At 59.5% G+C, this 42,663-nt stretch carries 43 protein-coding genes; 22 read left to right on the forward strand and 21 right to left on the reverse strand.

Going from position 1 to position 42,663, the window contains the following annotated elements:
- Nucleotides 1-154: 154 nt before the first annotated feature.
- The 6 genes from patD to ABLU95_RS05895 all read right to left on the reverse strand — a co-directional run bounded on the left by patD (nucleotide 155) and on the right by ABLU95_RS05895 (nucleotide 7,225).
- The gene (patD, locus tag ABLU95_RS05870; RefSeq protein WP_049013245.1) at nucleotides 155-1,582 is read right to left on the reverse strand and encodes an aminobutyraldehyde dehydrogenase; all 1,428 of its coding nucleotides are present in this window, start codon (nucleotides 1,580-1,582) and stop codon (nucleotides 155-157) included.
- A 22-nt stretch (nucleotides 1,583-1,604) separates the two neighbouring features.
- On the reverse strand, nucleotides 1,605-2,411 hold the full coding sequence (locus tag ABLU95_RS05875) for an ABC transporter permease (RefSeq protein ID WP_065881573.1): 807 nt from the start codon (nucleotides 2,409-2,411) through the stop codon (nucleotides 1,605-1,607).
- Complete coding sequence (locus ABLU95_RS05880; RefSeq protein WP_110238448.1) at nucleotides 2,401-3,330, reverse strand: ABC transporter permease; 930 nt, start codon at nucleotides 3,328-3,330, stop codon at nucleotides 2,401-2,403. The genes ABLU95_RS05875 and ABLU95_RS05880 overlap by 11 nt, the downstream gene beginning before the upstream one ends.
- 1 nt (nucleotide 3,331) lies before the next feature.
- The gene (locus ABLU95_RS05885; RefSeq protein ID WP_004202778.1) at nucleotides 3,332-4,345 is read right to left on the reverse strand and encodes an ABC transporter ATP-binding protein; all 1,014 of its coding nucleotides are present in this window, start codon (nucleotides 4,343-4,345) and stop codon (nucleotides 3,332-3,334) included.
- Between the two features lie 16 nt (nucleotides 4,346-4,361).
- Nucleotides 4,362-5,507 carry a putative ABC transporter substrate-binding protein YdcS gene (ydcS, locus tag ABLU95_RS05890; RefSeq protein ID WP_023289895.1) on the reverse strand — a complete coding sequence of 382 codons (1,146 nt, stop codon included), beginning with the start codon at nucleotides 5,505-5,507 and terminating at the stop codon, nucleotides 4,362-4,364.
- A gap of 305 nt (nucleotides 5,508-5,812) precedes the next feature.
- A complete protein-coding gene (locus ABLU95_RS05895) occupies nucleotides 5,813-7,225 on the reverse strand; it encodes a PLP-dependent aminotransferase family protein (protein ID WP_032453089.1) in 1,413 nt (470 codons plus the stop codon).
- A gap of 720 nt (nucleotides 7,226-7,945) precedes the next feature.
- Here ABLU95_RS05895 and ABLU95_RS05900 point away from each other — a divergent pair.
- The 5 genes from ABLU95_RS05900 (at nucleotide 7,946) to ABLU95_RS05920 (ending at nucleotide 11,200) form a co-directional block, all read left to right on the forward strand.
- Nucleotides 7,946-9,343, forward strand: a complete 1,398-nt coding sequence (locus ABLU95_RS05900) for a cytochrome ubiquinol oxidase subunit I (protein WP_004202782.1) — start codon at nucleotides 7,946-7,948, stop codon at nucleotides 9,341-9,343.
- Nucleotides 9,343-10,353, forward strand: coding sequence for a cytochrome d ubiquinol oxidase subunit II (gene cydB, locus ABLU95_RS05905; protein WP_023289897.1), 1,011 nt, complete (start codon nucleotides 9,343-9,345; stop codon nucleotides 10,351-10,353). The genes ABLU95_RS05900 and cydB overlap by 1 nt, the downstream gene beginning before the upstream one ends.
- Nucleotides 10,353-10,478, forward strand: a complete 126-nt coding sequence (locus ABLU95_RS05910) for a DUF2474 domain-containing protein (protein ID WP_004202785.1) — start codon at nucleotides 10,353-10,355, stop codon at nucleotides 10,476-10,478. The genes cydB and ABLU95_RS05910 overlap by 1 nt, the downstream gene beginning before the upstream one ends.
- A gap of 96 nt (nucleotides 10,479-10,574) precedes the next feature.
- A complete protein-coding gene (locus ABLU95_RS05915; RefSeq protein WP_348879024.1) occupies nucleotides 10,575-10,817 on the forward strand; it encodes a hypothetical protein in 243 nt (80 codons plus the stop codon).
- Nucleotides 10,818-10,966: 149 nt separating this feature from the next.
- A complete protein-coding gene (locus ABLU95_RS05920) occupies nucleotides 10,967-11,200 on the forward strand; it encodes a DUF2554 family protein (protein ID WP_065881564.1) in 234 nt (77 codons plus the stop codon).
- Nucleotides 11,201-11,212: 12 nt separating this feature from the next.
- Here the strand turns inward: ABLU95_RS05920 and ABLU95_RS05925 are convergent, their stop codons facing one another.
- Nucleotides 11,213-13,174: a U32 family peptidase gene (locus ABLU95_RS05925; RefSeq protein WP_218810930.1), complete on the reverse strand. Its 1,962-nt coding sequence runs from the start codon at nucleotides 13,172-13,174 to the stop codon at nucleotides 11,213-11,215.
- 33 nt (nucleotides 13,175-13,207) lie between these two features.
- Here ABLU95_RS05925 and ABLU95_RS05930 point away from each other — a divergent pair, with 33 nt between their 5' ends.
- On the forward strand, nucleotides 13,208-13,375 hold the full coding sequence (locus tag ABLU95_RS05930) for a hypothetical protein (RefSeq protein ID WP_176377337.1): 168 nt from the start codon (nucleotides 13,208-13,210) through the stop codon (nucleotides 13,373-13,375).
- A 10-nt stretch (nucleotides 13,376-13,385) separates the two neighbouring features.
- Here ABLU95_RS05930 and ABLU95_RS05935 read toward each other — a convergent pair whose 3' ends face one another.
- Nucleotides 13,386-13,955, reverse strand: a complete 570-nt coding sequence (locus ABLU95_RS05935; RefSeq protein ID WP_023289901.1) for an XRE family transcriptional regulator — start codon at nucleotides 13,953-13,955, stop codon at nucleotides 13,386-13,388.
- Nucleotides 13,956-14,138: 183 nt separating this feature from the next.
- Between ABLU95_RS05935 and ABLU95_RS05940 the strand changes: the two genes are divergently transcribed.
- On the forward strand, nucleotides 14,139-15,305 hold the full coding sequence (locus ABLU95_RS05940) for a benzoate/H(+) symporter BenE family transporter (RefSeq protein ID WP_241515874.1): 1,167 nt from the start codon (nucleotides 14,139-14,141) through the stop codon (nucleotides 15,303-15,305).
- On the opposite strand, the gene ABLU95_RS05945 is transcribed toward ABLU95_RS05940, so the two are convergent.
- A complete protein-coding gene (locus ABLU95_RS05945) occupies nucleotides 15,282-16,151 on the reverse strand; it encodes an AraC family transcriptional regulator (protein WP_064154536.1) in 870 nt (289 codons plus the stop codon). The genes ABLU95_RS05940 and ABLU95_RS05945 overlap by 24 nt on opposite strands.
- 186 nt (nucleotides 16,152-16,337) lie before the next feature.
- Between ABLU95_RS05945 and ABLU95_RS05950 the strand changes: the two genes are divergently transcribed.
- Complete coding sequence (locus ABLU95_RS05950; protein WP_348874833.1) at nucleotides 16,338-17,234, forward strand: DMT family transporter; 897 nt, start codon at nucleotides 16,338-16,340, stop codon at nucleotides 17,232-17,234.
- 47 nt (nucleotides 17,235-17,281) lie between these two features.
- Here ABLU95_RS05950 and ABLU95_RS05955 read toward each other — a convergent pair whose 3' ends face one another.
- The 3 genes from ABLU95_RS05955 to tehA all read right to left on the reverse strand — a co-directional run bounded on the left by ABLU95_RS05955 (nucleotide 17,282) and on the right by tehA (nucleotide 19,809).
- The gene (locus ABLU95_RS05955; protein ID WP_004202796.1) at nucleotides 17,282-17,950 is read right to left on the reverse strand and encodes a DUF3313 domain-containing protein; all 669 of its coding nucleotides are present in this window, start codon (nucleotides 17,948-17,950) and stop codon (nucleotides 17,282-17,284) included.
- A 261-nt stretch (nucleotides 17,951-18,211) separates the two neighbouring features.
- The gene (tehB, locus tag ABLU95_RS05960; RefSeq protein ID WP_241515876.1) at nucleotides 18,212-18,808 is read right to left on the reverse strand and encodes a tellurite resistance methyltransferase TehB; all 597 of its coding nucleotides are present in this window, start codon (nucleotides 18,806-18,808) and stop codon (nucleotides 18,212-18,214) included.
- A complete protein-coding gene (tehA, locus tag ABLU95_RS05965) occupies nucleotides 18,805-19,809 on the reverse strand; it encodes a dicarboxylate transporter/tellurite-resistance protein TehA (protein WP_048297635.1) in 1,005 nt (334 codons plus the stop codon). The genes tehB and tehA overlap by 4 nt, the downstream gene beginning before the upstream one ends.
- Before the next feature lie 111 nt (nucleotides 19,810-19,920).
- Between tehA and ydcK the strand changes: the two genes are divergently transcribed.
- Complete coding sequence (ydcK, locus tag ABLU95_RS05970; protein ID WP_241515877.1) at nucleotides 19,921-20,901, forward strand: YdcK family protein; 981 nt, start codon at nucleotides 19,921-19,923, stop codon at nucleotides 20,899-20,901.
- Here the strand turns inward: ydcK and rimL are convergent.
- The 4 genes from rimL to ABLU95_RS05990 all read right to left on the reverse strand — a co-directional run bounded on the left by rimL (nucleotide 20,887) and on the right by ABLU95_RS05990 (nucleotide 26,376).
- Nucleotides 20,887-21,465 (reverse strand): 50S ribosomal protein L7/L12-serine acetyltransferase, encoded by a 579-nt coding sequence (rimL, locus tag ABLU95_RS05975; RefSeq protein WP_032453097.1) that lies wholly within the window; start codon nucleotides 21,463-21,465, stop codon nucleotides 20,887-20,889. The genes ydcK and rimL overlap by 15 nt on opposite strands.
- Nucleotides 21,466-21,518: 53 nt before the next feature.
- Complete coding sequence (locus ABLU95_RS05980; RefSeq protein ID WP_032453098.1) at nucleotides 21,519-23,174, reverse strand: glucan biosynthesis protein; 1,656 nt, start codon at nucleotides 23,172-23,174, stop codon at nucleotides 21,519-21,521.
- Nucleotides 23,175-23,485: 311 nt separating this feature from the next.
- Nucleotides 23,486-24,991: a carboxylesterase/lipase family protein gene (locus ABLU95_RS05985; protein ID WP_023289910.1), complete on the reverse strand. Its 1,506-nt coding sequence runs from the start codon at nucleotides 24,989-24,991 to the stop codon at nucleotides 23,486-23,488.
- A gap of 41 nt (nucleotides 24,992-25,032) precedes the next feature.
- Nucleotides 25,033-26,376, reverse strand: a complete 1,344-nt coding sequence (locus ABLU95_RS05990; protein ID WP_023289911.1) for a VOC family protein — start codon at nucleotides 26,374-26,376, stop codon at nucleotides 25,033-25,035.
- A gap of 239 nt (nucleotides 26,377-26,615) precedes the next feature.
- On the opposite strand from ABLU95_RS05990, the gene pcaH reads away from it, so the two are divergent.
- The 4 genes from pcaH to ABLU95_RS06010 all read left to right on the forward strand — a co-directional run bounded on the left by pcaH (nucleotide 26,616) and on the right by ABLU95_RS06010 (nucleotide 31,724).
- Nucleotides 26,616-27,356 (forward strand): protocatechuate 3,4-dioxygenase subunit beta, encoded by a 741-nt coding sequence (gene pcaH, locus ABLU95_RS05995; RefSeq protein WP_004202816.1) that lies wholly within the window; start codon nucleotides 26,616-26,618, stop codon nucleotides 27,354-27,356.
- A complete protein-coding gene (pcaG, locus tag ABLU95_RS06000; protein WP_348879029.1) occupies nucleotides 27,353-27,973 on the forward strand; it encodes a protocatechuate 3,4-dioxygenase subunit alpha in 621 nt (206 codons plus the stop codon). Before pcaH ends, pcaG begins: the two co-directional genes overlap by 4 nt.
- 177 nt (nucleotides 27,974-28,150) lie before the next feature.
- Nucleotides 28,151-29,074, forward strand: coding sequence for a LysR substrate-binding domain-containing protein (locus ABLU95_RS06005; RefSeq protein WP_023289914.1), 924 nt, complete (start codon nucleotides 28,151-28,153; stop codon nucleotides 29,072-29,074).
- Between the two features lie 277 nt (nucleotides 29,075-29,351).
- Nucleotides 29,352-31,724 (forward strand): membrane-bound PQQ-dependent dehydrogenase, glucose/quinate/shikimate family, encoded by a 2,373-nt coding sequence (locus ABLU95_RS06010; protein ID WP_065881547.1) that lies wholly within the window; start codon nucleotides 29,352-29,354, stop codon nucleotides 31,722-31,724.
- A 68-nt stretch (nucleotides 31,725-31,792) separates the two neighbouring features.
- On the opposite strand, the gene ABLU95_RS06015 is transcribed toward ABLU95_RS06010, so the two are convergent.
- From ABLU95_RS06015 to cybB, 3 genes are all read right to left on the reverse strand, one after another.
- Nucleotides 31,793-32,911, reverse strand: a complete 1,119-nt coding sequence (locus ABLU95_RS06015; RefSeq protein WP_023289916.1) for an S-(hydroxymethyl)glutathione dehydrogenase/class III alcohol dehydrogenase — start codon at nucleotides 32,909-32,911, stop codon at nucleotides 31,793-31,795.
- Nucleotides 32,912-32,935: 24 nt separating this feature from the next.
- Complete coding sequence (locus tag ABLU95_RS06020) at nucleotides 32,936-33,211, reverse strand: metal/formaldehyde-sensitive transcriptional repressor (RefSeq protein ID WP_004202822.1); 276 nt, start codon at nucleotides 33,209-33,211, stop codon at nucleotides 32,936-32,938.
- 104 nt (nucleotides 33,212-33,315) lie between these two features.
- Nucleotides 33,316-33,843, reverse strand: coding sequence for a cytochrome b561 (gene cybB / locus ABLU95_RS06025; protein WP_241515878.1), 528 nt, complete (start codon nucleotides 33,841-33,843; stop codon nucleotides 33,316-33,318).
- Between the two features lie 244 nt (nucleotides 33,844-34,087).
- Here cybB and ABLU95_RS06030 point away from each other — a divergent pair, with 244 nt between their 5' ends.
- Nucleotides 34,088-34,456 (forward strand): hypothetical protein, encoded by a 369-nt coding sequence (locus ABLU95_RS06030; protein ID WP_004202826.1) that lies wholly within the window; start codon nucleotides 34,088-34,090, stop codon nucleotides 34,454-34,456.
- Nucleotides 34,457-34,465: 9 nt separating this feature from the next.
- On the opposite strand, the gene ABLU95_RS06035 is transcribed toward ABLU95_RS06030, so the two are convergent.
- On the reverse strand, nucleotides 34,466-34,651 hold the full coding sequence (locus tag ABLU95_RS06035) for a hypothetical protein (RefSeq protein WP_004202827.1): 186 nt from the start codon (nucleotides 34,649-34,651) through the stop codon (nucleotides 34,466-34,468).
- 221 nt (nucleotides 34,652-34,872) lie between these two features.
- Between ABLU95_RS06035 and add the strand changes: the two genes are divergently transcribed.
- Entirely contained in the window at nucleotides 34,873-35,874 is a 1,002-nt protein-coding gene (gene add / locus ABLU95_RS06040; RefSeq protein ID WP_065881535.1) for an adenosine deaminase, read from the forward strand.
- 35 nt (nucleotides 35,875-35,909) lie between these two features.
- On the opposite strand, the gene ABLU95_RS06045 is transcribed toward add, so the two are convergent.
- The gene (locus ABLU95_RS06045; protein ID WP_233672701.1) at nucleotides 35,910-36,950 is read right to left on the reverse strand and encodes an oxidoreductase; all 1,041 of its coding nucleotides are present in this window, start codon (nucleotides 36,948-36,950) and stop codon (nucleotides 35,910-35,912) included.
- A gap of 190 nt (nucleotides 36,951-37,140) precedes the next feature.
- Between ABLU95_RS06045 and blr the strand changes: the two genes are divergently transcribed.
- The 7 genes from blr to rsxC all read left to right on the forward strand — a co-directional run.
- The gene (gene blr / locus ABLU95_RS06050; protein WP_196015076.1) at nucleotides 37,141-37,278 is read left to right on the forward strand and encodes a division septum protein Blr; all 138 of its coding nucleotides are present in this window, start codon (nucleotides 37,141-37,143) and stop codon (nucleotides 37,276-37,278) included.
- Nucleotides 37,279-37,393: 115 nt separating this feature from the next.
- The gene (locus ABLU95_RS06055; RefSeq protein WP_048335888.1) at nucleotides 37,394-38,764 is read left to right on the forward strand and encodes a GH1 family beta-glucosidase; all 1,371 of its coding nucleotides are present in this window, start codon (nucleotides 37,394-37,396) and stop codon (nucleotides 38,762-38,764) included.
- A gap of 215 nt (nucleotides 38,765-38,979) precedes the next feature.
- Nucleotides 38,980-39,195, forward strand: a complete 216-nt coding sequence (gene ydgT / locus ABLU95_RS06060) for a transcription modulator YdgT (protein WP_004202843.1) — start codon at nucleotides 38,980-38,982, stop codon at nucleotides 39,193-39,195.
- Between the two features lie 75 nt (nucleotides 39,196-39,270).
- Complete coding sequence (locus ABLU95_RS06065) at nucleotides 39,271-39,711, forward strand: DUF2569 domain-containing protein (protein WP_065881527.1); 441 nt, start codon at nucleotides 39,271-39,273, stop codon at nucleotides 39,709-39,711.
- Between the two features lie 78 nt (nucleotides 39,712-39,789).
- Nucleotides 39,790-40,371 (forward strand): electron transport complex subunit RsxA, encoded by a 582-nt coding sequence (gene rsxA, locus ABLU95_RS06070; protein WP_002907658.1) that lies wholly within the window; start codon nucleotides 39,790-39,792, stop codon nucleotides 40,369-40,371.
- Nucleotides 40,371-40,949 (forward strand): electron transport complex subunit RsxB, encoded by a 579-nt coding sequence (rsxB, locus tag ABLU95_RS06075; protein WP_004202846.1) that lies wholly within the window; start codon nucleotides 40,371-40,373, stop codon nucleotides 40,947-40,949. Before rsxA ends, rsxB begins: the two co-directional genes overlap by 1 nt.
- A partial coding sequence (gene rsxC / locus ABLU95_RS06080) for an electron transport complex subunit RsxC (RefSeq protein ID WP_348879032.1) occupies nucleotides 40,942-42,663 on the forward strand: 1,722 nt, incomplete at its 3' end. The genes rsxB and rsxC, both read left to right, overlap by 8 nt.

Below are 42,663 nucleotides of genomic sequence, written 5' to 3' on the forward strand. Positions count from 1 at the left end.
TATCTCCGGCACTCACGATGGCTTAGCTCTTGAAGGGGTATCAGAATAATCTCACATTCCCCGCCGCGAGTTTTAACCATTTTTGCCATCGTGACTATTAGCGAACTAACACACCCATTGCGTAATCATTCGTTGCCGCTTATGGGTCAATCCGTTAGCCATGTTTAACCATCACATGGCGGACCACGGTGTAATCCTCAAGGCCATACATCGACATGTCTTTCCCATAGCCCGACAGCTTCTGGCCGCCATGCGGCATTTCACTCACCAGCATAAAGTGGGTATTGACCCAGGTGCAGCCGTACTGCAGCCTGGCGCTGAGCCGGTGGGCGCGGCCAACATCTTTCGTCCACACCGAAGAGGCCAGACCATACTGGGAGTCATTTGCCCAGCTCAGGGCCTGCGCTTCATCGCTGAAAGGCGTCACGCTGACCACCGGGCCAAACACTTCGCGCTGCACGATGGCGTCTTCCTGCCGGGCGCCGGCGAGCAGCGTCGGCTGGAAATAATAGCCCGCGCCGTCCGCCCGATTGCCGCCGGTCACCACTTTAATATGTGGTAGCGCCTTTGCGGCTTCCACCGCGGCGCTAACGCGCTCAAGATGGGCCAGCGAGCTCAGCGGTCCCAGCTCGGTGGCGGCATCCTCCGGCGCTCCCATTTTCAGGCTGGCCACCGCCGCCCCGAGCTTCTCCACCAGCTGCTCATAAATACCCTGTTGGGCGTAGATCCGGCAGGCGGCCGTACAGTCCTGGCCGGCGTTGTAAAACCCGAAGGTCCGAACGCCATCCACCACCGCATCGATATCCGCGTCGTCAAAGACGATGACCGGCGCCTTACCGCCCAGCTCCATATGGGTACGTTTAATCGACGAGGCGGTATGGCCGATGATATGCGCGCCGGTGGCAATCGACCCGGTCAGGGAAACCATTCGCACCTTCGCGTGGGCGGTCAGCGGATCGCCCACCGTTTTGCCGCGGCCGAACAGTACGTTGACCACCCCTTCCGGGAAAATATCTTTTGCCAGCTCTGCCAGCTTCAGCGCCGTCAGCGGGGTGATCTCGGAGGGTTTTATCACCACGCAGTTGCCTGCCGCCAGCGCCGGGCCCAGCTTCCAGGCCGCCATCATCAGGGGATAGTTCCACGGCGCGATGGAGGCCACCACGCCCACCGGGTCGCGACGGATCATCGAGGTATGCCCTTCCAGATACTCTCCGGCCGCCATTCCCGGCAGGCAGCGGGCGGCGCCGGCGAAAAAGCGGAAAACGTCCGCAATGGCCGGCATCTCATCGTTAAGCACGCAGTGCAGCGGCTTGCCGCAGTTCAGCGACTCCAGCTGCGCCAGGGTCTCCGCCTGCGCCGCGATGGCATCCGCCAGCTTCAGCAGACATTCCGCGCGCGTTTTCGGCGTCGTCTGGCTCCAGGCGTCGAACGCCCGATCCGCCGCCTCAACGGCGGCATCCACCTGGGCCGCTGTCGCTTCGGCAATCTCCAGGATCACATCGCCGGTCGCAGGGTTGTATACCGGCACCTTCTCGCCTTCACCTGCCACTAACTTACCGTTTATCAAGAGGTTGTGTTGCATAGCATTATCCTGTTTCATGGTTTTATTTCCCGTTTCCGGCGACGTTATCGCCGTCGCGGGTGAGCCACCAGGCCCCTAAGATTGGTATCGTTGTTACCAGCATCACCAACAGCGCGACAACGTTGGTGACGGGCACATCTCGCGGCCGCCCCAGCTGATTCAGTAACCACAGCGGCAAAGTTCGCTCATGCCCCGCGGTAAAAGTCGTGACGATGATTTCATCAAATGACAGGGCGAATGCCAGCATCCCGCCCGCCAGCAGCGCCGATCCCAGATTGGGCAGCACCACGTAGCGAAAGGTCTGCCAGCCGGTCGCCCCCAAATCCATCGAGGCCTCCACCAGGCTCCAGGAGGTCCGGCGGAAGCGGGCGATGACGTTGTTAAACACCACCACCACGCAGAAGGTCGCGTGCCCCACCACGATGGTCAGCAGCCCAGGCTCAAGGCCGACCGCTTTAAAGGCGGTCAGGAGCGCCAGGCCGGTAATAATCCCCGGCAGGGCGATGGGCAGCAGCAGCAGTAGCGACACCGCGTTCTTACCAAAAAAGGTGCTCCGCCACAGGGCTCCTGCAGCAAGCGTGCCAAGCACTAAGGCAATGGACGTCGACAGGGCGGCAATTTTAAGTGACAACGTCACTGCCTCCAGAATATCGCTGCGCCCTGCCGCCTCGCTGAACCAGCGCAGCGTCAGCCCCTGCGGCGGAAAACTGAAGGCGGCATCTTCCGTATTAAAAGCATAGATGGCGATGATCAGCAGCGGAAAGTGGAGAAAGACCACCCCGCCCCATGTCGCCAGTTTCAGATACCAGGGTGCGCGTTCAGAGTGCATCGAAGGCTCCCAGACGTTTCACGAACGCCAGATAAAGGGCAATCAGCACGATCGGCACGAGGGTAAACGCCGCCGCCATCGGCATATTGCCGATCGCCCCCTGCTGCGAGTAAACCATATTGCCGATAAAGTACCCCGGCGGGCCGACCAGCTGCGGCACGATAAAATCGCCCAGCGTCAGCGAAAAGGTGAAGATCGACCCGGCGGCAATCCCGGGAATAGCCAGCGGCAGGACCACGTAGCGGAAGGTCTGCCGCGGGGCGGCGCCAAGATCGGCCGAGGCCTGCAGCAAAGAGCCCGGGATACGCTCCAGCGCCGCCTGCACCGGCAGGATCATAAAAGGCAGCCAGATGTAGACGAAGACCAGGAAGCGTCCGAGTCCGGAGGTGGATAAGGTGTTGCCGCCCACCGCCGGGATGGTCAGCAGAGCGTTCAGCGCCCCTTCCAGCCCGAGATGGCCGAGGAACCACTGCGCCACGCCATCTTTGGCCAACAGCAGCACCCACGCGTAGGCTTTGACGATATAGCTGGCCCACATCGGCAGCATGACCGCGATATAAAAGAAGGCCTTCATTTTGCCGCTGGTGTAGCGCGCCATATACCAGGCCATCGGCAGCGCCAGCAGGGCACTGGCCAGCGTCACGCACAGCGCCATGACCAGGGTGCGAACGATAATATCGTAGTTGGCAGGGTTGAACAGCGCCTGCAGATTGGCCAGCGTGAAGTCGCTGGTCACCGACATGGTGAAGTCGTCAAAAGTATAGATACTCTGCCACAGCAGGGTCAGCAGCGATCCCAGGTAGACGATGCCAAACCACATCAACGGCCCAAGCAGCAGCAAAAACAGGCCCAGCGCCGGCCGGCGCCAGAAGATCCCCGATACGCGTCCGGCCTGCGCAGGAACAATCGCCATGGTCATCTCAGCCTCCGCTTTCCAGCGGGGTCATCGCCGCGCGCGACCATGACGCCTGCACCGTTTGCCCGGTTCGCGGAACGCTCGCCGCCGCCGCGCCGTCGATATTGGCCTGACTGACCAGCAGCTTGTCGCCATCCGCCAGCCGGAGCTCGATCCGCGTTGCCGCCCCCTGATACTGTACCGCCTGCACCACGCCCTGCACCTGCACTTCGCCGCCGCCCTGCAGGCGAACATGTTCCGGGCGCAGCGACCAGCAGCCCGCCAGGCCGCATAGCCGCCGGGCCGCCTCGGCCTCAAAGACGTTGGCGGTGCCGACAAAACCGGCGACAAAGGCGGTCTTCGGATGCAGATAAAGATCCTGCGGGGCATCCACCTGCTCAATGCGCCCGTTGTTAAACACCGCCACGCGATCGGACATCGACAGCGCTTCGCTCTGGTCGTGGGTGACGAAGATGAAGGTGATCCCCAGCGACTGCTGCAGCTTTTTCAGCTCCACCTGCATCTGCTCGCGCAGCTTTAAATCCAGGGCGCCCAGCGGCTCGTCGAGCAGCAGCACCCGCGGCTGGTTCACCAGCGCCCGGGCGATGGCGACCCGCTGCCGCTGACCGCCAGAGAGCTGGGAAGGCTTGCGATGGTGCGCAAAACCGAGGGCCACCTTCTCCAGCGCCTCCTGGGCGCGGGCATGGCGCGCTTTCTTCGCCACGCCTTTGACCATCAGGCCGTAAGCGACATTGTCGAGGATCGACATATGGGGAAACAGCGCATAGTCCTGGAACACGGTATTGACGTCCCGCTGCCAGGGCGGCAGCTCGCTGGCCGGCTGACCGAAGATCCGGATGGTGCCGCCGGAGAGCTGCTCAAAACCGGCAATCAGCCGCAGGCAGGTGGTTTTCCCCGAGCCCGAAGGTCCCAGCATGGAGAAAAACTCGCCGTCGCGGATGCCAATGCTGACCCCGTCCACCGCCCGCACATCGCCATACAGGCGCGATACATTCTGAAACTCGACCGCGTACGTCATTGTTTGCCTCCGATCCTTAGCGGCCACCCATTATCGCAATGTAGTCCTGCGTCCAGCGGCTGTAGGGAACGTATTTCCCCCCCTCGGCAACCGGTGTTTTCCAGAAGTGGATGCGGGCAAACTGGTCATAGCCGTTGGTCTCACAGCCCTTCTCTCCGAGCAGCGCGCTGGCTTTACAGCCCTCAGGCACCACCGGCAGCGAGCCGAACCAGGCCGCTACATCGCCCTGCACCTTCGGCGTGAGCGACCAGTTCATCCATTTATAAGCGCAGACCGGGTGCTTCGCCTCGCTGTGCAGCATGGTGGTATCCGCCCAGCCGGTCACCCCCTCCTTCGGAAATACGGTAGCGACAGGCTGGCCTTCCGCCTTCAGGCCGTTGGCCTGATAGGGCCACGAGCTGGAGGCGGCCACCCCTTCGTTTTTGAAGTCGTTCATCTGCACGGTGGCGTCATGCCAGTAGCGGTGGATCAGCGGTTGCTGGTCACGCAGCACCTTCAGCACCGCGTTGTACTGGGTTTCGGTCAGTTGATAGGGATCTTCGATCCCCAGTTGCGGTTGGGTGGCTTTGACAAACAGCGCAGCGTCGGCGATATAGATCGGGCCATCATAGGCCTGCACCCGCCCCTGATTGGTTTTGCCATCCGGAAGATCCTGCTTCACGAAGACCACGCTCCAGCTGTCCGGCGGCGTCGGGAATACGCGGGTGTTGTACATCAGCAGATTCGGTCCCCACTGATACGGCGTGCCGTAAACTTTGCCCCCGACGTTAAACCATGCCCCTTGCGCAATGCGCGGGTCGAGAGTGTGCCACCCGGCAATCAGCGCTGTGTTAATCGGTTGAACGCGTTTGCCCATGATCAGACGCAGCGAAGCATCGCCCGAGGCAGTCACCAGATCGTAGCCGCCCTTGGCCATCAGGCTAACCATTTCGTCAGAGGTGGCGGCAGTTTTCACATTAACCTGACAGCCGGTCTCTTTTTCAAACTGGCTGACCCAGTCGTACTGCTTGTCGGTCTGACCGCGTTCGATATACCCCGGCCAGGCAATAATATCCAGCCGCCCTTCCGGTTTATCCAGCGAGGTGAGTGGCTCAGCCGCCTGGACGGTCAGGCAGGCCATCCCCAGCACATAAAGGCTGCAACGGGCCAATTTTTTGCTCATCAGGTGTTACTCCTGTCACAAGGGAATTAGCGGCAGCCGTGCCGTAAAAATATCTCCTGAAATAAGGGTAGTCAGCGGATTAACGCCCTCGGGGGAATTTATTCAGGTTGTGACCCGGGACGCATTACGCAAAAATCGCCAACACAAGACTGACTTTATGGATTATAGACAACGAGTTAGAGAAAAAGGAGGGGTATGCGTATTTCCTATGGTGAGTGCCGGTAAAATAATGACCGGCCTCGATAAAAATCCATCTTCGTTTATTTTTAGCGATTGTTTATCGCGGCGAATAATAGCCAAAGCGATCAGGAAAGCTGCTCACGAATTAGCTCGCCCAGGCGCTTCACCCCCTGCTCTTCGCGTTCTCCCCAGCCCCAGGCGGTATTAAAGCGGAAAAACGAGGTCCAGCTGGCGGAGGTGGAGAACATTTTTCCCGGGGCGATGCTGATGTGCGACGCCAGCGCCCTGGCGCTCAGCACGCTGGCGTCGGCCCCTTCCGGTAGTTCGATCCACAGAAAATAGCCGCTGTCGCTGTGATGGATAGTGACCTCCGGCGGCAGATGGCGCAGCAGCGCCTGCCAGGCCTGCTGTTTACGTTCCGCCAGCTGGCGACGGAGACGGCGCAGATGGGCGTCATAGCGTTTGGTCGACAGGTAATCCACCAGGGCTAACTGCATCGGCGAGCTGGTGGAGAGCGTACTCATCAGCTGCAGCTGCTGGATCCGCCGCGCCTGTTTCCCGGCCGCCACCCAGCCGATGCGAAAGCCGGGCACCAGACATTTTGAAAACGAACTGCAGTGCAGCGTCATATCCTGTTGATCCCAGAACTTCGCCGGCAACGGCTTCTCGCGGCCAAAGTAGAGCTCGCTGTAAACATCATCTTCAATCAGCATCACGTCATAGCGCGCCAGCAGCGCCACCAGCGCTGCTTTTTTTTCGGCGCTGAGGGTGAAGCCGAGCGGGTTCTGGCCGTTGGTCATCAGCCAGCAGGCCTTGACCGGATAGTTTTGCAGGGCCGCCTCCAGCGCCGTCAGGTCAATGCCCTCTTTGACGTCGGTGGCCACCGACAGCGCCTTCAGACGCAGCCTCTCCAGTGCCTGCAGGGCTCCGTAGAAACAGGGATTTTCCACCACCACCCAGTCGCCGGGCTCGGTCACCGCCTGCAGGCTGAGGTTTAGCGCCTCCAGCGCTCCAGCGGTAATGACGATCTCGTCGGGCGAGACGTTCATCCCCTGCAGGGCATAGCGCCGGGCAATGGCGTGCCGTAGCTCCGCGTTGCCCGGCGGCAGGTTCTCAATCACGCTCATGGCGGTGGCGGTTTTACTCACCTGCGCCAGCGAACGGTTAAGCTGCTGGAGTGGAAAGAGACGCGGGTCCGGGAAGGCCGAGGCAAAGGGCAGCATTGACGCCTGGCGGCTGGCCTGGAGCACCTCAAAGATGTAAGTATTGATATCTACCGCTTCATCGCGGGTCACCTGAGCAGGCGGCGCCGGCTGACGAAGCTTCACCGGCTGGGGGGCGACGTAATATCCCGACTGCGGTCGGGCGACGATGCGCCCCTGGCTTTCCAGTAGCTGATAGGCATGGCTGACGGTCATAAAGCTCATGCCGCTGCTGACCACCTGCTCGCGCAGCGAGGGGAGCCGATCGCCCGGCAACCAGACGCCAAGCGCGATCTGGTCGGTCAGCTGCTGCGCCAGCTGTTGATACTTTTTCATTGTCACCCTTTCCTTGCTGCAACCTCCCTTTATCATATATCAGTTGTTATAAATTAACACTTTTAAGTAACTGTTATGTAAAACAGCGCAACCAGGTCACACAGAACGCCCGCTGGAAAGGTTCACGAGAAAATTGTCCAAAAAAACGATATGATGCATAACCAAAAAATGAACATGATACCGATGGTAATACATAAGCTATGTAATCCTTTTTCTGACATGACCATTCCCTTTTATTGATATCCTGAGAATAAAATACAAAGCGCGGCTAAACACGACAATTTAAAATTATTTAATTCATAATTAACTGCCTCATCCTTTTTACTGATTCTCATACTAACAAACGTGTGCAGACGTTAAATTCATTAATAAAGAACAGATAATAAAATGCTATATCTGTCGTAATCAGAGGATATTACTCACAAAAATTCAACGACCGCGCTTTCCCGGGCAGCTTCAGGTCTAAGCTGATCCGTAAGACTACGATAATACAGTGAAAATAGATTATTAATATTTTCCTGGCCAACAATCTGGCTTTGCTTTCAGCGTTAAAAATGACGCTTTTCACCCGGGAATTTCCATGTTGGCGGTCCCCGGAGACAGGCAAAAAGATCATAACAGCCGCCAACTGTTATGATAAAAAATGAACCGACTGCCTCTGCCCCCTTGCCGCTACCCTGCCTAAAATTGCGCTGAATCAATTTTGTTGTGGAGTCCTGCATGTTCGGTCTTGATGCATTCCATCTGGCGCGAATTCAATTCGCCTTTACGGTCTCGTTTCATATTATCTTTCCCGCCATCACCATTGGCCTGGCAAGCTACCTGGCGGTTCTCGAAGGCCTGTGGCTGAAAAGCAAAAATCCCACCTGGCGCTCGCTGTACCATTTCTGGTCGAAGATCTTCGCCGTCAACTTCGGTATGGGAGTGGTGTCCGGGCTGGTGATGGCCTATCAGTTCGGCACTAACTGGAGCGGTTTTTCGCAGTTCGCGGGCAGCATCACCGGCCCCCTGCTGACCTATGAAGTCCTGACGGCGTTCTTTCTGGAAGCCGGTTTTCTCGGGGTCATGCTCTTCGGCTGGAACCGCGTGGGGCCAGGGCTGCACTTTTTCGCCACCTGCATGGTGGCGCTGGGGACTATCATCTCGACCTTCTGGATCCTCGCTTCCAACAGCTGGATGCAGACCCCGCAGGGGTTTGAGATCGTCGATGGCCAGGTGGTGCCCGTCGACTGGCTGGCGGTGATCTTTAACCCGTCTTTCCCCTACCGCTTGCTGCACATGACGGTGGCGGCATTTCTCAGCAGCGCGCTGTTTGTCGGCGCCTCGGCGGCCTGGCATCTGCTGCGCGGCAATCAGTCGCCAGCGATCCGCAAGATGTTCTCCATGGCGCTATGGATGACGCTGCTGGTCGCGCCGGTCCAGGCGCTGATCGGCGATATGCATGGCCTGAACACCCTGAAACACCAGCCGGCAAAAATCGCCGCCATTGAGGGCCACTGGGAAAACCCGCCCGGCGAGCCGACGCCGTTATTATTGTTTGGCTGGCCAGATATGGAACAGGAGCGCACCCGCTACGGGCTTGAGATCCCGGCGCTGGGCAGTCTGATCCTCACCCACAGCCTGGATAAACAGGTGCCGGCGCTGAAGGAGTTCGCCCCTGAGGATCGGCCAAACTCCACCGTGGTGTTCTGGTCATTTCGCCTGATGGCTGGTCTCGGCATGCTGATGTTGCTGCTCGGGGCGCTTGCCCTGTGGCTGCGCCGCGGCGACCGGCTGTACCACTCGCGGCCGTTTCTGCGCTTTGCCCTGTGGATGGGCCCCTCAGGACTGATTGCCATTCTCGCCGGCTGGGTGACTACCGAAGTGGGCCGCCAGCCATGGGTGGTGTATGGCGTTCAGCGCACCGCCGAGGCGGTTTCCGCCCACGGCGATCTGCATATGTCGGTCAGTTTGTTGACCTTTATTGTGGTTTACAGCGCCGTCTTCGGGGTCGGCTACAGCTACATGCTGCGCCTGATCCGCAAGGGACCGCAGGAGGTGCAACCCGCGACAACCGGTACGCCAGCCCGCCCGCTGTCCGCCGCTACTGAAGGTTATCTGCAGAAGGAGTCCCGCTAATGGGTATCGAATTATCGGTGATCTGGTTCGTAATTATCGTCTTTGCCACGCTGATGTACATCGTCATGGACGGCTTTGATCTGGGCATTGGCATGCTGTTCGGCACGGTCCGGGGGAGCACTGAGCGCGACGTGATGGTGAACAGCGTCGCCCCGGTATGGGATGGCAATGAGACCTGGCTGGTGCTGGGCGGCGCCGGTCTGTTTGGCGCCTTTCCCCTCGCCTACGCGGTGATAATCGACGCCCTGTCGATCCCCCTGACCCTGATGCTGATCGGCCTGATCTTTCGCGGCGTGGCCTTTGAATTTCGTTTCCAGGCCACGCCGTCGCACCGGCCATTCTGGGACCGCGCCTTCTTTGGCGGTTCCCTGCTGGCGACCTTCAGCCAGGGCGTGGTGGTCGGAGCGGTGATCGACGGATTTACCGTCAGCGGTCGCGCCTTCAGCGGCGGCATGTTTGACTGGCTGACCCCGTTCAGCCTGTTTTGCGGACTCGGGCTGTGCGTGGCCTATGCGCTGCTCGGCGCTACCTGGCTGGTGATGAAGAGCGAAGGCGCGCTGCAGCAGCGGATGCGCAGCGCGTCGCGACAGTTGCTGGTTGCCCTGCTGGCGGTGTTTGCCGTCATCAGCCTGTGGACGCCGCTGGCGCACCCGGCGATCGCCGCCCGCTGGTTCAGCCTGCCGAATCTCTATTTCCTGCTGCCGGTGCCGCTGCTGGTGCTCCTGATTAGCGCCTGGCTGTGGCGCACACTGCCTCTGCACGACCGCCATGTCTCGCCTTTCACCCTAACGCTGGGCCTGGTGTTTCTCGGCTTTAGCGGCCTGGGGATCAGCATCTGGCCGCATATTATTCCGCCATCGATTACCTTGTGGCAGGCCGCCGCCCCGCCGCAAAGCCAGGGCTTTATGCTGGTGGGCGCGCTGCTGATTATTCCGGTTATTCTTGGCTATACCTGCTGGAGCTATTACGTGTTCCGCGGCAAAGTCCAGCCAGGGGAGGGTTATCATTGATGAAAACCGTCTGGTCCAAACGTCTGCTGTGGCTGATCGCGCTGTGGGGAGGCAGCGTGCTGACGCTGGCCGCCATCAGCCTGCTGTTTCGCCTGCTGATGACCGCCGCAGGTCTTAAAGTTTGAGCCAGGATGCAGAGTCATCCGGATCCGGAGCTCTCCATCTTGTCTTCACTTTTACCTGCTGAAATACGCGGACACATCAGAAGAAAGGATATTGCTATGAAGAAGTTAGCTTTACTGTCTGCCGCGATGACCCTGGGAATATCGTCATGGGCTTTCGCTGCCGACAACCCGCCGCCGCCGCCAGAAAAAAGCGCACAGCATCAGGGTAAATCGGCGGCGAAAAACGGCCAGCACGACGGTAAGCAAGCGCAACACAACGGCAAGCAGCCGCAGCCTGATGGTAAGCAGCCGCCAAAAGGCGGTGAGCACAGCGGGAAACCACGGCCGCCAAAAGCGTAATCCGTCACGCCTGGCCTTCTGCGCCAGGCTTTTTTCACCCTCTTTCAGCAGACATTGACAAACCCTTGCCCTTCTTTGATAAACCGGGAAAAAAACCTGCACAGCGCCTGGCATAGTAAGCCCACGCCATTGATTCACAGAGAAAAGGTATGTTGAGGAAAAGCATGAGCGCCCTGCTGTTGCTGTGCGCGCTTTTTTCCGGGCATCTGCTGGCCCACCGTCAGGGGCACGATTACTTTCCGGTACAGAGCCTCGAGCAGCAGCTGCTGCACGAGGCGGATAGCGATGAGCTTCGCAGCCGGTGCGAAGAGAACGCCGCCGACCTGCGCGAGCATCACCGCTGGCAGGACGCCCGCAAACCGCGGGCATCACACAGCCAGTAGCGTCGCCGCGGATCAGGCCCCTTTGCGCTTCGGCAGGGTCTTCATCAGCTCGTCCGGGCTAACGGAGGCCACGATGCTACCCGGGTGCGGCATTTTGAGGATATGGTTTTTGATCTTGCCGACCACATGCATTTCGCACGGACGGCAGTCAAACTTCAGGGTCAGCACTTCGTCGCCATGAATCAGCTGCATCGGCGTGGCTTTCCAGCTCTTGATGGAGCCTTTCGCCTGTTTCGGACAGAGATTGAAGGCAAAGCGCAGGCAATGTTTAGTGATCATCACCGGCACATCGCCCTTCTCTTCGTGGGCTTCATAGGCGGCGTCAATCAGCTGCACGCCATAGCGCTGGTAGAACGCCCGCGCCTTGTGGTTATAGACGTTGGCGAGGAAGGAGAGATGTGTCTCAGGGTAGACCGGCGGCGGCACAGAGACCGGCTTACGGGTGCCGCGCTGCCAGGCGTTGAGCCGCGCGTCATCCAGCATTTCGGCCGTTTCACGCCGCAGCTGGTTGAGCAGGCTATTGGGCACAAACAGCGGCGGCAGATTGACCTGCACCTCGCGCGCATAGTAAATGGTTTGTCCCAGTTTTGTGACACCGTCACGCAGGTTAGCCAGCGCTTTCTCCGCCTGGTTAGCTTCGGCGAACACCCCGTCAAGGGTGTGGGTCACGCTGACGCCATCTTCACAGGTCATGGTGAGAACCAGCTGCTCCTGCCAGCCGCTTAGGGTGACGTCTACGGCAATGCGGCGTTCGCTGGAGGTCTTCAGCAGCGCCTGCTGCCAGTTGTGATCGAGGTTGCGGTTGAGCGCCTGATGCGGGCGCACTTTGTGCAGATCCGCAGGCATCTCGTTCGGCCACACCCGATAGCGATTTTCGCCGGTTTTTTCCACGGTATTGGCGCGGAAGCCCACCACTTCACGCTTAATCATCACGTTAAGGCCATCGCCGTTGGTTAACGGTTCGCTGACCTCAACGTCGAGATGGTCTTTACCCACCTTCAGCACTTCGCCCACCGGCAGTCCGATAAATTTTGGCGAATCAAAGGCGCCGATATCGCCTTTACGGGCATTAACGAAGTAATCGGTGCTGCCGCGGTGGAAGGTTTTATCGGTGGACGGGATAAAGAAATGCTCGGTGCGCCCTGCCGAGGCGCGCGCGAGATCGCCGCGGTCTTCAATGATGGCGTCCAGCATCTGGCGGTAGTGAGCGGTGATGTTTTTCACGTAGCTCATGTCTTTGTAACGGCCTTCGATTTTGAAGGAGCGCACCCCGGCATCGATCAGCGCCGCCAGGTTGGCGGTCTGGTCGTTGTCTTTCATCGACAGGAGATGTTTTTCATAGGCCACCACTCGCCCCTGATCGTCCTTCAGGGTATACGGCAGGCGGCAGGCCTGCGAGCAGTCGCCGCGGTTGGCGCTGCGTCCGGTCTGGGCGTGGGAAATGTAGCACTGGCCGGAATAGGCCACGCACAGCGCGCCATGGATAAAGAATTCGATGGTGGCGTCAGTATTATCGTAGATGGCTTTGATTTGACTGAGGTTCAGCTCGCGCGCCAGCACGATCTGGCTGAAACCGGCGTCTGAGAGAAACTTTGCTTTCTCCACGCTGCGGATGTCGCACTGGGTGCTGGCGTGCAGCTCGATCGGCGGCAGGTCCAGCTCCATGATCCCCATATCCTGGACAATCAGCGCATCGACGCCCGCGTCGTAAAGGTCGGTAATCAGCCGCTGCGCCGGCTCCAGCTCATCGTCATGCAGAATGGTGTTCAGCGTCACAAAGACCTTGGCGCCAAAGCGATGGGCGAAAGGCACCAGACCGGCGATGTCGCTCAGGCTGTTGCTGGCGTTGTGGCGGGCGCCAAAGCCAGGTCCACCGATATAAACGGCGTCGGCGCCGTGAAGGATCGCTTCGCGAGCGATACCGGCGTCGCGGGCAGGACTAAGAAGTTCAAGACGATGATTGTGCAGGCGCATACGCGTGTTGTTATCCAGTATAAGGGGGTCGAAATGGCGGCTATTGTAGTCAGAACCGGGCGCAGACGAAAACCTTTTCCGCCGTCGCGGGACGACGAATTTTCAGTTTTCAGCAAAGTATTGAAGGAAAAGATATTTCCCTCAAATCAGCGTACAGAGTACTGTCATCACGTATTCCGGATTTTCCTCGTCACGTTGTGAGTGGTTATCATCAGTCATCTTGTCTGGCCGCGGGTTCGCCTGCGGTTTTTTCTTTTGGATAGTGGATAAGCGAATGGAAATGAGCCGCCTGGGCGCCGCTGTTCCGGTAGGCATGCGCCGCATCGCCGGCGAAGCGCCGACCCTCACCCGCCTGCAGCGAGTGCCACTCCCCCTGTAAGCAGAGATCCAGGGTACCGCTAATCACGACAACATGCTCAATCACCCCTTGCTCATGCGGCGTCGATTCGCTCAGCGCCCCGGGAGCAAGGGTTATCGAGAAATGATCAAAGCGCAACTCCGGGTCCCACGGGAAGACCGGGGTCACCACCATCGCCTGCTGCTGCGGGTCAAACGCGGAGGGCGCCGCGCCGTCATCCGGAACGATAAATGCCGAAAACGGCACGTTCAGCCCGGTGGCAATCTTCCACAGGGTCGCGACCGTCGGACTCGATTCATTCCGCTCAATCTGCCCGAGCATGGCTTTCGACACCCCGGTCTCTTCCGCCAGACGCGACAGGCTCCAGCCGCGCTGCTGACGCAGATTTTTGAGGGTGGCCGCCAGATGTTGCGCAATATTCATCCTACCTCCTGATTTTTCAGCCCAGAGTATACCTCCATTTGCCTGATTCAACAGGGCGATTAGCGGCATCGCGGGCCGTTTGCGACAAGAGCCTCGGTGCGCAGCCCTCACCACGCAGGAACCTTGTGCGCTAAAACGCACAATGATAGAGTGATCGGATGTTATAACGCACAAGAGAAAACTATGCGCTCGTTTACCGTTCCGCTTCCCAGCCTGTTCGCCGGCTTCGTCGCCGTGCTGGTGGGCTACGCCAGCTCTGCCGCCATCATCTGGCAGGCTGCCGCTGCCGCCGGCGCCACGCCCGCGCAGATCGCCGGCTGGATGACGGCCCTGGGCCTCGCCATGGGCGTCAGCACCCTCGCGCTGAGCGGCTGGCGAAAAGTGCCGGTGCTCACCGCCTGGTCAACGCCGGGCGCCGCCCTGCTGGTCAGCGGCCTGCAGGGGGTGACCCTCCCTGAGGCGGTGGGTGTATTTATCTTCGCCAATGCGCTGATCGTCCTTTGCGGCGTTACCGGCCTGTTTGCCCGGCTGATGAAAATCATTCCCCATTCGCTGGCCGCCGCGATGCTGGCCGGCATTCTGCTGCGTTTCGGTTTGCAGGCCTTCGCCGGCTTCCAGGATCATCTGCTGCTGTGCGGCGGCATGCTCGCCGCCTGGCTTCTGTGTAAGGCGCTATGGCCCCGCTTCGCCGTGGTCGCCGCGCTGGTTGCCGGGGCGCTGATTGCCGCGGCCTCCGGGGAGGTGGCCAGCGCCGCTGTGCCGCTGGCGTTTGTGGCGCCGGAATGGGTCGCCCCGCAGTTTACCCCGGCGCTGCTGCTCAGCGTCGGCCTGCCGTTCTTCCTCGTGACCATGGCCTCACAGAACGCGCCCGGGTTCGCTACTCTGCAGGCATCAGGCTATGCCGTACCGGTCTCCGCGCTGATCGTTGTCTGCGGGGGGCTGGCGCTGCTGCTGGCGCCGTTTGGGGTTTACTCGATCTGTATTGCGGCGATCACCGCCGCCATTTGCCAGAGCCCGGAAGCGCACCCGGATCCGCAGAAGCGTTGGCTGGCGGCCATGGCCGCAGGCGGTTTTTATCTGCTGGCCGGTCTGTTCGGGGGATCGATCACCGCGCTGATGTCGGCCCTGCCGCCAGCGTGGATCCAGATGCTGGCCGGCCTGGCGTTGCTCGGCACCATCGGCGGTAGTCTGTTTCAGGCGGTACATCAGGCCAGTGAGCGCGACGCGGCGGTGCTGACCTTTCTGATCACCGCCAGCGGCGTGACGCTGGCGGGAATTGGCTCCGCATTCTGGGGCGTGGTGCTCGGCGGAGTGAGCTACGGCGTGCTATCCGCGCTGCGCCGCCCGTAGCTGGGTCGGCGTCAGGCCGGTGGCGGCTTTGACCCGATGGCTGAAATGGCTGGCGGAGCTGAAACCGCAGGCCAGAGCGATCTCGGTGAGCGGCAGCGCGCTGTGGCAGATCAGGTTTTGCGCCTTCGCCATTCGCTGCTGCATCACATATTGATGCGGAGCCATATTCAGCGACTGGCGGAACATACGGGCAAAATGAAATTCACTCAGTCCCGCCTGCTGCGCCAGGTCGGCCAGGGTCAGTGGCTGATCGAGGTGAGCGTCGATCCAGGCCAGCACGTGACGCTTCACCCCCGGCGCCAGTCCCCCGGTGACCGAAGGCAAACGCCACTGCACGGTGGAATAGTGCTGGATCAGATGGGTAAGCAATAAACTGCTGGCGGCGCTAAGGGTCAGCTGGTTCGCCGGCTGTCGCCAGTCATTAGCCAGCAAAAACTGACGATACACGGTGGTGATTTTGTCATCGCTGGCGAAGGTTTTCTCCTGCAGGGTGAAGTTCGCCGGGCTGCGATCCCACACCTCCTCCCCGACGCGGCGCAGATGCGCATCGGTACAATAGAGATGGACAAACGACAGATCGCCGCGGATATCCCAGACGCTTTCATCGCCTTTCGGCATCAGGCAAAAGCGATCCGGGCCGCCGCCATTCTTCCAGCCGTGCGGCGTCTTTTGATAGCTTTCATAACCATCGGCGACGTACAGGCTTAAGGTATGATGATCGCTGCGTACCGTTACGGTATCGCAGTTGTTATACCAGGCGGCCAGTTGAATACCGGAATTCAGCTCCACGGTGCCCTTCAGCACCGCGTTCTGTCGCCGTAATGTTTCAAACGTCCCGTAACCCATCGCCTTCACGCATCTGTCCTGTCTGGAAAAACTCTAGTCTAGGGAGACTGCGGCGCGGTTTCCAGTCCTCACCGCCGGCGAAAGACAAATAAGCGCAAGAATTTGCAAGCCGACAACAAGCGGGTGAAAGCCGCAGGTTGCGGCAGGCGGCATACTCCTCCCTTCAACAGGCAGAGGAGAACCAAGGTGAACGCATTACTTTATGCACTCGTTGTCGTTATCTGGGGAACAACGTGGATTGCGATTTTTTTACAGCAGGGGCCGGTGGCGGCGCCGGTATCGATTTTCTGGCGTTTCGCCGTGGCCAGCGTCACGATGCTGGCGATTCTGCTCGTCACGCGACGTCTGCGGCCGCTGGGCGCGAAGGACCATCTCTGCTGCCTGCTGCAGGGCTGCTGCGTCTTCTGCTTCAATTTCTGGTGCTTTTATACCGCCGCCGCCTGGATCAACACCGGTCTGGAATCGGTGATCTTTTCCATGGCGGTGCTGTTTAACGCCATCAACAGCTTTCTTTTCTTCCGTCAGCAGCCGCCGGGACGCTTCTGGGCTGCTGCCGCGCTCGGTCTGGCCGGTATCGTCACCCTGTTCTGGGATGACCTGCTGGCCAACGGGCTGAACGCTTCGCTACTGTGGGGGATCGGTCTGAGCGCGCTGGGCACTTACGGCTTTTCGCTGGGCAATATGTTCAGTATTCGTCACCAGCGGCGGGGGCTGGAGACGCTGACCACCAACAGCTGGGCGATGCTGTACGGCACGCTGGTGATGGGCGCCATCGCACTCCTCCGCGGGGATAATTTTATGCCGGAGTGGACCGTCAGCTATCTTGGCGCCCTGCTTTACCTGGCGCTGTTCGGCTCAGTTGTCGCCTTCGGCGCCTATTTCACCCTTGTGGGACGCATCGGCGCCAGCAAAGCCGCCTACAGTACGCTGCTGTTTCCGCTGGTCGCCCTGTCCATCTCCACCGTCTATGAAGGCTATGTATGGCACAGCAACGCCGTTATCGGACTGGCGATGATCCTGTTGGGTAATCTGGTGATGTTTGCCAAACCGGAACAGCTGCTGCTGCGCCGAAAGCTGGCCTGAAACGGCGGAAGATAAAACAGCGCCGTCGGCAGACGGCGCTGGCGAGATTACCGCTGGGAAGGGTCGAATTTGACGGCGTCGACCGCCATATCATCGATCACCTGCTTCATGGTTTCGATGGTCAGCGGCGTGTTTTCATTGGCCAGGGTTTTTCCTTCCCCTTTACGAACCACTTTGATCACCGGCTTGTTAGTGCTGGCGTCAATCAGTTCAGCTTCAAAATAGAGGTCGGTGTCCATCGTACGATGGCCGGTGGCGGCCTGAGTACCGGCAACAATCATCGCGACCGGAACCACTTCATAGAACTGCAGCCCTTCTTTGCTGGAGTCCACCCCGGTGATCGCTCCGCGGAAAATAAGGCTACGCTTGCCGGCGGTGGTAGCCAGCGGTTTACGCTCGGAAATGGCCTGTTTGAGCTGTTTGTTGGTGTAATTAAGAATATCCTGCAGCGCCTTTTCACCGACCTGGGTCGTCGGCTTCGGTACCGGATAGTACGTTACCGGATGGTAGACGACATTATCGTAGTTAGCCGGATTGTAGTTTGGGTCGATCCAGCGCAGCTCCGACTTGCCGGAGGCCGTGGTGGCTTCTTTCAGGTTGGAATAATCTTTTAAAAAGCCCGAATACTGATTCGGCTGCGCCAGTTTGGACGCACAGCCCGTCAACGCTAACATCCCCGCCAGAGCGGCGACTTTAAATAACACGCGAGTACGCATAAAGAGATCCCTGTAAATGCAGTTTTTTCGGCAGACGTTATAGCAGATAAGACCCAGTAGTTTTGTGACAAAATGAGGGCTTCGTCAAGGAAGATATACAAATATTGATGGGATCAACATTACGTTATTAAATAATTACTTAATAGGTGAACAGGTCGCCTTTAACCCTCTTTTCAGCGAGGCTTTTCGCGCTGCTTTATCCGATGGGTATTAGCGCAAGGCGGCGCGGTCAATCTCAGCCATTTCACGCGCCGCTGAGGATTATGCGGGCTTGCGCGCCAGCAGCGTGGCGAAGCGCAGTTTGATCCGGTTGCCGCTGGCGTCGGTCCGATGCAGCTCACCGACGTCCTCATTGTATTTCAGTAATTCCCAGCTCCGGTAGTACTCCCGAAGTTCATCGGGTTTAAAAGCAAACGGGAAGCCGACGGTGCAGGGATAGTCCTCGGTGTCCATCGCCGCGACAATCAGGTTATAGCCCCCGGCGGCGGTGCAACGCTGCATATTGGCGATGAGACCCGGGATAGCGCCGGCCTCAAGAAACATCATCACCACGGTGGAGAGGATCAGATCATACTCGCCGTCAAAGGTCAGGCTGTTGAGGTCTTTCACCGCGGTCTGCAGATTATCCAGCCCTTCGGCGGCGCGAATAGTCTCCAGATTATTGATGCTCATCGCATTTTTATCCCACGCCGTCACCGTGAAGCCGTTTGCCGCCAGATAAAGGCTGTTACGTCCGTTGCCGCAGCCCAGATCCAGCGCCCGCCCCGGCGGCACCATCGTCGCGGCATGCAGCACCTCGGAGTGGGTGCGGGTCAGGCCATATTTTTGACTAAAATAGTCCGCGTCACGCGTTGTCATGATCCTTCCTTCTTATTCAGGAGTGTTTCCCGGTCGACCTGTAGCAACAGTTTCCCGCTGACCAACAGCAGCCCTGTGCGCAGCAGCAGCAGGCCAATGACCAGATTGCTAAAAATAAAGAGCGGCAGCGCCAGATGATGAAAAAAGCCGTCCGCCTTCGCCTGGCCCAGATGCAGGCCGGTAGTGGCCAGTGCGGAAATACCGAACGAGAAGCTCCAGAAAGAAGCATTGAACGGCTGGCGAAGATACCAGGGCATCAGACGCAGCATAAACAGCAGCTGCAGCAGACCGTAGCCAAACAGCAGCTTAGCAAAGGTATCAGCCTCCCCGCCGTTGACGCTGAGCCAGGCGCTGCAGGCCACCAGCGCAGGCGCCAGCTGGATCCCCAACGACGTGCGCAGCGCGGTCGGCAGTTCGCCTGCGCTGCGCAGACGATGGAGGATAGCCGGCTCAAGGCTCAGCCAGGAGAAGACTCCGGCGCCAAGGAACACCAGTCCGGCGTCGGTAAACCCCAGCGCGCCGCAGGCCATCGCGCTGATAAAATTATTCGCCACCGTAGGCAGATACAGCCCCGGCGTGGTGGCCTCGCGAGGATGGTTTCCCCGCCACAGGCCGCCGCTTTGCCAGGCGGCATAGGCGAGCTGCAGCGCCACGCCCGGCACAAACAGCCCGATGGCCAGCGGCCGGCACCAGGGTACCAGACCAATCGATACCAGCAAGGTAGTGGCGGGAAACAGGCTGACGAAGCTGCTGCTGACGGGATGTCGCATCTCCTGCAGCACACTCGCCGGAAAGCGGATCGCCCGGCTGATAAACGCCATGCTGAGCAGGACCCACATCGCCATCGCCAGCGTCACCAGCCCATCACCAATGCTGCGGCTGACCGGCCAGAGGGTGCTGGCGTAACGCCAGGCAAAGCCCATCCCGATGGTGCCGAGCACCATGCCAAAGTAACCCGCCGGCAGATTCAGCACCTGCCGCGATGTATGCGTTTTGTTCATTTTATTGATGATATCAATTTAATTTGAAGTTGCATTCTAAAGGAACCTTATCCCACGCGCTACGGCGATCTTTGCTATGTTTATGTTAACCATAAGTAATGAGGATCGGGAATGCGTAAATACCGTCTCAGCGAACAGACCCGGCAGTATTGTTACCAGGCAGAGGATGGCAAACAGTGCGTCATCCTGCGCCAGATCGTGGCGCTTATCGATTTCGCTGACGTCAAAGCGGGCAGCGAAGGCGGCTGGGTGGAGGAGGAAAGCGCTCTCAGCCAGCAGGGAGAGTGCTGGATCTACGATGCCAACAGCGTGGTCTTCGCCGGGGCGCGCATCCTCGACGATGCCCGACTCCATGGCCCCTGCGAGGTCAGCCATGGGGCTATCATCAGCGGACGGGCATCCATTCACGCCTCGCAGATCAGCCATCACGCGCAGATTGGTGACAACGTCACGATTAGCCTGAGTACGGTGCGCGGTGACTGTCGCCTCGCCGACGAGGCGCGTCTTCTGCCCCACTGTCAGGTGATTGCCGCCCGCGGGCTGACCGCCGACCGCGACAAAGTGCTGCAGATTTATCAGCGAGCCACCGTCAGCGCGTCGCGCATTCTCCATCAGGCGCAGATCTATGGCGAGGCCTACGTCGAGCACGCTTTTGTCGAACATCGGGCGGAAGTCTTTGACCACGCCAGGCTTGAGGGAAACGAGGAGAATGACGTTTGGGTGTGCGATAACGCGCGGATTTACGGGCATGCCCGTCTGATCGCGGGTCGCGGCGAGGATGCCATTCCCACTGTGCGCTACAGTTCCCAGGTTGCGGAGAATGCGGTGATTGAAGGTAACTGTCTGCTAAAGCACCGGGCGATGGTGGGCGGCGAGGCGCAGCTGCGCGGTGGACCGATTCTGCTTGACGACGACGTGCTGATCCAGGGTCGGGCTGTCATCGTCGGCGATGTGATCGTTGAGCACCAGGTCACGCTTGGGGACGAGGTGCAGATCGCCGCGCGGGAAGGAGAAGCCATTCGCCTGCGCGGCCCGAAGACCCTCGACGGCCAGCAGCAGATCACCCGAACGCCGCTGTTAGGCGCCCTGTAGCGCCTCGTCGCGGTCAATAATGCGGGCGTAGATATTCTGATCGTCATAGCTGCCGTTCAGATACTCGGCCTGCCGGAGACAGCCTTCCAGAACAAACCCGTTACGCAACGCCACCTGGTTGCTACGGGTATTCGCCACCCGACATTTGATTACAAACCGGCGCACCAGCCCGCTGCGTGCATAATAGTGGATAAAGGCCTGCAGGGAACGGGACAGATACCCCTGCCCCTGGCAATCTTCATCGATCCAATAGCCAATATAGGCCGTCTTATTCTGCGGCTCGATCTGGTTGAACGACAGAACGCCAATCGGCCGCTTATCGAGAAACAGCAAAAACATTTTGGCGTAATCCCGCTGGTGCAGCATCACGTTACCCTGTACATGGCGGCGGGTCTCCTCTTCGCTGCGCACCTCTCCGGCCCAGCTGAGCGACTGCTGTAGCCAGCGCTGGTTTTTCACCACCAGCTGGTGCAGGTCGCTGACGTAACGCTCATCAATGGCGGTAAGCGTCAGTCCCTCGGTCACCGGGATCGACTCAGGTACTGCTGGAATGTCTGTGGTCATGGGGCTCTCTACGGGCCCGCAGGTGGTGCCTGGGGGCCACGGCTGTCACGGGGTTATTTCATGATCCGGTCGTCGACGTAGTTACGTTTATCCGGCGCCGGCGGGAAGTACTGATAGAGCCAGGTTTCGCTGATGGCTTCTCCCTGACAGCGCAGGAACAGACGCATCTCCACCGGGTCGGTCGAGTCGGAGGTCGGATACCAGTCGAAGAGGATCCGGTAGCCATCGAACGGCTCGACGTAGAGGATCTCAATCTGCTTCGCTTCGCCGCTGGAGAGGGTGATCACCGGTTCAATACCGCGCGGCGCGGCCGCTTTCAGATCGCCGCCGACAAAGTCGATGGCAAAACGACGCGCCCACTTGTCCGGGTAGTGTTCCCCCGGCGCCCATCCCTCCGGGAAGCCCCCCATCCCGGTGCGGGTGGCGAGCACACGCGCCAGCGGGGTGCTCACCGGCGGCTGCGCGCTCCAGTAGAGACGGTAGCGGAAGTCCAGTTCGTCGCCCGCCTTCACCGCCTTTTCCGGCTGCCAGAAGCAGACGATGTTATCCAGCGTTTCACCGGTGGTCGGGATCTCCATCAGGCTGACCGCCCCTTTGCCCCACTGGTTACGCGGCTCCACCCACAGGCTGGGACGCTTGTTATACCAGCCCATCACGTCCTGGTAGTGGGAGAAATCGCGGTCCAGCTGCAGCAGACCAAAACCGCGCGGGTTCTTGTCCTGGAAGGCGTTGAACTGCAGCTTCTGCGGGTTGTTCAGCGGCCGGCAGACCCATTCGCCGTTGCCCAGCCACATCGACAGCCGATCGGAGTCGTGGATCTGCGGGTGGATGGTATCGCACATCCGACGCTCGTTGTTGCCGCAGCTGAACATGCTGGTCATCGGCGCGATACCCAGCTGTTTGATATCCTTGCGGGCGTAGAGATGGTTCTCCACGTCCATAATGACCTGGGTATCCTGGCAGTGGATGGTGAACTTGTAGGCGCCAGTGATGCTCGGGCTGTCCAGCAGAGCGTAAACGGTGAATACCGTGGCGTCTCCTTTGACCGTTTCGAACCAGAAAGAGGTGAAATCGGGGAACTCTTCCGGGGTATCGGTAAAGGTATCCACCGCCAGCCCACGGGCCGAGAGGCCATACTGGTAGGTGCTGTCTACCGCGCGGAAATAGCTGGCGCCGAGAAACGCCACGATATCCCGGCGCGCCAGCTCAGGCGCTTTAAATACCCGGAACCCGGCGAAGCCGAGGTCGGACTGGCCTTCCAGCTGGCGGGTATCCACCCCGGCGTCATTGTACTTGAACAGCTCCGGACGGAAGTGTATCTCGCGCGCCTGCTGGGTGGCGGCGTCTAAAGAGAACATGCGCACGCGGCGACGGAACCCCATCCCGACGTGGAAAAACTGGATATCCAGTTTGCGTTCTTCAATATTGTTCCACAGCGAGTGGTTGGCGTCATACTGGATGCTGTTATAAGCCTGCGGGGTGAGATTGGCCAGCGTCGGCGGCAGATCGCGCGGGGCGCCGCCCCACGGCTGGCGCGCCAGATCGTGAGCCATCGCCTGCAGCACGGCATAATCAAAACGGCGTGTCTGCCCGTCGGCAATGCCCGCGTCTTCAGCAAACGCGGCCTGACTGAATAAGGAAGCGACTCCTGACGTTCCGCATACGGCGGCAACAGCCATGGAAGATTTAAGAAAACGTCTGCGGTTCATGCCTGAGAAAGCGTCCTTCTGCACGGGTGAATTGATTCGCAACGCGTCATCACGCTGCGTGATAATTTCCGCCCACTCTAGACAAAAACGATTAATAATCCAATTGTTGCCCGCAGAAAAACGGTAAAAAAGCCCTGTCTACCAGAACAGGCTGTTTTTTCATCACCGGCGGAGGGAGAGCGCTATATCCAGCCCAGGGCCCGCCTGCAAACAAAGCGGACAGCACTCATCCCGTCTCATCGCCGGGGCGTTTCTTAGCCGCCCGCGGCCTGCAGCAGGGCCGCGCCCTGCTGAGCCGCGACCCATCCCCTTTATTCGAGGGTCACGTGATGCTTCATCACCCGGCGAAACAGCGCCAGCCGGGCGCGCATAAAGCGATTCTCCACTTTAAAGCCGGCACGCTTATGCAGGCCAATGCGCAGCAGACGATCCCGTCCGCGCACGCACGCCGGCCAGCGCACCGCGCCGGCAAGCACCTGCTCGCCGCTGGCGACGCGGGCAAACTGGGCCCAGTAGTCAGCGACCTGAGCGGCGAAGGCCAGATCCGCTTCACTGGCATACTGCCGCACCGGGTCGGTGAGCCGCAGGTTATCAAACACGTAGGGCACCTCGTTGCCGTGCCAGGCGCCGTGCGGATAGACATCATGCTCCGCTTCCGCCACATAATCGAACCAGTACCGCCAGCATGGCTGGCCCACGCGCTGCTGGGCCTGCATCACCACATAGCCGAGGGTGGTAAACGCCATATCCCGACAGACTTCCCGCCCCAGCGCTTCATCCCCCTTCACGCCGGGATAGAGGAGTTTGATCAGTCCCAGTCCCAGACGGCGCTCGCGGCGCAGCTTCTGGATCTGCCCGGCGATATCGACGCCAAACACCGCCATCACGCTGGCTTCATCGCTGTTGGATCCGATCATCACCGGCATCGGATGCTGGCGCCCGGCAAAAAAGGTCTCCAGCATCGGCTGCGGAAGCACCACATCGCCGGCGATGGGCGCTGGCCCGATATTCAGCGGGGCGGTTAGCGACCAGAAGGCCTCCGCCGGGATCGCCCGCAGTTGTTCAGCGCTGGCCTGCGGCAAGGCGAAGCGTTCCGCCAGCAGGCGGCCTTTCTCCAGCGCCTTTTCTCGCGGCAGGTCGGGTAAGGTATACCCGCTCTGAATAATCGCTTTATGGAACAATCCTTTCGCTTTCGGCGAGGCCATCAGCGACAGCACGCTGCGCGCCCCGGCGGATTCGCCAAACAGCGTAACGTTGGCGGCGTCGCCGCCGAAGGCGTGAATATTCTCCTGGACCCACTGCAGGGCGGCGATCTGGTCGAGCAGCGCGAAGTTATACAGACGCTCGCCCGCCTCTTCCTCCAGTGCCGGATGGGCGAAAAAGCCAAGATGGCCCAGTCGGTAGTTGACCGTCACCACCACCACGTCGCGGCTGGCCAGCGCCAGGCCATCGTAAGGCGGCAGGCTGCCGGCGCCGATGGTAAACCCGCCGCCGTGCAACCAGACCATCACCGGCAGCGGCTGCGCTGCGCTGGCGGGGGCCCAGACGTTGAGATAGAGACAGTCTTCGCTGAAGCGGCCGGGATCCCCGCCGCCAAGTTCGCGGCAGTAGTCAATGTCCTGCCAGCTGGCGGCGGAAAAGGCGTCGGCCTGACGCACGCCATGCCAGCGGGCGGGAGGCTGCGGCGCGCGCCAGCGCAGCGGCCCCACGGGCGGCGCGGCGTACGGAATGCCGCGCCAGATATGGATCCCCTGCTCTGCGCTCCCGGCCAGCGTGCCCTGCCGGGTTTTCGCCAACGGTTTCGACGGATGTTGCATAACCTGCTCCCTGTAAGGCTGATGCCAGCAGGGTACTGATTTTACAGAAGACCGCAACGTCGTTTGCTGCGCTCCTCCGCCTGCCGGTACAGTTCAAACTCATCCTGCACCGGGCAGCCCAGCGCCGCCTCAAAGGCTTCGCGGCTGGCATTCCCGTGGCTGCGCGCCTGGGTTTCGTTACCCAGATTGGACTGAAAAATGCCCGCCGCGCTGACCGGTAAAAAATCCTCATAGACGATGGGCTGGGCCACCACCCATCCGCGCTCGATCAGCGGCTGGGGATCGTCGCCCGGGCGAAACGCCTGGCGATGGGCCTCGCCAGCCGGCGTCAGGCGGTAGCGAAACCAGGCCAGCCCCTGCTGACGCAGCAGAAATTCGCTGTCGGGAAATTCGCGGAACACCTCCTGCAGATGCAGCTGGTGGCTGAGATTGTCTTTGCCGGTCCCTGCCGCCTGCAGCAGCCGGTCGTACAGCGCGCGCCCTTTCGGCGTCAGCGCCACGCCGCGCTGCTCAATTTCGCCAAAGCGGGCGCTGTGGGTGCCGCGGTGTTCGCCGGCGAACATCACCGGCTCCTCGAGCGCTTTGAAGCTGGTCTGCCGCAGGAGGATCGGTACCTCCCGGCGCGGCGGACCTTCGATCAGGGCCTTTGGCTCAATACCGCACTCCGGCATCAGGGCCTGCGCGCGGTCAATATCCAGCGTCCGCGGCGTGAGGTGGTTGATATGGCATCCCGGGAAGCAGACCACATCGGCAATCAGGCGATGCTCGCGATGCAGCGCATGGTAGGTCTCCTCATCGACGGTGGCATGCCGGTGCCAACGGAAGGTCTCCAGCGCCTCCTGCACAAACTCGCGAGCTTCCGCAGGGGTGAACGCCCCTTCGGCCTCGTGCCGGGCGATCAGCGCCAGGCAGCGGGGAGTGAATATGTTGCGCCGGGCGAGGATCGCCTCGGCCCGCTCGCGCAGAGCGCGGTTTTCGATCAGCTCCAGACGCAGCAGCGAGGTAAAAACCCGAAACGGATTGCGCGCCAGCGCGGCATCGTCGACAGGACGAAACGCCGTGGAGTGAACCGGCACGCCGGCCTGCGAGAGATCGTAATAGCTGACGGGATACATCCCCATAATGGCAAACATGCGACGCAGCGTCGCCAGTTCCTCCGCTGTGCCCACGCGGATCGCCCCGTGGCGCTCAACGTTCAGGCGCGCCAGCTCGTCGGCGTTGGCCAGTTGTTCATGCAGCTTCGGATTATTTTCCAGTACCGCCAGGTTGACGTCAGCCACCAGCTCCAGCAGCGTCCCGTACTGCGGAACTTCCTGCTGGTACATGGCCGACATGGCCTGCGAAAAGTGCTCCCGAATCTCATCAGCCGTGATGGTGTTCGCCATGATGTGTTACCTCCAGTGAATACTTCCTGGAGTGTAGGAAAGCTGCCTCCCGGCGGGGGGAAGAATTTACAAACTGTGATGGCGATAACCTGCTTCCGGTCACGGGCATAGCGCAGAACATAACCGATGGTTATGAAAAACACCCGGTAATTTCACTTTAAATTAACAATACATTTACACACACTGTTTCTGGCGACATTACAACAACATGCCCCTCTACCCTCTATACGGAGTACCCGATGAACGATAAATGGTCCCCGCGCGAGGTTATCCATCGCGATTACAGTAGTCACCCGCCCGCTTACGCCCCGGGCTATAAAACCAGCGTCCTGCGCTCCCCGAAAAACGCCCTGATCTCCCTGCAGAACTCGCTGTCGGAGATCACCGGCCCGGTGTTTAGCCGCGACGACCTGGGTCCGCTGGATAATGACCTTATCCTTAACTATGCCAAAGAAGGCCTGCCGATTGGCGAGCGGATCATTGTGCACGGCTACGTGCGGGATGGCTTCGGCCGACCGATGAAAAACACCCTGGTGGAAGTCTGGCAGGCCAATGCCGGCGGCCGCTATCGACATAAAAAAGATCAGTATCTGGCGCCGATTGACCCGAACTTCGGCGGCTGCGGCCGGGTGCTGACCGACGAGAACGGCTATTACTGTTTTCGCACCATCAAGCCCGGCCCCTACCCCTGGCGCAACCAGGCCAGCGACTGGCGTCCGGCGCATATTCATTTCTCGCTCTCGGGCGACGCCTGGGCCCAGCGCCTGATCACCCAGATGTATTTCGAAGGCGACCCGCTGATCAAGCAGTGCCCGATCGTCAGAACCATTAATAATGACGACGCCGTGCGCACCCTGATCGCCGAGCTGGACATGCACGCCGCCGTGCCGCTGGATTGTCTGGCCTACCGCTTCGACCTTGTTCTGCGCGGCCATCGCGCCACGCTGTTTGAAAATCGCACTCAGGGGGCCGCCCGATGAAAGAGTATCTGCCTGAAACCGCCTCGCAGACCGCGGGACCCTATGTTCATATTGGTCTGGCGCCGGACGCCGCGGGTTTCCATATTTTTGAGAAAAATTTTGGTACGGTTCTCACCACCGCCGATACCGTCGGAGAACGGATCACCATTGAAGGCCGGGTTATCGACGGCTCCGGAACCCCAGTCCGCGATGTGCTGCTGGAGATCTGGCAGGCCAACGCCGCGGGACGCTATAACCATCCTGACGATCGTCAGCAGCAGAAAGCGGTCGACCCGGGATTTCGCGGCTGGGGACGCACCTGCTCTGACTTCACCTCCGGCGTCTGGCGCTTTGAAACCATCAAGCCCGGCGCGGTGGTTGGCCGCGATGGCCGTCTGATGGCGCCGCACGTCAATCTGTGGGTGGTGGCCCGGGGGATCAATATTGGCCTCAATACGCGGATGTATTTTGCCGATGAGCACGAGGCCAACGCCAGCGACCCGGTGCTGAATCTCATCGAGTGGGAGGTGAGACGCAAAACCTTAATCGCTGAGCGCGAAGTTCGCGGTGCGGAAGTGGTCTATCGTTTCGACATTTATCTGCAGGGCGAGAACGAAACCGTCTTTTTCGATATCTAGCGGCCATGCTGACCACCGCCGTCGCCCCGCACTGCCGGGGCGACGGCGTGTTAAACCATAGGGAAAGATCTTGTAATGTAATCAGCTCAAATGTTAAAAATATTTTGCTATCTGGTTATCAAATTTAAACAAGGCCGCTTGTCTCTTTCACCGCTGTGTTTTTAACATCATCTTACTATGGAAAAAAATGGTCTCTTCAGTCAGCGCATTCGCTTGCGCCATCTACACACCTTCGTGGCCGTCGCTCAACAGGGAACGCTGGGGCGCGCGGCTGAAACTTTAAATCTGAGCCAGCCAGCACTTTCAAAAACGCTTAACGAGCTTGAACAGCTGACCGGTACCCGTCTGTTTGAGCGGGGACGTCTGGGGGCGCAGCTGACCCTGGTCGGGGAACAGTTTCTGACTCATGCCGTGAAGGTGCTTGATGCCCTTAACTCGGCGGGCCAGGCGCTGAACCGTAAAGAGGGCCTGAATAACGATATTGTACGCATCGGCGCGCTGCCTACCGCCGCGCTGGGGATCCTGCCGACGGTGATCGGCCAGTTCCATAAGCAGCAAAAAGATATCACGCTGCAGGTCGCCACCATGAACAACACCATGCTGCTCGCCGGGTTAAAGTCCGGGGAGATCGACATCGGCATCGGACGGATGTCCGATCCGGAGCTGATGAGCGGCCTGCATTACGAACTGCTGTTCCTGGAATCCCTTAAGCTGGTGGTTCGTCCGGGACATCCCCTGCTGCAGGAGACGGTGACCCTCAGTCGGGTGATGGAGTGGCCGGTGGTGGTCTCGCCAAAGGGCACCGTGCCGCGGCAAAACGCCGAAGCGCTGCTCCAGAGCCAGGGGTGTAAAATGCCCGCCGGTTGCATCGAGACTCTGTCCGCTTCCCTGTCGCGCCAGCTAACGGTTGATTTTGACTATGTCTGGTTCGTCCCTTCCGGGGCGGTGAAAGACGATCTTCGCCGTGGCGTACTAACCGCCCTGCCGATTGCCACCCAGGGCGCCGGGGAGCCCATCGGCATTTTAACCCGCGTCGATGCGACGCTGACCCCCGGGACGCACACCCTGCTCAGCGCTATTCGTAAATCAATGCCTGCCTGATCCGCCGCTCCCCCGGCCCGTCGCGGCCGGGGAGCCGACGCCGACTGAGACACATTCAGCAAAATAATCATTTAGTGCGAAATTATTTATTAACATTTGCGCAAATTTCTTTAACAGATCTATCATATCGCGATTTCACCAAATGGTTCATATGAAATCAAAGCAGGCAATAAATTTGGCTTTATGAAGATAAAAACCACTTCATTCAAAAATAAAACAAAATAACTTTGTTTCATTTGGTTCGTAATGAGGTGGCTGGTGTGGTTAAGGAGATTTCATGACAACTGGCAACGCGCCGCGCGGATTCCCCCGGATCCTGCAGTGGCTTCTCGCCGGACTGATGCTGATCATCGGTCTGGCTATCGGTATTCTGGGGGCAAAACTGGCTCTCGTCGGCGGCACGCTGTACTTTGCGCTGATGGGCGTGGTGATGGTTATCGCGGCAGTGCTAATTTTCCGTCACCGCCGCGGCGGGATTTTGCTGTACGCCGTGGCGTTTATCGCCTCAGTGATCTGGGCGATCGGCGACGCTGGCTGGAACTTCTGGCCGCTCTTCTCGCGCCTGTTCGCCCTTGGCGTGCTGGCCTTTCTCGCCGCCCTGGTCTGGCCTTTCCTCGCCAGCCCGCCGGCGAAAAAAGGCCCGGCTTTTGCCATCGCCGCCGTGCTCGCCGTGGCGCTGGCGGGAAGCTTTGGCTGGATGTTTAAATCCGAACCGCTGGTCAGCGCCACGGAAGCGGTACCGGTGAAACCCGTCGCACCGGGCGAAGAGCAGAAAAACTGGGCGCACTGGGGCAACACCACCCACGGCGACCGCTTCGCCGCTCTCGATCAAATCAACAAGCACAACGTCAACCAGCTGCAGGTAGCCTGGGTGGCGCATACTGGGGATATTCCGCAGAGCAATGGCTCCGGCGCGGAAGATCAGAATACCCCGCTGCAGATTGGCGATACCCTTTACGTCTGTACCCCATACAGCAAAGTGCTGGCGCTGGATGTCGACAGCGGCAAAGAGAAATGGCGCTATGACTCCAAATCCTCTTCGCCTAACTGGCAGCGCTGCCGCGGCTTAGGCTATTACGAAGATAGCCAGGCGCAGACGACGCCAGCGTCAGGCGCCCAGCCTGCCGCCTGCTCCCGTCGTCTGTTCCTGCCGACGATCGATGCCCGCCTGATCGCCATTGATGCCGACACCGGCAAACTGTGCGAGAGCTTCGGCGATCGCGGTATTGTCGACCTCAGCGTCGGAATGGGCGAAGTCAAAGCGGGCTACTATCAACAGACCTCCACCCCGCTGGTCGCGGGCAATGTGGTGGTGGTGGGCGGCCGCGTCGCGGATAACTACTCTACCGGCGAACCGCCGGGGGTGGTCCGCGCGTTTGACGTCCATACCGGTAAACTGGCCTGGGCGTGGGATCCGGGTAATCCGGCGCTGACCGGCGTACCGCCGGAGGGCCAGACCTATACGCGCGGCACGCCGAACGTCTGGTCGGCGATGTCTTACGACGCGAAGCTGAACCTGATCTATCTGCCGACCGGCAACGCTACGCCAGACTTCTTCGGCGGCGAACGAACCGCGCTGGACGACAAATACAGCTCCTCTATCGTCGCTGTGGATGCCGCGACCGGCCAGGTACGCTGGCACTTCCAGACCACCCACCACGACCTGTGGGACTTTGATCTGCCGTCTCAGCCGCTGCTGTACGATCTGCCTGACGGCAAGGGCGGCACCACCCCGGTGCTGGTGCAGACCAGCAAGCAGGGCATGATCTTTATGCTCAACCGCGAAACCGGCGAGCCGGTGGCGAAAGTGGAAGAGCGGCCGGTGCCGGTGGGCAACGTCAAAGGCGAGCGCTACTCGCCGACGCAGCCTTACTCGGTGGGAATGCCGATGATCGGCAACCAGACGCTGACCGAGTCCGATATGTGGGGCGCGACGCCGATCGACCTGCTGCTGTGCCGTATCCAGTTCAAAGAGATGCGCCACCAGGGGGTCTTTACCCCGCCGGGGGAAGACCGCTCCCTGCAGTTCCCGGGCTCGCTCGGCGGCATGAACTGGGGCAGCGTCTCGGTGGATCCCAACAACAGCCTGATGTTCGTTAACGATATGCGTCTCGGTCTCGCCAACTATATGGTGCCGCGCGAAAAGGTAGCGAAAGACGCCAGCGGCATTGAGATGGGCATCGTGCCGATGGAAGGCACGCCGTTTGGCGCCATGCGCGAACGTTTCCTGTCGCCGCTGGGCATTCCGTGCCAGAAACCGCCTTTCGGCACCATGTCCGCTGTGGATCTGAAAACCGGGAAACTGGTGTGGCAGGTGCCGGTAGGCACCGTAGAGGATACCGGGCCGCTGGGGATCCGCATGCATATGCCGATTCCGATCGGTATGCCGACCCTTGGCGCGTCGCTGGCGACGCAGTCCGGGCTGCTGTTCTTCGCCGGCACCCAGGATTTCTACCTGCGCGCCTTTGATACCGCTAACGGAAAGGAGATCTGGAAATCCCGTCTGCCGGTTGGCAGTCAGTCCGGCCCGATGACCTACGTGTCGCCGAAAACCGGTAAGCAGTACATCATTATCAATGCGGGCGGCGCCCGTCAGTCTCCGGATCGCGGCGATTACATTATCGCCTACGCGCTTCCTGACCATCACTGATTGACCTAAGCAAAAGGGCCCATTCGGGCCCTTTTTTGCTGCTGACGAAACGCCTTGCGCGTTAGCGATTACTGGTCGCCAAAGTGGATCACGGTGCGAATCGATTTGCCTTCATGCATCAGGTCAAAGGCCTCGTTAATTTGCGCCAGCGGCAGGCGATGAGTAATAAACGGGTCGAGGCGAATTTTACCCGCCATCGCGTCTTCTACCATTCCCGGCAGCTGGCTACGGCCTTTCACGCCGCCAAAGGCGGAGCCGCGCCACACCCGGCCAGTCACCAGCTGGAACGGACGGGTCTTGATCTCCTGCCCTGCGCCGGCCACGCCGATAATGACGCTCTCGCCCCAGCCTTTATGGCAGCATTCCAGCGCCGCGCGCATCACATTGACATTACCGATGCACTCGAAGCTGAAATCCACCCCGCCGTCGGTCAGCTCAACGATCACATCCTGAATGGGCTTATCGTAGTCGTTGGGGTTGATAAAGTCGGTAGCCCCCATCTCTTTCGCGAGAGTGAACTTATCCGGGTTAGTATCGACCGCCAGAATGCGCCCGGCTTGCGCCTGCACGGCGCCCTGGATCACCGCCAGGCCGATGCCGCCCAGACCAAAGACCGCGACGGTATCCCCAGGCTTAACCTTCGCCGTGTTATGCACCGCGCCGATGCCGGTGGTCACGCCGCAGCCCAGCAGACACACTTTATCCAGCGGCGCCTGCGGATTGACTTTCGCCAGCGAGATCTCAGCGCAGACCGTGTATTCGCTGAAGGTGCTGGTGCCCATGTAGTGATAAATCGGTTCGCCGTTATACGAGAAACGGGTGGTGCCGTCCGGCATCAGCCCTTTGCCCTGGGTGGCGCGTACCGCCTGACAGAGATTGGTTTTACCCGACTTACAGAACTTGCACTCGCCGCATTCGGCGGTATACAGCGGGATGACATGATCACCCGGCTTAAGGCTGGTGACGCCCTCGCCCACTTCCACGACCACGCCGCCGCCTTCATGGCCCAGCACCGCCGGGAAGACGCCTTCCGGATCGTCGCCGGAAAGGGTGAAGGCATCGGTATGGCACACGCCGGTATGGGTGATTTTCACCAGAACTTCGCCTTTTTTCGGCGGCGCGACGTCAATCTCTACGATTTTTAACGGCTGACCGGGGCCAAAGGCCACTGCTGCGCGTGATTTCATAACTGTCTCTTCCTCGTCGTGATGTTATTTTAAATAAGATCGTAGCAGATGACCGACCTCTGCCATTCTCGCGGCCCGCTGGTCCGGGGTGGTGTCGCCGCTGACCAGCTCGTCCTGCAGGTGGATCTCCACCATTTCGCCCATCAGACCGTTTGCCGCCCCGCGAATCGAGGCGATCTGCTGCAGGATAGTCATACAGGGTTCGCCGGACTCCAGCGCGCGTTCAAGGGCTTCAACCTGACCGCGGATGCGGCGTACGCGGCTGAGGGCCCGTTTTTTATCTTCAGGTGAATGTGGCACGATAACGCCTCCGTATCATATAGGGGGGTATACTATATTTTATTAGCCGCAAAGGCAAAAAAAACCCCGTCGCGGGACGGGGTCTGAATATTGAAGCGAATGATTCAGCGCTTACGGGGCATCATTCGCAGCAGGGTATTATCTTTCCACCAGTAATGATGGAGCAGCGCGGCAAAGGCATGCAGGCCAATCACGAAGTAACCGGCATTCGCTAACCATTCATGGATCGCTTTCAGGGTGTCCACCCGCTCAAAATCGCTCTGCGGGGCATACGGCATCGTCAGGCCAAAGGCGTACCAGGGATTCCCGCGCCAGTACATCATCACCATGCCGATCAGCGGCAGGGCAATAAACAGCAGATAAATAACCAGATGGCCGAGATGGGCGAAACCGGTCATCATTGGCGACGGCTTCGGCACGATCGGCGGCGTCGGCGTTTTCAGCCGCACCAGCAGACGCGCCGCCATCAGCACGCAAATGGCGATCCCGCAGGAAACATGAATCATATTAATCAGCGGCCGATCGCTGCGGGGGAAAAATCCGCGCAGCTCCATCGCCGCATAGGCCGCCACCACCAGCAAGAAGACCAGCCAGTGGATGCCAATCTGCAGGCCGGAATATTTATCGCGCATGGAATATCCTTAATGGAAAGTGTGATGCTGCCAACATAGCGGCCTTCCCTTAAATTTTCATTAACCTTTACGTTGAATTAACAAATGATTACCGCATTGTGCCGAGCCGCTGCGCCCGGGCCACGCGAACGGGCGCCGGATACCATGAGCTATTACAAAATTAAACAGTTTTGTTACCTGCCGCCGTGCTCTCCCCTCTATAGTTGAGAACATCTGTCGGCCACGCTGCGTATGGAGATAAAAAATGAAGAAAATTAGCTTACCGCTATTGCTGCTGACCGCGTTGGCCAGCCCGACTTTCGCCGCGGACTGTCAGCCTAACGGCATCGGCGGCTCATTTTGCATTAACGATGACGGGACCACCACCGACACGGTGCCGAATGAAGTCAACGGTATGGATACGTATTCGAACAATGGCGGGTATAGCAGTTCTCTGCCCGACCAGTCGGGGGCAGAGGAAGCGCTTGAAGGGTCAACGCTGTCGACGCAGCAGGACAGCGTCGCCAGCAGCGGTCAGGGAGACAGCGCCCTGGCGGGCCGCGACTGGCATTCGCCGTCCAATCTGAATGATGGCGCCGCCACCTCCAGTATGAGCCTGCTGGATAAACCCTGAGGCCTGGCGTCAGGCAAAGCTCCAGCCTGCGGCGCCGATGGCGACGGCGAACAGCAGGCAGGCCAGCGCCGTTTTGCGTAACAGCATGGTATAGAAGGAGATGGCGACGCCAACGAATACCACCAACAGAATGGGCCACATGCTTAATAACAACAGCAGAAAACCCTCAATATTATTATGGATTACGCTTTCCACATTCGCATCCCTGCCTCATCGTCGATAAAGTAAGCAGAATTTAATATGTAACATGAATACATTCAAATAAAATATAAATGTAAATGATTATGCGCCGCATTCTGCTGCGCCGGCCGGGCCTGGCGCAGGCGTTTGTTTCTTTTGCCTTTTTTCAATCGTTTTAAAGCGTTAGGTATCTGTTGTATAATGACGTGCACTTTAACTAAAAAAAGAGTGCGACCATGATTGATTCCTCATTGCCATTAACCGACATTCACCGCCACCTTGACGGTAACATCCGGGCCCAAACCATCCTCGATCTTGGCCGCGAGTTTAACATCACCCTTCCCGCTACCACCCTTGACACGCTGCGTCCCCACGTCCAGGTCACCAGCCTGGAGCCCGATCTGGTCAGTTTTCTCGCCAAGCTCGACTGGGGGGTGAAAGTCCTGGCCTCGCTGGAAGCCTGCCGTCGCGTGGCGTATGAGAACGTCGAAGACGCGGCGCGCAATGGCCTGCACTACGTGGAGCTGCGCTTCTCCCCCCGCTATATGGCGATGACCCACCAGCTGCCGGTCGACGGCGTGGTAGAGGCAGTGATCGCCGGGGTACGTGAAGGGTGCCGCGATTTCCAGGTCGATGCCCGCCTGATCGGCATTTTAAGCCGCACCTTTGGCGAAGCGGCCTGCCAGGAAGAGCTGGCGGCCCTGCTCGCCCACCGCGATGGCATCACCGCCCTCGACCTCGCTGGCGATGAGCTGGGATTCCCGGGGGCGCTGTTCCTCAGTCATTTTAACCAGGCCCGCGATGCCGGGTGGCATATCACTGTCCACGCTGGCGAAGCGGCCGGCCCGGAAAGTATCTGGCAGGCCATCCGTGAACTGGGCGCCGAGCGCATCGGCCATGGGGTAAAAGCGGTACAGGATCCCGCCCTGATGGACTATCTGGCCGAGCACCGCATCGGGATTGAGTCCTGCCTCACCTCGAACGTGCAAACCAGCACCGTGCCCTCTCTGGCCCAGCATCCGCTGAAGCAGTTCCTTGAGCACGGCGTGCTGGCGAGCCTCAACACTGACGATCCGGCGGTCCAGGGGGTCGACATTATCCACGAATACACCGTGGCGGCGCCGGCGGCGGGGCTGAGCCGGGAGCAGATCCGCCAGGCGCAGATCAACGGACTGACTCAGGCGTTTCTCAGCGAACAGGAAAAAGCCTCGCTCATTCAGCGGGTGGCCAAAGGCTGATTACCGGCCCGGCAGCCGCGCTGCCGGGCTATTTTTCACACCAGGCTGAGCGTGGCGCGGTGCCGGGCCGACTCAATACCGAGCTCAATCAGGGTCATGATCTGAATCGCCTCGCTGGCCGGGACCGGATTTTCTCCCACTCCGTTGAGCGCATCGCGGATAGCGGCATAGTAAGCGGGATAATTGCCCGGCAGCGTCAGCCACGTCTCCTCGCTGCGTTCGTCGCCTTCGACGCGAGTGAGAGTACCGTCACGCATATCATACCCCCAGTCCTCCTGCGGCAAACGTTCGCCATTTTTCAACCGCTCCTCCTGCGGGTCGAGACCGTACTTGATATAGCTGGCCCGCGAGCCGTGGACGATAAAGCGCGCGCTCTCCGCGGCGGCGAGCAATGTGCCGTGCAGCACCACCCGCCGCTGGGGATAGGCCAGCACCGCGTGAAAATAGTCGGTGGATTGCGCGCCGGGCCGAAGCTGAGCGAGATCGACCGTGATGCTCACCGGCAGACCAAACAGCGCCACCGCCTGGTCGAGCAGATGCGGTCCAAGATCATACCAAATTCCGCTCCCGGGGCCCGCCTGCTCCCGCCAGCGCTGGCGCACCTGCGGCCGGAAACGGTCGAAATGTGATTCGAAGTAACCCACCTCTCCCAGCTGGCCTTCGTTGATCAACGTTCTGACCGTTAAGAAATCACTGTCCCAGCGCCGGTTGTGAAATACCGACAGCACCCGACCCCAGTGCTTCGCCAGGCTCTCCAGCTCGCGAGCCTGTGACAGTGTCACGGTAAAGGGTTTATCCACCACCACGTGCTTCCCGGCCTCCAGCGCCGCTTTCGCCAGTGGGAAGTGCGTGTCGTTCGGCGTGGCGATGACCACCAGATCGATCTCCGGGTCGTTCAGCAATTCACTCGCCGCACTGACCACCTTCACGCCAGGCCAGTCGGCATGAACTTTGGCCGCGTCGCTGCTGGAGACCGTCGTCAGCGCCAGGCCCGACGTGCCGCTGATTAACGGCGCATGAAACGTTTTGCTGGCGTAGCCATAGCCCACCAGCCCCACCCGGATCGCATCACTCATGTTACCGCCTCGCTTATTCAGCTGATGTCAATATCTGGTTAATGAGAATATTCTTACAAACCGCGACTCAAACTTATCATTTTTCCACTTACGGTTTTACCGCATGCGTGAAAAATCAGACAGATACCCCTTGTGATCTGCTGACCATAGAGTAACATTTCCCACTGTGTTCAAAGGATATTGAAGTGTTATGACGACTGTTTTTACCCGTATTGTAGAACTTATTGGCTGGATTGTTTTTGGGATTTCCGCACTGCTTTTGGTTATCGCGCACCATATTGATAATTACCAGTCGCCACCGCCAGCGGATGTGGTGCAGATAAAGTAGCGCCGCCGTGAAACAGTGACCTGCTTCGCAACTGTGCAACCGGTTTCAGAAACCGGTTGCACAGCTCTCCTTGCTTTGATTACACTCCCTCTATCATCAGACTGGGAGCTTTTTCATGGCCGCTTTTCCGCAACATTTTTTATGGGGTGCCGCTACCGCAGCGTATCAGGTCGAAGGTGGGCACGACGCTGACGGTAAAGGACCGTCAATCTGGGATATTTACTCTCACCTGCCGGGAACCACCTTTGAAGGGACCACCGGCGATATCGCCGTAGATCACTATCACCGTTTTCGCGAAGACGTGGCGTTGATGGCCGAGATGGGTCTGCAGAGCTATCGCTTTTCCATCTCCTGGCCCCGCCTGCTGCCCACCGGGCGCGGCGAGGTTAATGAAGCAGGCGTGCAGTTTTATAGCGATCTGATCGATGAACTGCTGGCGCATAATATTGAGCCGATGATCACCCTCTATCACTGGGACCTGCCGCAGGCCCTGCAGGATGAGGGCGGCTGGGAAGCACGCAGCACCGCCGAGGCCTTCGCCGAGTACGCCCGCCTGTGCTACGCGCGCTTTGGTTCGCGGGTGAAGCTGTGGGCGACCTTTAACGAGACCATTGTCTTCATCGGCCACGGCTACATTAACGGCCTGCATCCCCCGGCCGTTCGCGATCCGGCGCGCGCCATCCAGGCCTGTCATCACGTATTTATCGCCCATGCGCTGGCGGTGAAGGCTTTTCGCGAGATGGCCGTGGCGGGCGAGATTGGTTTCGTCAATGTGCTGCAGCCGCATACCCCACTCACCGACAGCGAGGCAGACCGGCAGGCTACCGACCTGGCTGACGCCATCCATACCCACTGGCTGTACGATCCGGTGCTAAAAGGCGCCTATCCTGCTGCCCTGCTGGCGCAGACTCAAGCGCTGTGGGGCGTACCGCGCTTTGCTCCAGGGGACGACGCGCTGCTGCGAGACAACCGCTGTGACTTTATCGGTCTGAATTACTATCGTCGGGAAACGGTATCCGCCCAGCCGCCCGAAATCCCCACCGGCGGCGAGCCTGGCGTGGAGGGGTTATTCTATTTCGTGCGTAATCCGCAAAGCACCTATACCGAATGGGGCTGGGAGATCTGGCCGCAGGGGCTGACCGACGGCATTATGATGATCAAGGCGCGCTATGGCGATATCCCGATCTATATCACCGAGAATGGCCTTGGGGCGAAAGACCCGATTATTGCCGGTGAGGTGGTCGACGATCCGCGAATCGACTATCTGAGCAGCCATATTGGCGCCCTGGAAAAGGCGCTGGCGCAGGGAGCGGACGTCCGCGGCTATTATCCCTGGTCGTTTATCGATCTGCTGAGCTGGCTCAACGGTTATCAAAAGCAATATGGCTTTGTCTATGTGGACCACCAGCAAAATCTGGCACGCAAACGAAAGAAGAGTTTTTATTGGTACAAATCTGTTATTGCCAGCCGCGGCGAACAGCGTTAATCTTCTCCTGCGGGCGCCATTCGGCGCCCGGTCTGATTTAGAATATTCTTAAACATCTCCCTGCTCTTCAAGGTTGGCTTTGCTCCTTGTCATGGGTTTTTATAACCTGAATCATGCCACGCGGCCCCGGCAGAAGGCGCCGTTGGTTGAGAGTAGGTTTAGTGAATGCTGATAATATTCAACATAATTATTCCGATTATAAAATGGATACGAAAATGACCGTTCTGGACTATTTATTAAAATTCCGCAAAATCAGTTCGCTGGAAAGTCTTGAAAAACTATTTGATCACCTTAACTACTCCCTGACTGACACCGAAGAGATCGTTAATATGTATCGCGCCGCCGACCATCGCCGGGCAGAGCTGGTTTCCGGTGGTAAATTGTTCGATGTGGGCCAGGTGCCTAAATCCGTTTGGCGATTCGTGCAGTAAGACTGTCATCCTTCACGCCAGTTGCTTATACTTCCCGGCCTGCTTTTATACACTGGCGTTGAATAGGGGAGAAACATGACGTCACAATCTGCGGAGCGCATCGGCGGCTGGCTGTTGGCACCGCTGGCCTGGTTGCTGTTGGCGCTGTTGAGCGCCTCGTTATCGCTGCTATTTTTTGCCAATGCCCTCATGTCGCCGCAGACCTGGGCCTTGCTGCGCGCCATGAGCACCGGACACATGGCGCTGTGGGTCGCCTCGCTGCTGTTTGCCATCGGCATGTGGTTTTATACGCTCTGGCTGACCATCGCCTTTTTCAAACGGCGCTCGCTGGTGCCGAAACACTATATTATCTGGCTGCTCATTACGCTGCTGCTGGCGATAAAGGCGTTTGCCTTCTCCCCCGTTTCGGATGCCCTTGCTCTGCGTCAGCTACTGTTTCCGCTGCTGGCCGCCGCGCTGCTGGCGCCCTATTTTCGCCGTTCACAGCGGGTCAAACGGACCTTTGTTAATCCGTAAAAACCCCACACTTAACCTGTTGTCGCCGGTATCGTTTTATTCGATAATAAGCGGCTTTTTTTCGTTTCAGGTCGCATGATGGCTGATTATTTACTGCTCTTTATCGGTACTGTCCTTGTCAATAACTTCGTTTTAGTGAAGTTCCTTGGCCTGTGCCCGTTTATGGGTGTTTCCAAAAAGCTGGAAACCGCAATGGGGATGGGGCTCGCGACCACCTTCGTGATGACCCTGGCCTCTATTTGCGCCTGGCTGATTGATACCTGGATCCTTATCCCGCTAAATCTGGTTTATTTACGTACCCTGGCCTTTATTCTGGTTATCGCCGTGGTGGTTCAGTTCACTGAGATGGTGGTGCGTAAAACCAGCCCGGCGCTTTATCGCCTGCTGGGGATCTTTTTGCCACTGATCACCACCAACTGCGCGGTGCTTGGGGTGGCGCTGCTGAACATCAATCTGGGCCACAATTTCCTGCAGTCGGCGCTGTACGGTTTTGCCGCCGCCGTCGGCTTCTCGCTGGTGATGGTGCTGTTCGCGGCGATCCGCGAGCGTCTGGTGGTGGCCGATGTCCCCGCGCCGTTCCGTGGTAATGCCATCGCGCTGATTACCGCCGGTTTAATGTCTCTGGCCTTTATGGGCTTTAGTGGTTTGGTGAAGTTGTAATGAGCGCAGTCTGGATAGCCGTGATCGCCATCAGCCTGTTAGGGCTGATTTTCGGCTTAATACTGGGGTACGCGTCGCGCCGTTTCGCGGTGCAGGACGACCCGGTGGTGGAAAAAATTGATGAACTGTTGCCGCAGAGCCAGTGTGGGCAGTGCGGCTACCCTGGCTGCCGCCCCTATGCGGAAGCGGTGGGCGTGCAGGGTGAGAAAATTAACCGCTGCGCGCCGGGTGGCGAAGCGGTGATGTTAAAAATCGCCGCCCTGCTCAACGTCGACCCGCAGCCCGTCGACGGCGACGAGCAGGCAGCCGAGCCGGCCCGCATGCTCGCCGTGATTGACGAGCCGAACTGCATCGGCTGCACCAAATGTATTCAGGCGTGTCCGGTGGATGCCATTGTCGGGGCGACCCGCGCCATGCATACCGTGATGAGCGACCTGTGCACCGGCTGCAACCTGTGTGTTGCCCCCTGCCCGACCCAGTGCATTTCACTCGTTCCGGTGGCGACGACCCCGGAAACCTGGAAATGGGATCTGCATACGATCCCGGTGCGAAATATTCCTGTGGAACAACATGTTTAAGCTATTTTCCGCTTTCCGAAAAGACAAAGTCTGGGATTTTAACGGCGGTATTCACCCGCCGGAGATGAAAACCCAGTCAAACAGCACCCCGCTGCGCCAGGTTTCCCTGCCGCAGCGCTTTGTGATCCCGCTGAAGCAGCATATCGGCGCCGAAGGCGAACTGTGCGTCAAGGTCGGCGACCGGGTGCTTCGCGGCCAGCCGCTGACCCGCGGTTGGGGAAGAATGCTGCCGGTTCACGCTCCCACCTCCGGCACCGTTGCCGCTATCGCCCCGCACACCACTGCCCATCCGTCCGCGCTGGCGGAGATGAGCGTGATCATTGACGCCGACGGCGAAGACCGCTGGATCGAACGCGACGGCTGGAGCGACTATCAGACCCGCACCCGTGAAGCGCTGATTGAGCGCATCCACCAGTTTGGCGTTGCCGGCCTCGGCGGCGCCGGCTTCCCCACCGGCAGTAAACTGCGCGGCGGCGGCGATAAAATTAAAACGCTGATCATTAACGCCGCCGAATGCGAACCCTATATCACGGCGGACGACCGTCTGATGCAGGACTGCGCGGCGCAGATTGTCGAAGGGATCCGCATCCTTGCCCATATTCTGCAGCCTGACGAGGTGCTGATCGGCATTGAAGACAATAAGCCGCAGGCCATCTCGATGCTGCGGGCGGTGCTTTGCGACGCCCATGGCATTTCGCTGCGCGTGATCCCCACCAAATACCCCTCCGGCGGCGCCAAGCAGCTCACCCAAATTCTCACCGGCAAACAGGTACCCCACGGTGGTCGCTCTTCGGACATTGGCGTGCTGATGCAGAACGTCGGTACAGCCTATGCGGTGAAACGCGCAGTGATTGACGGCGAGCCGTTAACCGAGCGCGTGGTCACCCTCACCGGCGAGGCGGTAGCCCGGCCGGGCAACGTCTGGGCGCGCCTTGGCACGCCGGTGCGCCATCTGCTTAACGACGCCGGCTTCTGCGCCAGCGCCGAACCAATGGTGATCATGGGCGGGCCGCTGATGGGCTTTACCCTGCCGGGGCTCGACGTCCCGGTGGTGAAGATCACCAACTGTCTGTTGGCGCCCGCCGCCAGCGAGATGGGCGAGCCGCAGGAAGAGAAAGGCTGCATTCGCTGCAGCGCCTGCGCCGACGCCTGCCCGGCCGATCTGCTGCCGCAGCAGCTTTACTGGTTCAGCAAAGGCCAGCAGCACGATAAAGCCACCGCCCACAATCTGGCGGACTGCATCGAATGCGGCGCGTGCGCGTGGGTATGCCCAAGCAATATTCCGCTGGTGCAGTACTTCCGTCAGGAGAAAGCCGAGATCGCGGCGATTCGTCAGGAAGAGCAGCGCGCTGCGGAAGCCAAAGCGCGATTCGAGGCCCGACAGGCGCGCCTGGAGCGTGAGAAAGCGGCCCGCGCCGAGCGGCATAAAAAAGCCGCCGTCCAGCCTGCCGCCAAAGATCAGGATGCGATTAACGCCGCCCTGGCCCGGGTACGTGATAAACAGCGCGACGCCGCGCAGCCTATCGTGATTCATGCCGGCGCCAGACCAGACAACAGCGAGGCGATCGCCGCCCGCGAAGCGCGGAAGGCCGAAGCCCGGGCGCGTAAAGCGCAGCAGCAGGCCGCGCCGGCGGAAGCCCCGGCGGAAGCCCCGGCGGCCGACCCGCGTAAAGCCGCGGTGGAAGCCGCCATCGCCCGCGCCAAAGCGCGCAAA

The organism is Klebsiella sp. GG_Kp146, assembly GCF_040061975.1.
Lineage (GTDB): Bacteria > Pseudomonadota > Gammaproteobacteria > Enterobacterales > Enterobacteriaceae > Klebsiella > Klebsiella quasipneumoniae.

Coding starts and splice junctions, on each gene's coding strand:
- patD (WP_049013245.1), bottom strand. CDS start 1,582: ATGCAACACAACCTCTTGATAAACGGTAAGTTAGTGGCAGGTGAAGGC.
- ABLU95_RS05875 (WP_065881573.1), bottom strand. CDS start 2,411: ATGCACTCTGAACGCGCACCCTGGTATCTGAAACTGGCGACATGGGGC.
- ABLU95_RS05880 (WP_110238448.1), bottom strand. CDS start 3,330: ATGACCATGGCGATTGTTCCTGCGCAGGCCGGACGCGTATCGGGGATC.
- ABLU95_RS05885 (WP_004202778.1), bottom strand. CDS start 4,345: ATGACGTACGCGGTCGAGTTTCAGAATGTATCGCGCCTGTATGGCGAT.
- ydcS (WP_023289895.1), bottom strand. CDS start 5,507: ATGAGCAAAAAATTGGCCCGTTGCAGCCTTTATGTGCTGGGGATGGCC.
- ABLU95_RS05895 (WP_032453089.1), bottom strand. CDS start 7,225: ATGAAAAAGTATCAACAGCTGGCGCAGCAGCTGACCGACCAGATCGCG.
- ABLU95_RS05900 (WP_004202782.1), top strand. CDS start 7,946: ATGTTCGGTCTTGATGCATTCCATCTGGCGCGAATTCAATTCGCCTTT.
- cydB (WP_023289897.1), top strand. CDS start 9,343: ATGGGTATCGAATTATCGGTGATCTGGTTCGTAATTATCGTCTTTGCC.
- ABLU95_RS05910 (WP_004202785.1), top strand. CDS start 10,353: ATGAAAACCGTCTGGTCCAAACGTCTGCTGTGGCTGATCGCGCTGTGG.
- ABLU95_RS05915 (WP_348879024.1), top strand. CDS start 10,575: ATGAAGAAGTTAGCTTTACTGTCTGCCGCGATGACCCTGGGAATATCG.
- ABLU95_RS05920 (WP_065881564.1), top strand. CDS start 10,967: ATGTTGAGGAAAAGCATGAGCGCCCTGCTGTTGCTGTGCGCGCTTTTT.
- ABLU95_RS05925 (WP_218810930.1), bottom strand. CDS start 13,174: ATGCGCCTGCACAATCATCGTCTTGAACTTCTTAGTCCTGCCCGCGAC.
- ABLU95_RS05930 (WP_176377337.1), top strand. CDS start 13,208: ATGGCGGCTATTGTAGTCAGAACCGGGCGCAGACGAAAACCTTTTCCG.
- ABLU95_RS05935 (WP_023289901.1), bottom strand. CDS start 13,955: ATGAATATTGCGCAACATCTGGCGGCCACCCTCAAAAATCTGCGTCAG.
- ABLU95_RS05940 (WP_241515874.1), top strand. CDS start 14,139: ATGCGCTCGTTTACCGTTCCGCTTCCCAGCCTGTTCGCCGGCTTCGTC.
- ABLU95_RS05945 (WP_064154536.1), bottom strand. CDS start 16,151: ATGGGTTACGGGACGTTTGAAACATTACGGCGACAGAACGCGGTGCTG.
- ABLU95_RS05955 (WP_004202796.1), bottom strand. CDS start 17,950: ATGCGTACTCGCGTGTTATTTAAAGTCGCCGCTCTGGCGGGGATGTTA.
- tehB (WP_241515876.1), bottom strand. CDS start 18,808: ATGACAACGCGTGACGCGGACTATTTTAGTCAAAAATATGGCCTGACC.
- tehA (WP_048297635.1), bottom strand. CDS start 19,809: ATGAACAAAACGCATACATCGCGGCAGGTGCTGAATCTGCCGGCGGGT.
- ydcK (WP_241515877.1), top strand. CDS start 19,921: ATGCGTAAATACCGTCTCAGCGAACAGACCCGGCAGTATTGTTACCAG.
- rimL (WP_032453097.1), bottom strand. CDS start 21,465: ATGACCACAGACATTCCAGCAGTACCTGAGTCGATCCCGGTGACCGAG.
- ABLU95_RS05980 (WP_032453098.1), bottom strand. CDS start 23,174: ATGAACCGCAGACGTTTTCTTAAATCTTCCATGGCTGTTGCCGCCGTA.
- ABLU95_RS05985 (WP_023289910.1), bottom strand. CDS start 24,991: ATGCAACATCCGTCGAAACCGTTGGCGAAAACCCGGCAGGGCACGCTG.
- ABLU95_RS05990 (WP_023289911.1), bottom strand. CDS start 26,376: ATGGCGAACACCATCACGGCTGATGAGATTCGGGAGCACTTTTCGCAG.
- pcaH (WP_004202816.1), top strand. CDS start 26,616: ATGAACGATAAATGGTCCCCGCGCGAGGTTATCCATCGCGATTACAGT.
- pcaG (WP_348879029.1), top strand. CDS start 27,353: ATGAAAGAGTATCTGCCTGAAACCGCCTCGCAGACCGCGGGACCCTAT.
- ABLU95_RS06005 (WP_023289914.1), top strand. CDS start 28,151: ATGGAAAAAAATGGTCTCTTCAGTCAGCGCATTCGCTTGCGCCATCTA.
- ABLU95_RS06010 (WP_065881547.1), top strand. CDS start 29,352: ATGACAACTGGCAACGCGCCGCGCGGATTCCCCCGGATCCTGCAGTGG.
- ABLU95_RS06015 (WP_023289916.1), bottom strand. CDS start 32,911: ATGAAATCACGCGCAGCAGTGGCCTTTGGCCCCGGTCAGCCGTTAAAA.
- cybB (WP_241515878.1), bottom strand. CDS start 33,843: ATGCGCGATAAATATTCCGGCCTGCAGATTGGCATCCACTGGCTGGTC.
- ABLU95_RS06030 (WP_004202826.1), top strand. CDS start 34,088: ATGAAGAAAATTAGCTTACCGCTATTGCTGCTGACCGCGTTGGCCAGC.
- add (WP_065881535.1), top strand. CDS start 34,873: ATGATTGATTCCTCATTGCCATTAACCGACATTCACCGCCACCTTGAC.
- ABLU95_RS06045 (WP_233672701.1), bottom strand. CDS start 36,950: ATGAGTGATGCGATCCGGGTGGGGCTGGTGGGCTATGGCTACGCCAGC.
- blr (WP_196015076.1), top strand. CDS start 37,141: ATGACGACTGTTTTTACCCGTATTGTAGAACTTATTGGCTGGATTGTT.
- ABLU95_RS06055 (WP_048335888.1), top strand. CDS start 37,394: ATGGCCGCTTTTCCGCAACATTTTTTATGGGGTGCCGCTACCGCAGCG.
- ydgT (WP_004202843.1), top strand. CDS start 38,980: ATGACCGTTCTGGACTATTTATTAAAATTCCGCAAAATCAGTTCGCTG.
- ABLU95_RS06065 (WP_065881527.1), top strand. CDS start 39,271: ATGACGTCACAATCTGCGGAGCGCATCGGCGGCTGGCTGTTGGCACCG.
- rsxA (WP_002907658.1), top strand. CDS start 39,790: ATGGCTGATTATTTACTGCTCTTTATCGGTACTGTCCTTGTCAATAAC.
- rsxB (WP_004202846.1), top strand. CDS start 40,371: ATGAGCGCAGTCTGGATAGCCGTGATCGCCATCAGCCTGTTAGGGCTG.